The organism is Brevibacillus borstelensis (genome assembly GCF_003710865.1).
In the GTDB taxonomy this organism is placed as follows: Bacteria; Bacillota; Bacilli; order Brevibacillales; family Brevibacillaceae; genus Brevibacillus; species Brevibacillus borstelensis.
Genome location: NZ_RHHO01000002.1, coordinates 1 through 57671, shown reverse-complemented (window position 1 = coordinate 57671; position 57671 = coordinate 1). Strand labels below are relative to the sequence as shown.

Sequence of the window (57671 nt, the reverse complement as noted above, 5' to 3'; positions counted from 1 at the left end):
AGTTGGTTTCGTCGATGACGATTTTTTCTTCGACTTCCACATTGTATTCCGAACAGATCAATTCGATGGCATCGCGATCGAGATCCTGGTTAATCGTAGCCATGATGCCCAAATTAAACAACTTTTTGATGATTTCCGCCGGTTCCTTGCGAAGCTTCTTCGCCAGCTCTCCTACGGTCAAAGATTCAGTGAACGTAATTTTGCTAGGTGGCTCGAGAACAGGACGCTGTTGCTGCTGTTCGCGCTGGCCGCCATGCCTGCGGTTGTCCTGGCGTTTGTTTCCGCCTTTGAACGGCTGGCTCTTCTTGTTGTCTTCAAAGGTTTTCTTTGGTCCTGGGGCTTTTTTGATTTTTTCCCGTTTTTCCAAGCTTACCTTGTTCGGGATATTTACCTTTTCTTCAAAATCCTCGCCCGTGCGTACATCATCTTTTTCGTTCACCGTTGGCTCTTGCTGGTTGACTGGTTTGCGATCAAGCGGTTTCCCTGGTTGACTTCTCATATCGTTTGGTTTTCTCTCCTGATTCTTCCCCTGATTTTTTCCGTGCTGTGGACGTGATTGGTCTGGTCGTTGTCCACCTGGTCGGCTGCCAGTTTGATTTCCCGGACGGTCATTGCGGCGATGCTGCTGTTGCTGTTGATTCGACTGTCCGGTTCGTTGTGTTTGTCCTTTGGATTCATCCCGTTTCTTCTCTTCCGTCTTAGCGGGCTTTGCCTCCCGCTGTCCGGAAGAACGTTGCTGCTCTTGTTGTTTCCCGCTTCCCGAACGCAATTTGGCCAAATGCTCTTCAATCTTTTTGACCATCGGTTCGTCCATGATACTCATATGATTTGCAACTTCTATATTTAATCTCTTTAGCAAATTGAGGATTTCCTTGCTGCTCATGTTGTGCTGCTTCGCATATTCATACACGCGTGTCTTCATGAGATCACCCCTTCTGAATTAGGTGAGCAGACGCTGTATACTTTCCGCCAGTTTTCCGTCTGTTACGGCAATCGTTACACGCTCATCCTTGCCGATTGCACGGCCAAGCTCATAGCGGTCTGTTGCTGATACACACGGCACACCATAATGGGCGCACTTGTCCTGCACTTTTTTGGATGTATTGGCAGAGGCATCGGCAGCGAGAAGCACCAGTTTGGCTTTTCCGTTCCGAACGGCCTCGACGACCAATCCTTCTCCGGTAATGACCTTGCGGGCCCGCATCGCCAATCCCAACATTTGCGCTGCCTTGGGGATCATTGTCCCATCATCTCCAGCCATTTTTCACGAAACGCATCGTACTGTTCCTGGGTGACAGACATGTTGAGGGCTCGTTCCAACACTTTTTTCCATTTACCTGCTGCAAATGTATCCGGCTTCAGGCAGCTCTCCTGACGGCAAACATACGCCCCGCGTCCTGCCGCCTTTCCGGTCGGATCAATAATGATCTCTTCCTGCGGCGTACGTACGACACGTACCAGTTCTTTTTTTGGAAACATTTCCTGACAAACGATGCACTTTCGCAAAGGGATTTTCTTTTGCTTCATGGTTATACCCAATCCGCCCCCTCATCGCCTTCCTCCGCTTTCGGATAGACGATGCCTTCTTGGTCTGCCTGAGATTCGCTCTTGATGTCGATTTTCCAGCCAGTCAGTTTGGCGGCGAGACGAGCGTTTTGTCCGCGTTTTCCGATGGCAAGCGAAAGCTGATAGTCGGGAACGATCACCCGTGTTACTTTTTCCGCCGCGTTCACTTCTACATGGAGCACCTTTGCCGGGCTCAGCGAGTTGGCCACGTATTCAGCCGGGTCCTCCGACCAGCGGACAATATCAATTTTTTCGCCCTTCAATTCGTTCACGATTGTCTGAACGCGAAGACCTTTCGGGCCTACGCAAGCGCCGACCGGATCGACGTCAGGATTGATGGAATGAACGGCAATTTTGGAACGGTCTCCCGCCTCGCGGGCAACCGACTTGATCTCAACCACACCGTCGTAGATTTCCGGCACTTCCAGCTCGAACAGACGCTTGAGCAGACCTGGATGTGTACGGGACACGACGATTTGCGGTCCTTTTGTGGTCTTTTCTACCTTGATAATGTATGCCTTTACCCGATCCTGGGATTTAAAATCGTCAGTCGGCATTTTTTCCGTAATCGGCATGACCGCTTCCGCTTTTCCCAGGTCAATGTAGTAGTTGCGTTGGTCCATACGCTGCACAACACCAGTCACGATGTCGTCTTCGCGTTCGATGAACTCGCTGTAAATCAAGCCGCGCTCTGCTTCGCGGATGCGTTGGGTAACCACCTGCTTCGCCGTTTGCGCAGCGATGCGTCCAAAATCCCGCGGGGTTACCTCGATTTCGACGATGTCATCCAGGCGGAAATTGGGGTCGATCTCCTGTGATGCCTCCAAGGAAATCTCCAAGCGCGGGTCAAGCACTTCCTCCACAACGGTTTTGCGCGCAAAAACCCGAACCTGCCCCGAGTGACGATTGACGTCGACACGTACGTTTTGGGCAGAATTAAAATTTCGTTTGTATCCCGAAATGAGAGCAGCTTCAATTGCCTCAATCAGTATATCTTTGGAGATTCCCTTTTCTCTCTCAATGGCTTCCAATGCCTCGATAAAATCGGCGTTCATGATTTTCGTTGCCTCCTCCTTTACCCACAGACCACAGTATTAAAAGACAATCGCCATTCGGGCTGTGTCAATTTGCTCCAGTGCAATGACTTGCGTTTTTTTCTGCTCTTTCACTGTCAGCTTACCATCTTCAAAGGAAATCAGCTCGCCTTCGAAAGTGCTTTCGCCTTCGATCGGCTCCTTTGTCGTGATATGTACGTGCCTGCCAACAGCTTTGCGAAAATCGCTTTCTTTTCGCAGAGGACGCTCTGCTCCCGGTGAAGATACTTCCAGGAAGTATGCGGTCGGGATCGGGTCCACTTCGTCCAGCCGCTGGCTTAGCCGCTCGCTGACAAGGCCGCAGTCATCGATGTCGATGCTTCCTGTTTCATTGTCGATGAACACGCGCAGAAACCAGTTGCTGCCTTCTTTTTTGTACTCGATGTCAACCAGTTCCAGACCCAGCTCGTCGAGAATGGGAGTTACCAGGTCGGTGACGATGTCTGTTACCTTGCTCAAGCAAGTACCTCCTTGTCAAATGAAGCATTAAGTTCAGCCAGAAAGAAAGAGTGGGTTTCCCCACTCTCGATCTGCGTTCGTAATAACCAGTATTTCCAAAAAAATTATAGCATAACAGCCCTTTGTTGACAACCGCGGCTATGAAACCTGTCCGAACCGGCTTGGGAAGGTCGCCAAACCCTCTCCTATTTTTTAGAACAGGGAGAGCTGATTGGATTCTGGCAATCCCTGAAGCGCCCCTTGTTCTTCCAAATATTCCAGAATGGTTTTGGAAATGCGGGAGCGGGTGAGCAGGTCCTCTTTGGACAGAAACTCCCCTTCCTCTCTGGCTTTTACGATCCCGATAGCGGCGTTCGTACCAAGCCCAGGCAAGGCATTGAAAGGCGCGATCAGCTTGTCGCCGTCAATGAGGAACTTGGTGGCATCCGAGCGGTACAAGTCCACATTGGCAAATTTGAAACCGCGTTCTACCATTTCGAGAGCCATCTCCAAAACAGTCAAGAGCGACTTTTCTTTCGGCTGTGCGTCATGCCCTTTGCCCTCGATCTCTTCGATCTTTTGGCGAATCGCCGAGGAACCTTTTACCATCAACGGAATGTCGAAGTCGTCAGCGCGTACCGTAAAGTACGTCGCGTAGAATTCAAGCGGGCGATGCACCTTGAAATAGGCGATGCGGACAGCCATCATGACGTAAGCGGTCGCATGCGCTTTCGGGAACATGTACTTGATCTTTTGACAAGATTGAATATACCATTCAGGCACATTGTTCTTGCGCATCTCTTCCTGATCTTCCTCGGGAACCCCTTTTCCTTTACGGACCGACTCCATGATTTTAAAGGCCCGGGATGGCTCAAGACCTTTGTAGATCAAATAAACCATGATATCGTCCCGGCAACCAATAACTTCCGGCAGTCTGCACGTTCCGCTGCGAATCAGGTCCTGGGCGTTGTTCAGCCAGACGTCGGTTCCGTGTGAAAGACCGGAAATCTGCACAAGCTCGGCGAAGGTCGTCGGCTTCGTATCCTCAAGCATCTGCCGCACAAACTTCGTACCGAACTCCGGAATACCGAGTGTCCCCATGTTCGTGCGAATCTGCTCCGGCGTTACATTCAACGCTTCTGTCGAGCTAAAAATCGACATCGTCGCTTTGTCATCCAGCGGAATGGTTTTTGGATCGATTCCGGTCAAGTCCTGAAGCATCCGAATAACGGTCGGGTCATCGTGTCCAAGAATGTCGAGCTTCAGCAGGTTGTCATGGATGGAGTGGAAGTCAAAATGCGTCGTTCTCCACTCGGACTCGTTGTCATCCGCCGGAAACTGAATCGGGCAAAAATCCTCGATCTCCATATAGGACGGTACGACGATAATCCCTCCCGGGTGCTGGCCGGTCGTCCGTTTTACCCCGGTACATCCGTTTACCAGTCGCGCAATCTCTGCATTTCTGAGAGTCATTCCTCGCTCGTCCGCATATTTGCGGACATAGCCGTACGCTGTTTTTTCCGCAACCGTGCCGATCGTACCCGCACGGTACACATAGTCCACACCGAACAGCTCTTGCGTGTATTTGTGCGCCCGCGGCTGGTATTCGCCCGAAAAGTTCAAGTCAATATCGGGGACCTTGTCCCCCTTAAAGCCAAGAAACGTTTCAAACGGGATGTCCTGTCCGTCTTTTGCCAGCTTATGCCCGCAGGAGGGACATTCCTTGTCAGGCAGGTCAAAACCGGAAGCGATCGAACCGTCCGTAATAAACTCGCTGTGCTTGCACTCCGGGCAACGGTAATGCGGAGGCAGCGGATTTACCTCGGTAATGTCGGACATGGTCGCAACAAAGGATGAACCGACCGATCCACGTGATCCGACGAGATAGCCGTCAGAGAGCGATTTGGTCACGAGTCGCTGCGAGATAAGGTAAATGACCCCAAAACCGTGCTTGATAATGCTCGTCAGCTCTTTTTCCAGCCGACTCTCAACAATTTCAGGCAGCGGATCTCCGTACAGTCTCTTGGCCTTGTCATAGCACATCTGACGGAGCTCATCATCGGCCCCTTCGATGATCGGCGTGTACAGCGAATCCGGGATCGGCGAGACCTCTTCAATACTGTCGGCAATTTCATTCGGGGCGGTGATGACCACTTCGCGGGCGATATCTTCCCCGAGGAATTGAAAAGCCTCCAGCATCTCATCGGTCGTCATCAAATACAGCGGCGGCTGGTTGCCGGCATCGTGGGAGCCCTGCGAGAGCAAGAATACATCCCGGAAAATATCATCCTGCGGGTTGAGAAAATGAACGTCCCCGGTCGCCACCACCGGTTTTCCCAGCTCTTTCCCGATTTCCACGATCATCTTGTGATAGCCTTTCATCGTTTCCAGCGAGGGAATTTCCTCATTTCTGAGCAGCGGCGCGTAATGGGCGATGGGCTGCAGTTCCAGGTAATCGTAAAAAGCTGCCACTTCTTTCAACTCTTCCCTCGATTTCCCGCGCAGAATCGACTGCATCAGCTCGCCGTCTTTGCAAGCGGTCCCTATAAGCAAGCCTTCGCGGAATTTTACGAGCTGGCTCCGCTGGATGCGCGGCACCCGGTAGAAGGTTTCCACATGGGATTTGCTGACCAGCTTGTACAAGTTTTTCAGCCCGGCTTTGTTTTTGACCAAAATGGTTGCATGAAACGGTCTTCCGCTCTTGTAATCGACTTCGGCATTGCTCCGCTCGTTGAGGTCCATGAGGCTTTGAATCCCGGCTTCTCGCATATCTTTGAGCATATACTGGAACACGTGCGCCAATGCGACAGTATCGTCCAAAGCGCGGTGAGCGTTGATCAATTCAACGTTGAAGCGTTTTGCCAGCGTACCCAGGCGGTAGTTTCGCATCCCTTTATACATCATGCGGGCCAGCGGCAGAGTGTCCAAAAACGGATTGCTCCACGGCTCCATGCCGATCCGCTTTGCGCAGGCATTGATAAAGTTCTTGTCAAACTCCGCGTTGTGGGCGACGAGCACTGCATTGCCGGCAAACTCTTTAAAGCGGGGAAGGACAACTTCCAGGGTGTCTTTTCCGCGCAGCATCTCGTTGGTAATCCCTGTGATCTCTGTCGTTTTGGGCCCGATTTCCAACTGTGGATCAATCAGCTCTGTCCATTTGTCCACAATTTCCAGACCGCGCATTTTTACGGCGGCGATCTCGATAATCGTATGTTCGGCTGCGTTCAACCCGGTTGTCTCGGTATCAAATACGACATACTCCGTCTTTTCGTCGATCGGCAAATCACTCTCCGGCGTCAAATTGTAGATGATGTCGACACCGTCCTCTACGACATACGCCTCCATGCCGAGAATGCATTTGATGTTGTTCTTTTTGGCAATGCTGTATGCCTCCGGGAAGGACTGTACAACACCGTGATCCGTTACGGCAATCGCTTTGTGTCCCCACTTGGCAGCAGTTGAAATGAGAGATTTGACCGATGCGACGGCATCAAGCGCACTCATCGGCGTGTGGCAGTGCAGCTCCACCCTTTTCTCCGGCGAAGTATCTTTCCTGCTTACCTGCTCGATTTGATTGACGTCATTGGCCATCATGACCAATTCGCGCAGGAACGTATCGTGCTGGACGCTTCCGCGAACCTTCACCCACATGCCGTCCTTGAGCGCCTCCAGCATTTTGACGTCCTCTTTGTCGCGCGAGAAGATTTTGACGGTCAACGAGTCTGTGTAGTCTGTTACGTTGAACGTCAGGAGATGTCTGCCGCTACGCAGCTCCTTGACCTCAACATTGAACACCGTACCTTGGATCACGACACGGCGTTCCTCTTCCTGTATTTCGCAGATCGGAATCGGCGCATCCTTGATGTCATAGCCGATCATCAACGTAGTGATTGCTTCCGTCTGGTCGCTTCCCTTGCTGTCCTTCTCCTGCTGGACAGCACTCATGACCACTTCGACCAGCGCACGTTCTTCTTCTTCGCGCTGTTCCACAAAGGCCTTGTACGCCTCATCGCTTTCTTCTGCAATAAAGGCAAAACGGGGAACACAGCTTGTCGCTTTTTCAAACGACGACGCCAATTCACTATCGGCCCGTTTGCGTTTGGCCATCTCTACGGCCATCTCCGTCGGCAAGTAAATTTTGACTTCCTGCTGCTCTACCTGCTTGCGCGCCGTACGCAGAGTGACTGCCAACGAATTGAGGCTTTGCTCCAAATTTGCGAGCAGTACATCCCAATATTCCTGAACGGCAAATTCTACGGATGGCTGCTCGTGATAACGGAAACGGGCGTCCACCGAAGCCAGATGCGAGAACGTTTGCTTGAGCCGCTCGGAAAACGCCTTGAAAACATCAGCCGGAAGCAAGCGAGGAAGTGTAAAATGAAAGACCCATTCCTTGTTTTGACGATACAGCTCCAATTTGTCGATATGTGCATCAAGAAAAAATCGCTCCACCCAATCAGTTGGCAGGTCCATCTGCTTAACCAACAGTGAGAAGCGATGTTTTTGTTCTTGTAACCGATTCACGGTCTCTTCCACCTCAATCTCCCGATCTTACCCGAAAATGTCTCCCTTTTTCGCAAGGAGCGAACAAAAGAAATAAAAAAGGGATACTCCCCCATCACAAGGGGGCGTACCCCGACTAATTCGACAAAATCCGTGCAAGTTCCTGCTTGATTTTAGGACTTAAAACAGTTCCGCACCTGTACTGTCCACACGGGCGAGAAGCGATTTGACAAACGATACCAGTTCGGTTCGTTTCACTTCATGCGTTTCGCCTGTCCGGCGCACCCGCACCTCCACCAGCCCCTCTTCTGAGGCCTTGTCTGAAACGGTAATGCGAAGCGGCAGTCCGATCAAATCCGCATCTTTGAATTTGACGCCGGCTCGTTCCGGACGATCATCATACAGCACTTCAACACCGGCTGCCTCCAGTGCTTCGGTAATCTCCTCGCTGATCAGTCGCTGCGCTTCGACTTTGGCGTTTACCGGAATGACATGGACGTGGAACGGCGCGATCGACACAGGCCAAATGATCCCGTGTTCATCATTGTTTTGCTCGATCGCAGCTGCCAGTGTACGAGACACGCCGATGCCGTAGCAGCCCATGATCATCGGCTGGCTTCGGCCGTTTTCATCCAGATAGGTCGCGCCGATGGCTGTAGAGTATTTCGTGCCGAGCTTAAAGACGTGCCCCACTTCCACGCCGCGGGCAAACTTGATCAAGCCGCCGCCGCGCGGGCATTCATCTCCCTCCATAATGTTGCGCAGGTCAGCATAGCGGGAGACGGTAAAATCGCGGCCAGCCTGCACATGAACGAGATGGTAGTCCTTCTCGTTGGCACCAGCTACGCCGTCGGCAACATCCTGAACAAAGTTGTCGGCGATGATCTCCAGCTTCTCCTGGTCTACACCGACTGGCCCGACAAAGCCAACAGGTGTTCCAATCGCCGCCAAAATGTCCTGCTCTGAAGCCAAGCCGACATGGGTAGCATCATACAGATTTTTCAATTTCACCTCGTTGATCTCGTGATCCCCGCGTACCAGGACCATGACCAGCTTCTCATCCACTCGGTAAACGAGACTTTTGATAATCCGGCTGGCCTCAACATCGAGAGCTTGCGTCAACTGTTCAATTGTTTTTACATCAGGCGTGTGCACCTTCTCAACCGCCGGCGTATCTCCCTTCGGCTTCGCTGCAGGCTTGTACACCACTTCCGCTTTTTCCAGATTGGCTGCATAGTCGCCATTTTCCGAATAGGCGATCGTATCTTCACCGATATCGCAAAGCGCCATAAATTCATAGGTGCCTTTTCCGCCAATCGCTCCCGCGTCAGCTTCCACTGCACGGAAGTTCAGACCTACCCTCGTGAAAATGCGTGTGTAGGCATCGTACATCGCTTGGAAATTCTTATCCAGCCCTTCCTGCGTCGTGTCGAATGAATACGCATCCTTCATGATAAACTCCCGGCTGCGGATCAGACCAAAGCGAGGGCGGACCTCGTCGCGGAACTTCGTCTGAATCTGATACAGATTGATCGGCAGTTTTTTGTAGGAGTTGATCTCGTCTCTGACCAGGCTCGTAATCACTTCTTCGTGAGTGGGGCCGAGTGCAAAAGATCGATCATGACGGTCTTTCAAGCGTACCAGCTCCGGCCCGTACACATCCCAGCGGCCGGTTTGGTGCCACAGCTCTGCCGGCTGCATGGCTGGCATAAGCAATTCCTGTCCGCCTGCCCGGTTCATTTCTTCGCGAACGATTGCCTGAATTTTTTGCAGGGTCCTGAGCGCAAGCGGCAGATAGGTATAAATGCCTGAAGCTAACTGCCGCGCCATGCCTGCACGGAGCAGCAGTTTATGACTGGCAATTTCCGCATCCGACGGGACTTCCCGCAGAGTAGGAATCAACATCTGACTTTGCTTTAACACACACGTGTCCTCCTTCACGTTGCAGAGGGTCTAGCCGACCTGGGTGGTCTTTTTCTCTTCCACGATTTCATTGATTTCTTTCATCAATTCCTCGAACAATTCCGTTTCTTTTACCTTCCGTACAATTTCGCCGTTTCGGAAGATCAGGCCTTCGCCATTACCGCCGGCAACACCTACGTCCGCTTCCCGCGCTTCGCCGGGACCATTTACCGCGCATCCCATTACGGCGATTTTCAAAGGTGTTTTGAGTGTAGAAACAGCATCCTCCACCTTGGTTGCAAGTCCGATCAGATCGATCGCACAACGTCCGCAAGACGGGCAAGCGATTACGACCGGATCGTTGTTCACAATCTCAAGGCTGCGCAAAATTTGCTTGGCTACCTTGATTTCCTCAACCGGATCAGCGGTCAGCGAAACCCGGATCGTATCGCCGATACCCATTGACAGCACTGTACCGATCCCGACAGCGGATTTGATGCTACCAGAGAACTGTGTCCCGGCTTCGGTCACTCCGACGTGCAGCGGATAATTGCGCTTCTGCGCCATCAAAGAGTACGTCTGGATCATGGTCGGAACATCGGAAGACTTCAGTGAAATGACGATGTTGTCGTAATTGAGCTCTTCCAGAATGTGCACGTGATCCATTGCGCTCTCCACGATTGCTTCCGGAGATGGGTAGCCGTATTTTTCCAACAGCCGTTTTTCCACGGAACCGGAGTTCACCCCGATCCGGATCGGAACATTGCGCTCACGGCATGCTTCCACGACCGCTTTCGTCTTCTCTTTTGAACCGATATTCCCCGGATTGATGCGGATTTTGTCAATTCCGCTCTCCAGGGCGATCAGCGCCAGTTTATAGTCAAAGTGAATATCTGCCACTAGCGGGAGTGGAGAACGTTCTTTAATCGCTTTGATGGAACGGGCCGCATCCTCGTTGATAACCGCCAGACGAACAATTTGGCAGCCTGCGTCATAGAGCCGCTGAATCTGTGCCAGCGTCCCTTCTACGTCCCGCGTATCAGCGGTTGTCATCGATTGAATGACAACACTTTTTTGTCCGCCGATTTGTACGCCTCCCACAAATACCGGTTTGGTCTCCTCACGCTTGTACATAGGGCACCATCCTTTATGTTTGTCAAACAGCCTGTGAACACTGCTTTATTCTGTAAACAATCGGTGTAAATCGTTCCATGTCACAACCAAAATCAACAACATCAAAAAGGCAAACCCAAGGAAGTGTACCATCCCTTCCTTATGCGGATCAAGCGGTCTTCCCCGCAGGGCTTCGATCAGCAGGAAGGCGAGTCTGCCTCCGTCCAAAGCAGGCAAAGGAAGCAGGTTGATCAGTCCCAGGTTAATACTCAGGACAGCTGCCCATTTCATCAGGATCGCCAAGCCTTGCTGAGCAAATTCGCCGGTCATCTTAAAGATTCCGACTGGTCCGCTAAGATCGTTCAATCCCACTGAACCTGTAAAGAGCATGCCGATACTCGTCAAAATCATCGTGGTAAACTCGTATGTCGATTTTCCGCCATACTGAAGCACTTGCGCCGGAGCGTAGGTGACAGCGTTGCCCACCATGATCTTCCCGACATTCTCCTCGTTCTTGACATGGACCATGGCATTGATCATCTGTCCTCCCCGATCAACAACGATTTCCAGTTGCTTGTCCGGCGATTTGCTGACGATCTCCACCATTTCTCTCCATGTCGATACAGGCTGTCCCTGAATCGTAATAACCTTGTCTCCTGATTGCAATCCCGCCTGTGCTGCCGGTCCTCCCTGGATGATCTCGCCCAGCACGGGCTCATTTACAGGTACTCCATAAACGAGTCCGATGACGATAAACAACACGAAAGCGAGCAAAAAGTTTGCAGCAGGGCCCGCAAAGATTGCCCAGAAGCGCTGCATAACCGTCTTTCCTTTAAACTGGCGGTCCAACGGGGCGATTTGCACCTCATGACCGTCTTTTACGAGCTGGGCTTGCGGATGCACCGAAAAAGTGCGTTGTTCTCCGTCTGTTTCCAGAACGATGGACAATGCTTTCTCCAGGTCGAAATCGACAATTGTACCTGTTACCGCACCTTTGCCTTCACCATTTGGGCCATCCAGCAGGATGCGGGTTACCTTCCCCACCGGATCTCGCTCCAAGGTCACTTCCATGTGCGGCTTCAGAACGTCCAGCTCAGGGTCCTCCCCCGCCATGCGTACCATCCCGCCAATCGGCAGCAGCCGCAGTGTGTATTCTGTTTCTCCTCGCTTTACGCTAAAAATCTTTGGTCCCATTCCAAGTGCAAACTCCCGGCACAAAATGCCGGCCCGTTTTGCCAACAGAAAATGACCAAGCTCGTGCACAAAGACAAGTACACCGAACACGATGACTATCGCGAGAATTGATTCCACTGAATCCAAGTTGGGAAAAGGCAAGAGAACAGCCACCTTTCATTCCGTTTTTAACGCTTGTTAACGCCCAGACAGCTCGCAGCCTGATCGCGTGCCCACTGGTCGGCTGCCAAAATTTCTTCCAGAGAAGGATGACTCGTGCCCTGATGGGCTTCGCACGTTTGGCGAACGATCTTTTCAATCTCCAGAAATGCGATGCTTCCTCGCAAAAAGCTGTCTACAGCCACCTCATTTGCAGCGTTCAATACAGTGGGGTGAGTCCCGCCTACTCTTCCGCACTCATACGCCAATTGTAACAGAGGATAGCGGTCAAAATCCATTGGTGCAAAATGAAGCGTGCCGCTCTTCACCAGATCGAGCGGTTCCGTACCAAGCGGCATTCTTTTCGGATAGCTCAGCGCATACTGGATCGGCACGCGCATATCGGGCGTACCCAGTTGTGCCATGACAGCCCGGTCTTTGTATTCTACCATAGAGTGAATGATGCTCTCATAATGGAGAACACATTCGATCTGTTCATAAGGAAGGTCGAAGAGCCAATGAGCCTCGATAACCTCAAAGCCCTTGTTCATCATCGTCGCCGAATCGATCGTGATTTTGGAGCCCATGCTCCAGTTCGGATGATGCAAAGCCTGCTCCACAGACACATCGGCCAGCTCCTCCCGGCTCAAATGGCGAAATGACCCGCCTGAAGCTGTCAAAATGATGCGGGCGATATCCTCGCGACGCTCCCCTTGCAAACACTGAAAGATTGCCGAGTGTTCGCTGTCGACCGGAATGATCTGCACACCTCTGTCCCTGGCTGCTTTCATCACGATATGGCCAGCGCTGACAAGCGTTTCCTTGTTGGCCAAACCGATGGTCTTGCCAGCTTCTATGGCAGCGAGTGTAGGCGCAACTCCGATGCTTCCGACCACTGCCGTCATTACGAAATTGGCCTCAGCATGCTTCGCCGTCTCCTCTAATCCCGCTTCTCCGTACATAATCTCGACCCGGCTGTTCCCCAGACGTCCCTGCAATTCTTTGGCCGCTTGAGCGTTTCCTACAGAGACCAGTTCCGGCCTGAACTGTTCGATCTGTTCAGCCAGCAGTTCGATATTGGACCCGGCTGCCATCGCGACTACGCTAAACTCCTCCGGATGTTGAGACACCACGTCGAGCGTGCTTTTGCCGATGGAGCCTGTTGAGCCCAAGAGCGATATTCGTTTCAAACGCTTCACCCTCTATATACTTTCTATATGGCTTTTCCCGTTAGACAATGCCCAGCAAATGCAAAACCGGAAAGACAAGAATCATGCTGTCAAAACGGTCAAGAACTCCCCCGTGTCCAGGGATGATTTGTCCTGAATCTTTTACTTCAAAATGACGTTTGATCGCGGACTCAACCAAATCGCCAAGCTGACCCGCAATCCCACTGACGAGGGCAATGATCAGCGCCTTGTCCAAAGAGATTCCGCCAATCCATACGTTTACTGCCATAACGACAAGAACAGCCGCAAGCAAGCCGCCTGCGGCTCCCTCAATCGTTTTGTTCGGACTAATTGCAGGCCAAAGCTTCCGCTTGCCGATGGCTTTTCCCATGAAATACGCTCCTGAATCTGTTGCCCATATTCCCAGGATAACGAGAACTGTAAGCATCAGCCCTGTGTCTGGCAAATTGCGCAGCGCAGCCATATAGGCAAAGCCATAGCCTATGTATAACGCCCCCACCAATGCAAGGGCGGCGTGTTCAATGTGAAACTGATTTTTCCGAAAGACCGCGTACAAAAGCAAAAGAAGGGTTACGGGCAGTACCAGATCAGGCAGTATGACTCCTGTCTCTTTCGTAAAGGAAAGAGACGGCCACAACAGGCTGATCATGAGCAGATACGCCAGTACCCCTGCCACACTCAGCGGTTGAACCTTTGCCATCCGCAAAAATTCAAAAAGGCCTATAACGGCCAAGAAAAATACGAGCAACGAGAACCAATGGTCCCCTAAATAAACCAATAACAAAAAGCCTGCCCCACCAATGAGGCCTGTAATGATCCGCTGCTTCAACTGATTCCACCTCTCGGCTTATACCGCTCCGTAGCGACGAGCTCTGCCCTGGTATTCAGCAATCGCTTGATATAAATGTTCCCTGGTAAAATCGGGCCAAAGCACATCGGTGAACCACAATTCCGTGTAGGCCAGCTGCCACAACATAAAGTTGCTCAAACGAAGTTCTCCACTGGTGCGTATCAACAGGTCTGGATCTGGGATGTCACTCGTGTACAAATGTCGGGAAATCATCTCTTCGTCCAATTGTTCCAGGTCGATCTCACCCGCTTGCAAACGGGTACCTATATCTTTTACTGCTAAGGCAATTTCCTTTCGTCCCCCGTAATTAAGGGCAAAAATCAACTGCAGCCCCGTGTTTTGCTTCGTCCGCTCCTCCGCTGTTTCCAGCGCTTTCAGCGTATGTGCAGGCAATTCGTCTTTGCTGCCGACCATTCGAATCTGAACGTTGCGTTCGATCAATTCTTCCAATTCTGTCGACAAAAATTCCTGCGGCAGTTTCATCAAAAAGTCTACTTCTTCTCTGGGTCGCTTCCAGTTCTCGGTAGAAAATGCATACATGGTTAAATACTTGACGCCAATTTCATCGGATGCTTTGACGATCTCTTTTACCGTCTTCATCCCTGCCCTGTGTCCGGCAATCCTGGGAAGATTCCGCATTTTGGCCCAGCGTCCGTTCCCGTCCATAATTACGGCCAAGTGGTTCGGGACTGGTCCGGAGCTGTCAAACTCTACGGATGACCCCTGTTTTTCTTTTCGAGTCAACTTGCGCGCGAGATGTTCTAACATAAAGTGTTCCCCCAAAATGAGAGATATAGACATTCATCCCCCTCAGATGAGGGGGATCATGCATTAAACTTCCAGAATGTCCTTTTCCTTTTCCTTGACGATCTTATCGACTTCAGCGATGTACTTGTCAGTCGCCTTTTGAATCGTCTCCTGATGGCGGCGGGACTCATCTTCGGATATCGTTCCGCCCTTTTCCAGCTTTTTGATGTCATCGTTGGCATCGCGGCGGATGTTCCGAATCGCTACTTTCGCTTCTTCCCCGCTCTTGTTCGCTACCTTGACCAATTCCTTGCGGCGCTCTTCTGTAAGCGGCGGGATCACAATGCGAATGATTGTCCCGTCGTTGGAAGGAGTCAAACCGAGGTCGGATTGCTGAATCGCTCTGTCGATTTCCTTTAAGGAAGACTTATCCCATGGCTGGATGGTCAGCATGCGCGGTTCCGGCACACTGATATTAGCCAATTGGCTGATCGGTGTCGGTGTTCCGTAGTAATCCACCACAATCTTATCCAAAATGGCCGGGTTTGCACGACCCGCACGCAGGCTGGCAAGATCTTTTTTTAGTGTGCTGATGGCTTTGCTCATACGTTCTTCCATATCTTTCAATACGGTTTGCGGCATGTATTATTCCCCCTTAACCAATGTTCCGATCTTTTCACCCATAACGGCGCGACGAATATTGCCTTCTTCAGAAATATTAAAGACAATCAATGTAATGTCATTATCCATGCAGAGGCTCGATGCCGTGGAATCCATTACGCCCAGACCCTTGCTTAACACTTCGAGGAACGTGAGCTTGTCGTACTTCACTGCTGTTGGGTCAATGCTCGGATCAGCGGAATAGACACCGTCTACTTTGTTTTTAGCCATCAGAATGACTTCAGCTTCGATTTCGGCGGCCCGCAACGCAGCCGTCGTATCTGTGGAAAAATAGGGATTCCCCGTACCTGCGGCAAATATGACCACTCGTTGTTTCTCCAGATGGCGTATTGCCCTGCGGCGTATGTATGGTTCGGCTACTTGCCTCATTTCGATGGACGTTTGTACACGAGTCGGGACGTTCACTTTTTCTAATCCATCCTGCAGAGCGAGCGAGTTCATAATGGTTGCAAGCATCCCCATGTAATCGGCTGTGGCCCGATCCATGCCTTTGGAGCTGCCTGAGAGTCCGCGCCAGATATTTCCACCACCGACAACAACTGCAACTTGTACTCCCAATTCTACAATTTCCTTAATCTGGTTGGCGATGGAGAAAATCACCTTCGGGTCAATCCCGTACCCGATGTCTCCCGCCAGAGCTTCCCCACTCAACTTTAACACAACCCGTTTATAGGCAGGAAGTGGCATGTGAAACGGCCTCCATTCATGAAACATTCTCTGTGCTTTACCGGAATCCTCCCAGCTAGCCGAGCGACTTTTCCGATCACCGGGCAATACGTGCCTAGCGGCGATCCGCCTGCTCTTATAAAATAGGGAACACGCAGGTGTTCCCTATTTTTACGGTCATTACTGTTTATTAACTTGCGCCATTACTTCAGCGGCAAAGTCTTCTTGTTTTTTCTCGATGCCTTCGCCCACTTGATAACGGACAAAGCCCTTCAAAGTAGCGCCTTTTTCTTTCAGCAGAGCGGCAACTTTTTTGTCTGGATCTTTAACGAATGGCTGCTCAACCATTACGTACTCTTCAAAGTATTTGGAGAGGCGGCCTTCTACCATTTTTTCTACGATATTTGCCGGTTTGCCCTCAGCCAGAGCTTGGTTTTTCAGTACTTCGCGCTCGCGCTCGATCTCGTCTTGAGATACTTCCTCACGGTTGGCAAAACGCGGGTTGGATGCAGCTGCGTGCATACCCAGGTCTTTTGCCAGCGTTTCGTCTGTAGTTCCTTCGAGGACGACTACAACACCGATGCGGCCGCCCATGTGCAGGTAGCTACCGAACACGCCGTTATCGGATTTCTCCAGGATGGAGAAGCGACGGAAGGAAATGTTTTCTCCGATGGTGGAGATTTTTTCGTTGATCATGTGGCCGAGAGTTTCTCCTTGGCCTTTGAACGGCTGCTCCAGAGCAGCTTCTACGCTCGCAGGACGTTGGGATACAACGTGCTCAGCGATGTCCTTCACCAGCTCTTGGAACTCAGGGTTTTTCGCTACGAAGTCTGTTTCACAGTTTACTTCCACGATTGCCGCAACGTTGCCGGCTACAGCGCAGGAAGTCAAGCCTTCTGCTGCGATGCGGCCCGCTTTTTTCGCAGCCTTCGCGATTCCGCGTTCACGGAGAAGGTCAATCGCTTTTTCCATGTCACCGTTCGTTTCTTCGAGAGCGCGTTTGCAGTCCATCATCCCTGCGCCTGTACGCTCGCGCAGTTCTTTCACCGCTTGTGCACTGATTGCCATATCGTAGAACCTCCTTGGGAAAGTCGAATCTAAGTATAGGTGTTAAAAAGGGTGGACGGGGTTCTGAAACCCTCAGTCCACCCTCATACACTTGCTTACGCAGTTGTTGTAGCTTGTTCGCCGCCTTGGTTGCCTTCAACCAGAGCGTCAGCCATTTTGGAAGTCAGCAGCTTAACAGCGCGGATGGCATCGTCGTTACCTGGGATCACGTAGTCGATTTCATCCGGATCGCAGTTAGTATCTACAATCGCAACGATTGGGATACCCAATTTGCGAGCTTCTGCTACTGCGATGCGCTCTTTGCGCGGATCGATTACGAACAGCGCGTCTGGCAGTTCTTCCATGTGAGCGATACCGCCCAGGAATTTTTCCAAACGCTCTTTTTCCTTGCGAAGAACGATAACTTCTTTCTTCGGCAGAACTGCGAAAGTACCGTCTTCTTCCATACGGTTCAGCTCAGCAAGGCGAGCAGTACGTTTTTTAATCGTAGAGAAGTTCGTCAGCGTACCACCCAGCCAGCGTTGGTTGATGTAGTAGTGGCCTGTACGGATTGCTTCTTCTTTTACGGATTCTTGTGCTTGTTTCTTCGTTCCAACGAAGAGCACTTTTCCGCCGTTTTGAGCGAGTTCACGTACAAAGTTGTACGCTTCCTCAACTTTTTTCACGGTTTTTTGCAGGTCAATAATGTAGATGCCGTTACGTTCGGTGAAGATATAGCGTGCCATTTTCGGGTTCCAGCGGCGAGTTTGGTGACCGAAGTGTACACCAGCCTCGAGGAGCTGTTTCATCGAAATCACTGCCATATTTTCACACCTCCTTAAAAAATGGTTTTTTTGTGCTTACCTCCGCCTCACCGCATTTTCCAAACAAAACTGCCAATCTGGCAGCACCATTGCCGGAATTGGTGGACGTGCGAATTCAACACCGTTAATGAATATATCATATGACCTAAACGATTGCAAGAAACCAATCCCATTTCCCGCAAAAAAAATCGCCTCACTTTTTCGGAGGCGTCGCGATGATGGACACGATGTCAGCTTCGCTTGCCCCGAGGGGAATCTGATACGTGCCGACACGTATGCGATTGAGTTTGTTCTGCTTTTTCAACGTTTCTACAAACTGGTTGTCGGGTTCCAAAATCCCTGCGTCCACCAATGTGCGCTCGACACTTTCCGCCGTCGCTTTATATGGAATCTGGATCGTCTTCGTCTCTTTTGGCAAGGGCTCTGTCGGCACGGACACCTGAGAACTATCCGCCGGAACAGGCTGCTGCGGCTTGCTTGGATCAGCAGTTTCGGCAGTGGGCATGACCGAGGTCTCGCTTTTTGGTTCCTTTGCTCTCACCGGCGCTTGCGGCAGTGCTGCTTCGGGTTTCTCAGGCTTTCCCGCTTGCGGCTGATCCGGTGTCGATGAAACAGGGGCAGAAGGCTTCTTTGGCGGGGTTGGCAGCGGTTGGAGCTCAATCTTTTTTTCTTGTTGCAGCTGATTGAACTCTTCCTTAGAAAGAACGACCAGTTGCAGCTCTTCTGCAGCTGTCTCCAGCTGTTCCTTCGTCAAGGACTGGTGGGTTCCCGGGGCTTCCTTTTGTGTTGTAATTCCCAAAATCGATGCTGCCACGAGGAGACCGGCCCCGAATCCAAAAAAGATATCGCGCTTATTCATTGGCCGCTCCTGCCTCCCGCGGCTTGGCCAATGACAAGATCAAATCGATCTCTCCTCTGCCTGCCCCCAGCCTTTTTGCAATCTCGTCAGGCCCCAGTCCTTCTTGCATCAATTCGAATACGCGCCGATAGCGCTCACGCATGGAAAGCACATCCGCCGCCTCTCCGGAGGACTCCTGCTGGTCTGGACTTGCCGGCTGCCGACGGGCGGTACGCAGTTCAGCCAATTCCCGCTCCACTTTGTCCAGTCGCCCTTTCGCATCAGCCAGTTCTTTCTTGAGTTGTGCATTCGACTTGTAGAACGCTTCACTCTCAGCTTCTTTCTCTTGCTTGATTTGCAGGACAAAACGCTGGAGCGTTGCCTCCACTTCCTCTATATTCAGTTGTGGAGCGGCTGGCATGCGATCCCTTTTTGAACGTCTGGAAGAAAACAGCAGGGCCAGCACCATGATTGCCACCCCTGCCCCTGCCAAAATATAATAAGACCCATTCATTGTAGTCACCTATACTTCCTTCATTTTCTTCTTGATGGTAAGGTTACAAGGATATGTCGATGTAACGTCCGCGAAGAGGGTCGCGCATCGCCACTTCCCCAGATGCGGTGCCGCCATTTCCGGGAGATTGTGCCGCCTGTTTTGTAGAGGCTTCCAACGCCGACTCCTTGCTGCCCTGCTGGTCTTGTCGCTCTTTATCCCTCAGCTGGTTTTTATCTGTCTCGTTGACCTCTGCTGCACGCTGACTTTTTTGTTGGTCTATCCCTTTCTGCTCTTGTTGCAGGAGATGCTGCTCGTTGGTTAGCCGATGCTGGTATTGTTCCTGAATGCGCCCAACCTCAGTGGTTCGCGGCAGTGCCACCTGTAACTCAACCGTTTTGAGACTCATCAGGGCCATCTCCTTTTTCCGTATCGCTATGCTCAGACGAGAGTGGAAGTCGTGATCTCTCCGTTAACGACGAGAAAGCGGGTACGTGCAAACTCCTGCTTGATAAACCGGACCAGTTTGCCAAATACCATTTTAATGCCAGGATACATCGTGTAATACACATCAATGGCGGCTGGTGAATCTCCCTCCAGCTCCGCTTCCACTTCTTTTTTGCGAGCTTCGAGCTGTTTTCCTTCTTTCTCCAGAATCAGCCTTGTATTGGCCAGCTTGATTTGCATGGTCTTCTTTTCCGGAGAAAGCTCGCCATTTACCTGCAGGAGCTGGTTTAGTACGCCCAGCCCTTGATCCGTTTTGCGCAAATTTTCATACACAATTTGCAGTTCTTTATTGATCGATGCCAATTCCAGACGCAGCTCCGGCTTGACGCCAACCTCCAGAACCGTAGGCGTTGCACTCGTATTGCCTATCACACGAGCCGTTATTTTTTCTCCAGCTTGAAGCGTGCCGCCAATAATGATTCCTTTTGGACCATTACAAATAATTTGCTTTCCCGCCCGCACCTGGGAGAACATGATGCTCTGCGAAACCAGGACTTGATTGCCTGCCGTGACATTTGCATTTTGAATAAATGACGTCTTCACGTTGTTGCCGGCGATTACTTGTCCTTTGTCTTGAGCGACAATACCACTCTTGATCTCAACCGAACCTCCGGCTTCCAATTCGGCGCCCTCGACACTTCCGAGGACGCGAATATCCCCTGATGCCTTCACCCGAAAGCCAGTCGGAATGTTACCGCGAATGACCACCGTTCCCACAAAATCGATGTTCCCGACGCTAAAATCGACATCACCATTGACTTCGAACACAGGAAATACATTCACTTTATGATTGTCCGTAAAGGAAACCTGACCGTCTATCGCTGAATACAGCATCGTTTTCTCTGCATTCAACACCACATTTTTGCCGAGCTTCAGCACAGCTTCCTTGCCGGCTTTAGGAACGATGGGCTCTCCGGTAACCGCAATACCCGCTATTCCGGGCACTGGGGGTGTTTTCCGCGCCAACAGCTGCCCTTTAGCCACATTGGGAATGTTCGTAATGCTGTAATAGTCAACCCGTCCGTCTTCCAGCTCTTTTGGCCGTTTTTCGTCTTGATTTTTTTCAAGAAAGGTGTACTCGATCTCGCCATCCTTCCCGGCAACAGGAGCAGTTCCGTTCGCGATCGTAACGTACGTGTTCACAAATTTTGCCGGGTTGCTGCACAGTTCTTGGACGACCTGATCAAGAATTCCATGTGTAATTTTTTGTTGTCGCAATACTTCACGCACTTCTGTCTCCGTTATGCGAAGCTGCGATCCTAGCTCCTGGTCGGCAATCACCAACATGATCCCGGCTTCCAGTTTGTCCTGAGAGATTTTGACTTCGAGCTTGTAGTTTCCTATCGCTTCCATCTTTCTACCACTCTCAAACCATGGGCCCTCTTCTCCCATTTTCTGTATCTTCTATTTGTAGCTATTTATCTTTTAGACAAGCTGAGACTTCCATCTGGCAAGTGCGGAACGCAAACGAAATATCGCCTTGGAATGAAGCTGCGAGATACGCGAGGGTGACAAGCTCATCACATCTGCAATTTCCGACAAGGTCAGCTCCTCAAAGTAAAACAAGGAAACGACAAGACGCTCTTTTTCCGGCAGCTTGTCGATGACGGCGGTCAACACTTCTTTCAGGCCTGCCAATTCAGCCACCTGATCGGGACGCGGTGTCACTTCATCGACGATGTAGGAATGCCTTGCTGTCTTTTGCTCCTCTTCTTCCCCCACAGCTTCATCTATAGAAATCATCGTGGCGAGTGAAGTTTCATAAAAGACCTGCTGCAAGTCTTTCTCCGAAATGCCGAGGTAAGAAGAAACCTCGGAGTCAGTCGGCGCTCGCAGTTGCTTTTGCTCCAAGAGCGTATACGCCTCTTCGATCTTCTTTGCCTTGTCTCGAACCGTCCTGGGGATCCAATCGTTCTCCCTCAAACCATCGATCATGGCACCGCGAATCCGCCACATCGCATACGTCTCAAACTGAAGCCCGCGGGTATGATCAAACTTGGCCAACGCGTCCAACAAACCAAAGCGGCCATAGCTGATCAGATCATCTTTGTCCACATTATTCGGAAGGTTGATCGCAAGCCTGTTGGCTACCTTGTCCACTAACGGGAGATACTGTGTGACCAGATCCACCTCCGCGTCCCGGCTGCCTTCTTCTTTCCACAATACCCATTTGTCAAACTGCCTTGCTTTTTCTTGATTGGTTAGCCGTGCCACGATTTCGTCACCAACCTTTACTCATCAGTTAAACGCCTCACAACATCTGCAACGGTGGTGGGATCATGCGCCAGAGGAGCGCTCCCCATTTGGTCCAGAGACAGCGGTATAAATTCACCGTCTCCCTGGGGATCATCCGGCTCTCCGGAAGCCGAGGGGACGCCCCCCTCGGCAGCTTCTGCCGGAACCATGGTCTCAGGGGCTTGGAAAGAGCCCATGATTTTAGCAACGAGCCAACGTATCGGGAAAGCTGCAAGAAAAAAAAGAATAAATGCATAACCGGCGCGTTCCAAAGAAACCAGCCAGACGTTTCCGGCCAAAGCCGTAAAAAACGTAATGACAGAAGCAAGTGCTCCGAACCCTGTATTCACCCACATCGTACCCAGCATACCTATACTTCCTTCACACCTTGATTGACGGTTCGAATTTGCAGAAGACCCGTAGCCGCATCAAACTCGATGGTCCTCCCGCAATTTCCTCCTGTATCCTCGGCAACTACTTTTATCTTTGCCTGCTGCAGTGCCATTTTGCACGCCTCTACATTTCGCGGTCCGATCCTCATCGAGTCACTCTTTCCGAGGAATGCAAACATCTGAGCTCCGCCGGCCAGCTTTGCCACCATGTTGGTCGTCGATGCTCCAGCCAGCTTCATGTCCTGAATGAGACGGGGGATAGCGGTATCGGCGTATTTCCCGATCGCGATCTCCCCGCCTTTTCCGAGAGAGGACTCAGGCAGCATGACATGGGCCATCCCGGCAACTTTATGTACAGAATCATACAGGACGACTCCCACACATGAACCTAACCCTGTAGTCCGTAATCGGTCAGGAGATTTTGCAACTCCGAGGTCCGCCATCCCAATTTTAATAATCTCCATCGAACGGTACTCCTAATGATCGAAATAATGTCTTTAAGGATTCGGGATCAGGGATCAGAAAAAAGTGACCTTGGACTTGTTCATTGCCTTCAAAGAAAGCCGTATCGATAGTGAGCGCGAAGTCCCCTGCTTGTCCCAGTTCCAAAAGTCCGTAGCTGAGAATGGCCCCCGCCATATCGATCGCCAGAGCCGGTACGGATGGCTGCAGATTCAAATTCGTAAAATCAGCCAGCGAAGACAAGTAGGAACCGGTGAGGATGTTGCCGATTTCATGAAGAGCGGAAGCCTCGTACTCTGTCCATTCTTCTACATCCTTCACTTCGCCGATAATCTGCTGCAGAACGTGCCGAGCGGAAGCCATATCCAGGATGAAAAACATGTTGCCCGGACAATCTCCCTCAACCCGAAGAAAGACAGTAACAACGACCGCCTCTGGACCTCCGACGCAGTCCGCTACTTCGTCAAAGGGAATAATTTTTACCTGCGGCACCTTCATGTCGATTTCTTTTTGTATCAGTTTGGAAAGTGCAGTAGCCGCGTTGCCAGCGCCAATGTTCCCTACTTCCCGAAGTACGTCAAATTGAAAATCGCCAAACTTTGTAAAGTATTCCATCCCTTATCCCTCAAAGGAGTCAAGTTGTTTGATTTCCTCGTTGCTCAACACCTTATCCAGATTCAACAGGATCAGCAGGCGTTTTTCCAGCTTGGCCACTCCGCGCAGGTAGGCGGCCTCCACTCCTCCGACAACCTCCGGCGGCGGTTCGATCGCGTTCACCGGTATATCGATCACATCATTAGCCGCGTCTACGATCAGGCCTACTTCCAGTTCACCAACCGCCACAATAATAATCCGCGTCGATTCGGTATACGCTGTCTCTTCCAGACTGAAGCGATTGCGCAGGTCGATAATCGGCGTTACAACTCCGCGCAGGTTGATTACCCCTTTGACAAATGCCGGAGTTCGCGGAACGCGGGTAATATGCTCCAATTTCTCAATCGATTTGACCTGATTTACATCAACTCCGTATTCTTCGTCTTTCAAGCGAAATACGATGACTTTTACTTCTCCGATGATTTCCTTTTGCTCGAGCATACGGCTGCCCTCCTCTTACTTAATCAGTGCGTTGCAGTCGATAATCAGCGCTACTTGTCCGTCTCCCAGGATCGTTGCCCCAGAAATGGCGAACACGTTTACCAGGTACTTGCCGAGTGACTTCAGGACGATTTCTTGCTGGCCAATAAATGAATCGACGACAAGTCCGGCCATTTTTTCACCCTTGCGGACGATTACGACTGCTACTTCGTCATCTTTGTCCGCTCCGTTATCCGGAATCTGGAAGATTTCCTGCAACGAAACGAGAGGAACCACTCTTCCGCGGAAATCAATGACTTTCTGGCGATGCGCCATCATGATTTGATCTTTGCGGAATACCGCTGTTTCAATGATAGAACTGAGTGGAACAGCGTATTTCTCGTTTTGAACCTGAACGAGCATGGCCGAGATGATCGAGAGCGTGAGCGGAAGCTGGATCAGGAATGTCGTTCCCTGTCCACGAACAGAGTCGACGCTTACGTTTCCGCCCAGGGACTCAATCTTCGTTTTCACTACGTCGAGCCCGACTCCTCGTCCCGAGATGTCCGAAATGACCTCAGCGGTACTAAAGCCTGACGAGAACAGCAGTTCAAAGATTTGCCTGTCGCTCAAGGAATCTGCGTTAGCCGGATTTACGATGCCCCGTTCAATCGCTTTCTTCAGAACTTTATCTTTGTTAATGCCGGCACCGTCATCTTTTACTTCGATAAACACATGGTTTCCGCTATGGAAGGCACGAAGCTGAATCGTTCCTTCCTCCGGCTTGCCAGCCTGCTTTCGTTGGGCTGGAGATTCCACACCGTGATCGAGCGAATTTCGCAGGAGGTGAACAAGCGGATCGCCAATTTCATCGATGACCGTCCGATCAAGCTCTGTTTCCGCGCCATATATCTCCAGATTTACTTTTTTGTTTAAATCTTTTGCCAGGTCGCGAATCATCCGAGGGAAACGGTTGAATACTTGCTCGACCGGAACCATGCGCATCGTCAGAATGATGTTTTGCAAATCGCCACTGATGCGGCTCATATGCTCAACGGTTTCCTGCAACTCGCTCTTGCCGAGTTCGCGGGCCAGCTGCTCCAAACGCCCACGGTCGATAACCAGCTCACTAAACAGGTTCATCAGGACGTCCAATCTCTCGATGTCTACGCGGATCGTTTTTCCGCCCGCCGTCACTTTTTTCACGGCCGTGTTGTTCTGTGCGGGTCCTTCGGCTTTTTTGACTTCTGCAGGCGCAGCGGCTGCAGCAGCTACCTGCTGCTCTGCTTGCTTGGCTTGCTTTCCTGCTTCCTTCATTTCAACCGGTTCTACGAGCACTTCCTCAATTTCCGAAATATTACTGATTGCTTTTTTCACTTTCTCCAAAGGTTCCATCGTGACAAAGACTACTTCGAAGGAAAGATCAAAGCGCTCGTTTTCCAAATCCTCTACCGCAGGTGTCGATTTGATCACTTCCCCCATCGACTCCAGCTGGTCAAAAACCATATACGCACGGGCTGCTTTCAACAGGCAGTTCTCCTGCAAGGTTACTTTGATCCAGAACAGGTTGTTGCCCGCTTCCTTCGATTGCTTCAAAACCGTAAGAGAAAACTCGTCCAGATCGTACTCGCGGTTGCCGTCTTCGGAGCCGCCAGCAGCGACTTGCTCGACTGACGCAGTTGCTTCCTGGGCTGCCACATTCGCAATGGCAGAAAAATCCCCCGATACGATTGCCCGCAGTTTAGCAACTGGCTGTGACACGTCTGCCGAGCCGTCTCCGCCTTCCATAATATTCATGACCATGCCTTCAATCAGGTCAACGCTTTGGAAAATCACATCCATAATATCGCTGTTGATTTTCAGCTTGTCATTTCGGATTAAATCCAGCACATTTTCCGCTTCATGGGTCAGACTCGCCATATCCTCAAAACCCATTGTCGCCGACATACCTTTTAGCGTATGCGCGGAACGGAATATTTCGTTGACGATCTGAGTGCTTTCCGGATCATTCTCCAAAACGAGCAAGTTCGCATTGATCGCTTGCAGGTGCTCCTTTGACTCTTCAATAAACATGTCCAAATATTGATTCATGTCCATGGGTGTTCCACCTCCCAAAATCAGTGCAGCAGCTTGCAGAGTGTTTCTGCAATTTTGTGTAATGGCACGACATGATCAGCGAGGCCTGCCTGGATGGCCGCACGCGGCATCCCGAACACGACACATGTCGATTCATCCTCGATAATACTCGTTACAGGACCTATTTCCTTCATTTTGATCAGGCCCTTCGTCCCATCATTTCCCATGCCTGTCATGATAATTGCCCATTTGTCTACTTTTGTCAATCGGCTGACAGACTCAAAAAGGATGTCGACAGAAGGACGGTGACCACCTCGGGGCTCTTCCTGATGCAGTTTGGCCTGCAGTCTTCCGTTCGTTTGTACAACTTCAAAATGATAGCCGCCAGGTGCGATGTACGCGGTTCCGGGCTCCAACCATTCTCCGTCTGTTACCTCTGTTACGCGGATCGCACAGAGAGAGTCCAGACGCTGTGCCAGCGATTTTGTAAAACCGGCTGGCATATGCTGCACGATTGCTATCGGAGCAGGGAGCTGACTGGGCAATGCTGTCAGAACAGTTTGCAGTGCTTTGGGGCCTCCGGTTGAAGTTCCCAGCACCACAAGCTTGGCCGAACCGGATGCAGCTCTGTTTACAGGCATTTCAGTCGATGCCTGCCGGGGTGCAAGCACAATGTCTTCCGTGGCCTTGGCTGCGAACAGGAACGGGGAAGCAGTACTCTCTGCATGAAGCTTAAACTTATTCGTTCTTTTCTTGGCTTGAGAGGCAGCTTTCACTCTCTCGATCAGACGATCGCCGACTTTGTGAATATCAAGTGAAATCGGCCCGGATGGCTTTGCAACAAAATCGATGGCTCCGAGCTCAAGCGCTCGAATCGTTGCTTCTGCGCCCTCTCTGGTCAAGCTGCTCAACATCACTACAGGAACAGGACTTTGCTTCATTAGCTGTTCCAAAGCTTCCAAGCCATTCATGATCGGCATTTCGATATCCAGCGTGATTACATCAGGCTTCAGCTTGGCAGCCTTCTCCACGCATTCAAGTCCGTTCTTCGCACGATCAATTACTTCGATTTCAGGGTCGCTTTGCAGGATGTCAGAAATAACCTTACGCATGAATGCCGAATCATCTGTGACGAGAACACGAATAGTACTCATCCGCCATCGCTCCCTTCCGAAGTCTAGTTGTATTATGGGATGAAGCCCTTCAGCTTCTTAAAGAAACCTTTTAAACCTCCTGGTGAACCGGAACCCGCTGCTCCAGCGCTCCCGAGATATGCAGCTACCAGATTTCTGATGCTTTTGGAAGCTTGCGATTGCGGAAAGGCAAGGAAATACGGACGCTGCTGTTTTACAGCCTTTGTGACATGATCGTCATCCATGACATAGCCGAGCTTGCTTATCTCCATATCCAGAAATCGTTTGGCTACCATGCTCAATTTGTCCGCAGTGGCTTGTCCTTCACGATCCGACGTTGCCCGGTTAATGACAAGGCGTACCTTCGTCTGAGGATTGCGGGAGTGAATCATTTTAATTACAGCATACGCATCCGTAATAGCCGGCGGCTCTGGCGTCGTGACCAAAATCACTTCATCCGAAGACAGCATGAATCGCAAAGACTCCTGAGAGATGCCCGCCCCGGTGTCAAAAATAATCGTATCGGCGTAGCCGTGAAGCGGTTCCAGCTTTTGAAACAGGATATCCAGCTTGTGGTTGTCGAGCTGAAGAATTTGGGTAAACCCTGAACCTCCCGCGATAAATTCCAAATTTCCGGGCCCCGTCTCCATAATGTCCCAGACTGTTGCCTCTTGATCGATCAAATGCAGCAGGTGACGCTTTGGCGTAATTCCCATCAGTACATCCAGGTTTGCAAGACCCAAATCGACATCAAACAGGATGGCCTTGTGTCCTTTTTCGCGCAAGCCAAGTGCGAAATTCAGGCTGAAGTTGGATTTCCCTACTCCCCCTTTGCCGCTCGTCACTGTAACCAACCGCGTCTGACGGGAGGACGAATTCTGCTGCATTCGCTCACGAAGTCGTTTTGCTTGGTCATGCATACGATTCATTCCCCCATTATCATGTTAGCTATCAGTCGGGGGGTCGCCACGATAATATCGTCCGGGACATTTTGGCCCGTAGTCACATAAGAAATCGAGAGCTCCGTCTCAAACGCTACGTTTAGCATGGCCCCATAGGCATCCGTTTCGTCCGCCTTTGTAAAAATGACCCGGGAAACCGGAACATCGTCAAAATTGCGGATGATCGTCTTCATGTCGCTGTATTTGGACGTGAGACTCAGTACCAAAAAGTTTAGACTGTTTTGATCTGCCACCACCAAATCGCGAATCCCTTGCACATACTCGTCATTTCGGTAGTTTCTTCCCGCTGTGTCGACAAAGATCAGATCACACCCGCTTAATCGCTCCATCGCTTGCGGAATCTCTTTCGGAGAAAAAACCACTTCAAACGGTACATTCAATATGTTTGCGTACGTCTTCAGTTGTTCAACGGCCGCAATCCGATATGTGTCTGCCGTAATAAAGCCGACTTTCCGCTTTTCCTTTAACATGCAGGCTGCCGCCAATTTTGCGATGGTCGTCGTCTTTCCCACGCCAGTCGGTCCAAAGAAGAAAGCATACCGCACGTCTTTCTCGATGCACGCAGGTCGTTTTACGGCTTTTTCGAGACGCTTGGCGATCAATTCCTCCGCTACCTGCGAGGCCTTGGCATCATCCCAATCAGTCTCGCACTCCAGAATGACTTGCTGAATAACCTGCGCTGCAGCCTCCTCAGTTACCTCTTGCTGCCTCAATCGGCTTCTCACCGCTTGAACCGGCTGGGGCAATTGCTGTGTCATATCATTGGTCAACAGCTTTTCAAACATCTGCCGCATGCTGCGGACCTCAAGTGCGATCTGATCGCTCTGCTCACTCGCCGACGGGGGCGAGTCGGTTTTCGAGTTCCGGGGTTGGATCGGTTCTTTCATTGGTTCTTTCATCAATTCTTTTATCGGTTCTTTTTCTGGGTGGTGCTCTTTCAGAAGATTGTCTGATCCGTGACGTTCCGCCTCCACCCTCTGCTCACGTGTATCCTGCTTGCCGAAGAGGACTGGTGCAGCGTCTTCCGACAGCGGCTGGCTCCCAATGCCCTGGCTTTTGGTCTGGGAGCTTGCCGCAATAGACTGATAGGCTCGCTGGGCAGTGCTCGTGCCGGTCGTTACAGGTCTGGCGGGAACGGTCCGCTGTCTGGCCGCAGCCGAGCTTTTTTGCTTTTCGGATTCTTTGTCGTCGACAGCCGCGACCACCTCAATTTGCTGCTTTCCAAAAAAACCGAGAAAGCCTCCCGTCTTGATTGCTTTGGAATTGAGAATGATGGCTTCAGACCCTAGATCAACACGAATTTTGTCAAGTGCTTCCGGCATGGAATCGACTATGTATCGTTTTACTCTCACGAAATGTTCACCATCCCTACACTTTGCACTTCAACATGTGGCTCCAGCTCGCTGTACGACAGAACAGGAACATCCGGCATCATCCGCTCCATGAGCTGACGCAGATACATGCGGACGGCAGGCGATGAGAGAATGATCGGCTGCTGTCCCGAATTGACCATTCTGCTAACCTCCGCTGACATATTCTGATAAATGCGCTGTGATGTTTCCGGATCGATAGCCAGGTAGCTGCCCTGCTCAGTCTGCTCTACGTGCTCGGAAATCGTCTTTTCTAATCCTGGTCCGGCGGTGATGACGCGGAGCGGCTGTCCCGGCTCCGTATATTGCAGGGTGATCTGGCGCGACATCGCCTGACGCACGTATTCGGTCAACACTTCCGGATCTTTTGTGTACATCGCATGATCAGCCAATGCTTCCAAAATGACTGTCAGGTTGCGAATCGAGACTTTTTCACGCAGAAGCTTTTGCAGCACCTTCTGCACTTCGCCGATCGACAGAGAGCCTGGAATCAGCTCATCGACGAGAACCGGTGCCACCTCTCTAACATTGTCAATCAGTGCCCGCGTCTCTTGACGTCCAAGCAATTCATGAGCATGACGCTTGATCACTTCGGTCAAATGAGTGGCGACAACAGATGGAGGGTCCACAACCGTATATCCGGAAAGTTCAGCAATCTCCTTATTTTCTTCTGTTACCCATAAAGCGGGAAGACCAAACGCAGGTTCAACGGTTTCGATCCCGACGACCGAATCATCGTCAAAGCCCGGGCTCATGGCGAGATAATGATCGAGCAGGATTTCTCCCGTCGCAATCTGATTCCCCTTGATTTTGATCACATATTCATTCGGGCGAAGCTGGATGTTATCCCGGATGCGGATGACCGGCACGACAATGCCAAGTTCCAAGGCAACCTGGCGTCGAATCATAATGACGCGATCGAGCAGATCACCACCCTGCTTGCTGTCCGCAAGCGGAATGAGTCCATAGCCAAATTCAAATTCGATCGGATCGACCTGAAGCAGGTTGACGACGCTTTCTGGACTGCGCACTTCTTCCAGCTGCTGATCTTCTTCTTGTTGAGCCGTCTCTTCCCAGGCCACCTTTTGCTTCCGCGTCATTTTCCATCCGGCAAAAGCGAGCAAGCCGGAAATCGGAACAACAGGCACCAGACCAATGGGCGTGAGCAAGCCAAGCAGGAATATTCCACCGGCCACGATAAACAGCAGGCGCGGGTAGCTGAATAGCTGATTGGCGATATCTTCGCCCAGTCCGTCTCCAGACGTTGCGCGCGTTACGATGATACCGGTCGCAGTCGAAATGAGCAGCGCCGGGATTTGGCTGACAAGCGCGTCACCTACGGACATCGTTGTAAATTTAGAAGCGGACTCGGCAAAGCTCATGTCATGAATCACCATGCCGATGATAAATCCACCGATAATATTCACGATAAAGATGATAATACCGGCGATGGCGTCCCCTTTCACAAACTTGCTGGCACCATCCATCGCGCCGTAGAAATCCGCCTCGTCTTCGATTTTTTTCCGACGGGCCCGAGCTTCTGTATCGGTAATCATCCCGGCATTCAAGTCCGCATCAATACTCATTTGTTTCCCTGGCATTGCATCCAGGGTAAAGCGTGCTGCAACCTCGGCAACGCGCTCCGAGCCTTTTGTAATAACGATAAACTGAATGATGACAAGGATCAGGAAAACAACAAAACCTACGACCTGATTGCCGCCTACGACGAAGCTGCCGAACGCTTCAATAACTTTACCGCCCTCGGCATGCGAAAGAATGTTCCGCGTCGTCGAGACGTTCAAAGCCAGTCGAAAGAGTGTCGTAATCAGCAGGACTGTAGGAAAGATGGAGAACTGCAATGTCTCCCGCGTGTACATAGACACTAGCAAAATCGTCAAGGCAAGGGAGATGTTCAATATGAGAAGCAGATCCAACAACTCGGAAGGCAGTGGGATCACCATCATGACAACGATACTAATGACAAACAAGACCGTACCTAGCTCTTTCATCTTTAATCCCACCGTTAGTCCTCCTCTCTTCTTTGTTTTACTTCACTTTCCCTTGCAGTTTGTATACATAGGCGAGAACCTCGGCAACCGCTTTAAACAATTCTTCAGGTATCGGCTGACCAATCTCCACCTGGCTATGTAGAGCCCTGGCAAGAGGCTTGTTTTCCATCGTTACAATACGGTGTTTCTTTGCAATTTCCTTAATCTTCAATGCCATGTAGTCTTGCCCTTTGGCAATCACTGTCGGCGCGTGCATCTCATTGCTGTCGTAGCGGATCGCAACCGCAAAGTGAGTCGGGTTGGTAATCACTACATCGGCTTTCGGCAGCTCCTGCATCATGCGCCGCATTGCCATGCTGCGCTGACGCTCACGAATCTTCCCTCTAATGAGGGGATCACCATCTGATTGTTTGTATTCGTCTTTAATATCCTGTTTGGACATTCGCAGATTTTTTTCGTACTCATATCGTTGATACAAGTAATCCAAAATAGCCAAGATGAGAAGCAACAGCCCGATTAGCAGTCCCAGTTTGGAAGCTTCCGCTGCAGCAAAGGAGAGCGTCGCTTCCAGCGGTTGCATGGAGAGCTTGATTAATTCATCTCGCACATCCCACAAGATCATGTAGGCAACCAGTATGCCTGTACTGATTTTTAAAAGCGATTTGGCCAGCTCCACCAATGAACGGAGGCTGAACATTCGTTTGGCCCCCTTGATAGGGTCCAATTTTTCCAGTTTGAACTGAATCGTCTCTGTCGTAAACAGCCACCCCACCTGGGCGTAGTTTGCAAAGAGGGCAACTAAAAAAACAGCGGCGAGCACTGGCCCGGCAATCTTGACTGCTTCCCAGGCAACCTTCCGGATAATGATTGCCAGGTTTTCTTCATTTACTTGCCACGTCGCAAAGGTGATCAGGGACTCTCTCATCAGGTTTTCAAAGGAATGAAACATAGTTGCACCAAAAGCGACGAGCATGAGAAACGCTGCCATCAGGCTAAGCGCCGGAGACAAGTCGGCGCTTTTCACCACTTGCCCTTTTTTACGGGCATCCTGTTTCTTTTTGGGAGTTGCCTTTTCTGTCTTCTCTCCGCTGAAGTATTGGAGGTCGACAGGGTACAAAAAAGTTATTCGGTTCATCCTGTTCCTCCGAGCAGCTTCATCATCTCCGCTAACGATCGAAACATTTTTTCGAACAAACTGCTTAACGTCAGGAGAAATGCAGGCATCACTACGATTAACAGAAGAAAGCCTGCCAGCAGTTTGATCGGAAATCCAACAACAAAAATATTAAATTGCGGGACTGATTTGGCGATAATACCAAGAGAAAGGTCTACCAGAAACAATGAAACGATTATCGGCGTAGCAATCAGAAAGGCGCTTAGAAACATTTCCCGAAATACTTTTACCGCCAGCCACATGACCTGTTCGCTGCCCAAAGCAGCCCATACGGCATCGATTGGAATGGCTTGATAGCTTTTGATGATTCCGCGAATGAGCATATGATGTCCATTCATGCTCAGAAAGTATAGCATCGCCAAAACGTTTTTGAATTGGCCCGTAAGCGGAACGTACGCACCGGTCCGCGGATCGATGACGTTGGCCATAGCCAGCCCCATTTGCATATCCATGATCCCGCCCGCAACCTGGACAGTGACATACATCAACTCGCAAATATAGCCCAATATGACGCCGACCAATGCCTCTTTGATGACGTAAAGGATAAATGTCAAATCCATCGGGATTGCCCCTTGAACCGGGACAGAACCAAAACTGATGACCGCCATAAACAAAGCCAAACCGATCTTAAACTGATTCGGCACGCCTTTCATCGAGAAAAACGGAGCCGATACGAAGAAAGCGGTCAGGCGGACAAATACAAGCAACAACACAGGTAGGTGAACCAAGAAGGCTGTCATTGGTTACCCGACAAACTTGTGGAGATTCCCAAATATCCCCATGGTGAACTCGAGCATGATTCGCAGCATCCAAGGGCCGACAGCCAGGATGGTGACCAGGATGGCGACGATTTTGGGAATAAAAGCGAGCGTTTGCTCCTGAATTTGTGTCGTTGCTTGAAAAATGCTGACGATCAACCCTACCAGCAGACCTACGCCCAGCGCCGGAGCAGCGATCAGCAAAATCGTATAGACAGAGCTTTGGGCAACTCTCATAAGTAACTCTTGTGTCATGCTCTACCCTCCTTGGCCGGGTGCCTCTCGTACGCTAAAAGCTGGTCAGAAGAGATTTGACTACCAGGTACCAGCCATCGACCATGATGAACAGCAAAATTTTGAACGGGAGTGAGATCATCACCGGGGGAAGCATCATCATCCCCATTCCCATCAGAATACTTGCAATAATCATATCGATGACAAGAAACGGAATAAAAATCATAAAACCGATTTGAAATGCTGTTTTCAGTTCACTGATCGCATAAGCGGGAACCAATGCAGTAAGCGGAATATCTTGTACTGTCTTCGGCCGCTCTGCCTTTGCAAACTCCAGAAACAGCGCCAGGTCCTTTTCACGTGTCTGTTTGGCCATAAATTCCTTGAATGGGATGACCGCAGCCGCAAACGCCTGTTCTTGCGATAATTGCCCCTGCATAAAAGGCTGGACAGCCGTCTCATTTACCTTGGCCAATGTCGGGGACATGATAAAAAAGGTCATGAACAGAGCGAGTGCGATCAATACCTGGTTTGGTGGCATTTGCTGAGTTGCCAATGCATTGCGGACAAACGACAATACGACGACAATTCGCGTAAAGCTGGTCATGAGCAGCAAAATGGCAGGCGCTACGGACAGAACTGTCAAGATCAACAGCAATTGAATGGCTGTCGAAGTCTCCTGCGGCGTACCAGCTCCGCCCCCAATTTTCAAGTCAATCGTAGGGACCAATGATGGTTGAACCGGTGCTGCTGCCGCCATATCCGGTATGACCAGCAATGCGAGCACAATCACGAGCAGCTGCAGTATTTGTTTCATCCCAAATCTCCTCTGTCCTTACCTTGCTCATCCATCCAGCGGACATTTTGTTCCGAGCGTTTTGTTACCGTTCCCCACTGGTTTCGTAGGATTTCTTCAAACGTACGACCTTGCCCATCGGAAGGCTGGAAAAATTCGTCACTGTTCTTTCGATTGCCGCCAAATGGGAGCCATTTCAGCGGCGATGGCAGCGCGCCTTTTATTTCTGCATCTGCCAAAATCAGGTCAGCTTCCTCTCCAGCCGGTATGTGATGAAGCAATTGAACATTTTCACCGACACCGAGCACGTACAATGATTCTCCGATCATTACCACTTGGACCGACTTCCCATTCCCGAGCGGTGCCATACTGATGACTTTAATCGGCCCTTGTGCCATTCCAACCTGACGCTTTGACAAAAAACGCAGCAACAAATAGATGAGAACCAGAATGATGCCCAGTGAGAAAATAACCTGTATCAGGTAACCCCACATACTGCCAGACCCGCTTCCTGGAATGGGTGCCGGTTCCTGTGGACCGGCGGACCCATCAGTCGATAGCGTGCCTTTTTTCAGTGCATCGGCGACAGAACTGCTCTCCGCCAAAGCCTGAGCCGGAAGGGAAGCGACGAACAACAACAGCAGGCAACAAATCCAGATGAGCCGCACCCTTGTGTCCCGGAGTTTCATCATTAGCTCAACGTCTTTTTGATCGCTTCCAATACGCGATCTGCCTGGAACGGCTTCACGATAAAATCTTTTGCTCCAGCCTGAATGGCGTCAATTACCATTGCCTGCTGCCCCATCGCAGAACACATGATGACACGAGCATTCGGATCAATCTTTTTGATTTCTTTCAGTGCCGAGATTCCATCCATCTCTGGCATGGTAATATCCATGGTGACCAGGTCAGGACCGAGTTCTTTGTATTTTTCTACTGCCTGTGCTCCGTCGCTTGCTTCTCCGACGACGCTGTACCCGTTTTTAGACAGAATTTCTTTAATCATCATGCGCATAAATGCTGCGTCATCAACAATGAGAACTTTGTTAGACATGGATTAGCTCCTCCTCGTTTTTACCGTTGTTATTGCAATTTCGAAACGCGGTCAATCGGACTGATAATGTCGGTTACGCGAACCCCGAAGTTTTCGTCGATGACCACAACCTCGCCTTTGGCGATCAATTTGTTGTTTACCAAAATGTCTACATGCTCACCAGCCAGCTTGTCCAGTTGGATGATCGATCCGGCGGAAAGATCCAGTATGTCTTTGATCAGCTTCTTCGTACGGCCAAGCTCGACTGTCACCTGCAGAGGAATGTCCAATAGCAAATTCAGGTTCTGTTCGTCAGGTGCAGCCATCATACCGCCACCGAACGGAGAAAATTGCGCTGCTTTCACATTGGCAACATTCATCGGCTGTGCTCCAAAGTGCTGGGGAGCGTGTGGAACCGGCGGCTGGACATATTGCGGCGGGTACGCATAAGCCGGTGGATAAGGATGCTGACCATATGGATCCTGGTACATCGGCGGAGCCTGATAACCCATCGGCGGTGGTGCGTAACCAGGGTGCGGCGCTTGTGCCGGCTGTTCTGGATAAGGTGTCTGTGCAGCTGCTGCTGGCGGCTGAGTGGCTGGACTTGCCGGAATCGTTGGTTCGGTGTGGCCAGCCGGCTGACTAGGAGCAGAGGGCGCTTGAGCTTCCTCAGCAGGACTTGCAGCAGCGGCATCCGCATCTGATGCGCCAGTCAGACGTCCGATCATATCCTTCGCAAAGGATAGCGGCAAGAGCTGCATGATATTGGAGTCGATCAGCTCTCCTTGCTCCCCTACCTTTAAACGGAATGAGACTTTGACCAGCGGGGTGTCATCCTCCGTGAAGCTGTCTCCGCCCTTCCCCTGCGCAAGATCCATCACATCAATCCCTGGCGGTGTGATGTTTACCAGTTGATTAAAAATGGTAGACATCGACGTGGCTGCAGACCCCATCATTTGATTCATGGCCTCTTGAACTGCACTTATATGCAGATCGGACATTTCCGTCGTGCTCGGGCGACCATCCCCGCCCATCATCAGATCGGCTACAACCGCCGCATCTTCCATCCGGACGACAAGCAGGTTGACGCCTTTAAAGCCATCTGTATACTCTACGTGAACTGCGACATGCGGCATGGGAAACTCTTTTTCCAACTCGCTGACTTGAACCATCGAAACAGTAGGCGTCGTAATATCCACCTTTTGGCTTAACAAGGTAGAGAGAGCCGTTGCTGCACTGCCAAAAGAGATGTTTCCAATCTCTCCAAGTGCGTCTTGCTCAAACGCCGACAGGTAGTCGGCCACATCTGGCACGCTCTGTTGTTCCGTTTCCTCTTCTACCAAATTGTTTGCTCGCAGCAGCGCGTCAATTTCTTCTTGAGAAAGCATGTCTCTACTCATTCATTTCCTCCCCTTCCTCAAGGACTTCGTCGATCTGCACCGCAACACGACCTTTTTGCGTGCCGGGCTGTCCCAGGAACTTCAGTTGATCTCCCACTTTAATTCTCAACTTGTTATCGACGAGATGATCGAGCTGGATCACATCACCGACCTGAAGCTGCAAAAACTCTCCTACGGTGATGGTAGCGGTACCCAACTCCGCGATAATCGGCAGGCTGGCTGCTTTCACCCGCTCCTCAACCCGCAATCGCTCCTCTTCATCCCTCGTTTTCTTCTGTTTGGAAAACCAGTACTGTCCGGACAGCTTCGACATGATTGGCTCCAACACGACGTGTGGCAGACACAGGTTGATCATCCCCGTCGTATCTCCAATTTTTGTACTAAAGGAGATAACCGCCACGATTTCGTTCGGAGAAACGATCTGCATGAATTGGGGATTCATTTCAAGCCCTTCCAAATACGGGTCCAACTCGATAATTTGTTTCCACGCTTCATGGAAGGTATCCAATGCCTTTCCAAACACGCGCTCCATCACGGTTGTCTCGATTTCTGTCAGTGCCCCCATTTTGTCGGGGATAATTCCTTGCCCGCCAAGGAGTCGATCCAGCATCGTGTATGCGATGTTTGGATTCACTTCCAAAACCATTCGGCCTTCAAGTGGTGGCGCCTCAAAAATATTGAGAATCGTCATCTTCGGAATGGAGCGAATAAACTCGTCATACGGTAATTGGTCGACGGAGGCAACTGTTATTTGCACGAAGGTACGAAGCTGAGCTGAAAAATATGTCGTCAACAACCGTGCATAGTTTTCGTGGATACGCGTCAATCCGCGAATCTGATCTTTGGAAAATCGCAATGCCCGCTTGAAGTCGTATACTTTAACCCGCCGCTCAGTCTCTTCTTTTTTCAGCTCGTTGGCATCCATCTCTCCGGAAGAAAGTGCTGCCAACAACGCGTCAATCTCACTTTGTGAGAGAACCTCGGCCATCTGTCGTCACCCCCTTGCTATGTATTCATTCATCATTTGTTAAGATAGGAGCTGTTTCGTTGTGATTACCTGAACGATTTTGCCTTCCTGCATCAATGCGCTAATCTCGTTCATGATTTTGGCTTCCAGCTTGTTGATTCCCTCTGTTCCCTTGATGTCATCGGGTTCCAGACCTGCTAGTGTCTTGATGATAATCTGGTTCACCTGAGGCAGGCGTTGCTCCAGCTCTTCCTTGGAACTGCTGCTGTCCGCAGTGATGGTGAAACGAACGATGATGTAGTTTTTGGAGAGCAGGTTTGTGGTAATCTCGCCAGTGTCAACCGAGTACTCTTGCATTTCCTTGGCCGAAAGAGCCTTTACCTCTTTGGATTCGTCATGGCTTGCTGATTGTGCTGCAGGGGAGAGATAGGTTTGCCAGAGCACGAACGATATGACTCCTAGAAGCGATATCGCAATAATGATGATAAGGGCCATGTTAAACAAGCGATTTTGAAACATTTTTTGCGCCTCCCGCTATTCAATGGAATCGTCTTCCGGCATGCGCGGCGGTGTAAACGCCGGGAACGCGTGCTGGTAGAAACGCAGGATCCGCGCGATCACTTCCTCTGCCGTTTCTTTCACGATGTGCTTTTTCCCCGTAAGCAAGGTGATAACCGTATCGGGAGTGGACTCCACCGTCTCTATGTGCGTCGCGTTCAAGTAAAACTGTGCGCCGTTGAATCGGGTTAGTTGGATCATCTGCCGCTCCTTTCGGGTTGTAGGGGGGAGGAAGCAAGCAGCTTCACTCCCCGATCCCCTTTACACATTATCGTTTCAGATTCACCAGTTCTTCCAGTACCGTATCAGATGTCGTAATGATCCGGGAGTTTGCCTGGAATCCGCGCTGAGCAACGATCATCTCGGTGAATTCCTCGGACAGGTCAACGTTGGACATTTCCAACTGTCCGGAGATGATGCTTACTTGAGCCTGAGCAGCTGTGATCGGCGTATCAGGAGCACCATCGAATGGGCCAGCATTGTTCGTATTTTCATACAAGGAATTGCCGATTTTTTTGAGCCCGCCCGGATTGTTGAATTTCATGACGCCAATAGTGAACGGCGTGTCCAAAGCACCTTGCGCGTCAACCGTAGTGACCACCCCATCTTTTCCAATCGAATAGGAAACGTAGGTGTCCTGCGGGATTTGAATGGTTCCTCCACCGCTGTCTACGAGCTTGAGACCCTGGGAGTTTACCAAGTATCCTTGCGAATCCCGGGTAAAGTTCCCTGCCCGCGTATAGTAGAAAGTAGTGCCATCGTCGGGCGTTACCATGAAGAAGCCGTCGCCTTCAATGGACAAATCGGTTGGCAGGTTCGTTTGCATAGGGCTGCCGGCAGAGAAGACAGTATCAATTGAAGCCATTTGCGACCCCAAACCGATTTGAATCGGGTTTGTACCGCCTTTCCCTCCCTGATCTGCTGGCGCTGTCGCTCCCGCGATGTTCTGGCTGAGAATGTCCTGGAACATGACGCGTCCTTTTTTGAAGCCTACGGTATTCACGTTGGCGATGTTGTTGCCGATCACATCTAGTTTTGTCTGAAATCCGCGCAAACCTGAGATGCCCGAATACATAGAACGCAGCATAATGCGATTCCTCCTCGATAATATTCAGTAATTGACTGCTTCAGTCAGTCGGCAGTCCGCAGGCTTCCTCCGAAGAGGTCCAGCCCTCGTTCGTTACACAAACACAGCACTGTCTATATTAGTAAAAACGCTATCCTTCATTCGTCCGTCATCTACGGCAGTAATCACTTTCCGATTCTGGATGCTGACCACGAACGCTACATTGTCCATCATGATCAGAGATTCCCTTGCGCCTTTGTCGGCAGCCTTTTTGACGCCGCCAGCCAGACGGTCCATCTTGGTCTCATCCAGGCTGATTCCTCTTTCATTCAAACGGTTCAACGCATGCTGACTGAAAGTGATCTCCTGAGACCTCTTGGCTTTCTCAACAGATTCCGTCAGGTAGTCGCGAAAGGCTTTCCCGTTTGTCGCAGAACTGCCTGAACGTGCAGGTACGGTATGGCTTGGTTTGACAGGAAAGTAGGTCTGCCCGACGTTAAACGAGTGCATGGCGGTTCCTCCTTGTCCTATTCCTTAGCCGGAATAACCGATTTTACTGATCTCATCGCTGCCTTCTACAAGAGCATCGAGCGAGAATTCAGCTTTGTCCTGCCTGTCGCTTTGCTGATTTTCATTGTTTTGCTGCTGCTGGCGTTCGCGTTGCTGCTGCTGAAATGGCAAGCTTCCAGCCTGTTGCTGCTGATTTACCTCCAGACGGTCGACTTGCAGTCCTTGCTGCGTCAATGCAGCGCGCAGCTGAGGCAGCTGGTTGTCCAGCAATTCTTTTCCGGCGGTTGTTTCCGCGGAAAAATGAGCGGTAATCATCCCGTTATGGGAAGTGATTTTGACGTCAACCTGTCCGAGAGACTGCGGATACAAGATCAGCCTTGCCTCGTGCACCCCGTCCACTTGCGTCAGCTTCATTTGCTTCACAAACAACTGTGTCACCTGCTGGCTGAACTGATTTGCGTGGATTGGATGGCCGCCAGTCGGAACATTTCCTTTTTGCCCAAACGTTTGCACATTCGGATTGTTCTGTTGTGCAGTCAAAGGATTGGCGTCTGGCTCCATCATGAAATCTGCCGTTTGCTGCTGGCTGGTTGGAGCGGCTGTTTTCGCCTGCACACCGGCCTCGGCCTGGTAGCTGGACAATGCGTGTGACACGCGCACCGGCTGCATCGTCGACATCAGGTTTGTCCGCTGTGACATATACGCCGCAGTCGACTGTTCCTTTGAACGAGCAGGCACAAGGCCTTGGGGCATAGTCTCATTGGATTGGTTGAGCGCCGCCATAAAATTGGCCAGCTTTTCTGCTGTTGCTTGGGAAAGGCCCCGTTGAGTGAACGTAGCTAGCAAGTTCTGAACTTGACTGTCAGACAAGACCGCTGTCTTCGGAAGCTTGTTCATCATGTCAGCCAGCTCTTTTGTCTTTGCTTCCAACGAATTGACGATGTCATGGCTCTGGGACTGCGACGTTGCAAACAACTGTTGGAGCATGGCTAGCAATTCAGCAATTTCTTCCTGGTCTTCTGTGTCCATTCCGTCCGCTTCAACCTGAATGACAGCATCCTCCATTCCCTCTAATTGTTCGAGAGCTGACATCATCTGCATGGCAAACAAATTCTCCAGAGTCCCAGGCAGTTGCTGACCAGCCGTCCCCGTCAGAATGGCTGAACCGTTTGCAGATGTTCCTACCGAAGCGGGTACTGCTGGCGCAGCGACATTGGCTACATTCATCTCTGTCACCTCCTCTTGTTTTTTGTTGCTTATGGAAAACGACAAGCGAACAAGCTTTAGGCTCTTCTCCGCTTATCGAAGCAACTCGCTGGTAATTCGGGCTGCTACATCTTCTTTCTTTTTGCTGTCTTCCTTGGCTACGGCCGCCAGGATAGACGCCCGTTTGTCATTGGACATGCCCGCCAAAATCGAGATTGCACGGTTCTTATTGGTCCCCATGAGCGAGCGGATAATGGAGGCCGCATCCTCGGCGGGCATCTGTGAAAATGTCTGAACAAGCGCGTCCAAGCTGGTCGTATCTTTCCTCGTTTCGCTCAGCGCTTTTGTCAGCACTTGAACTCTCTCCTGCAAGGCTGCGATGTCGTCGTCTTTGTTTACAACCGAGTCCTTCAGCAGGATCGAGATATCAGCAGCTTTTTTCGGGTCCATTTTGGCCAAAATGTTCGCCTGCTGATCCGCCTTCATCTTCTTCATCACCGTAACGGCTTCTTCCAGACTTAAATTCTCTACGATGGCAGCCGCGTTTTTCGGCGACATCGTAGAATACAGCTTCGCCAAATCCTGGTACTGCTTTTGGCGTTCTTCCTCTGTCGTCCGCTTGTCCTCGATCATTTTTTGCAAATCCTGAACTTGTTTCTCCAGCGCTTGAATGGTGGCGTCCTTCTTCTCTGCTTCTCCTTGCAAGCTGGCGATGGTTTGCTGGCTTTTTGCTTGTTCTTCCTGCAGGCTTTGTACCTGTTTTCCCTTATCTACCATTGGTGCTTCTCCATCGCCTGCCGCATAATCGTCGGGAACTAATTTTTCCACGTAGGGAATGCTGTTTGCCCATGTAAGCACTTGTCCCAAGACGTTGACACCCAGAAAGCTGAGAAAGACCCCCCCAAGGAGTGTGGCAAACAGAGCAGGGATGACAATCATGTAAAAGAACCATTCCCACCTGCTGTATTCCCGTTCTTCTTGGATCTCTTCCATAGTGAACCTCCATCAGTTGCTTTTGCGAAGATAGAGCTGCGTGCCAATTTCGTCCATCTCTTTTTGTTCCCGTTGTTTTTCAGCCTCGAGATACTGCCCATGGGCCCTCTCCCGGAGCTTATGCCACAATTGCGTTTCTTTCATGCGCTCTGTCAAGAGCATTTGACACCGTTCCATTTCGCGTACGCATCCATACACCATTTGCTTCTGGTTGTGGATAGAACGCTCGACTGACTGGCGATACCGCGTAATCTCCATAAGGTGTGCAACACTGACAGGCTCGGCTTGAACGGAGTGCAGCATCCCTGTCGCTTCTTCATGGAGCTCATGCAGCTGCCCCAGCTTCCACTCTTCTTCATTCTTTCTTTGGATTGACTTGCCGAAGTCCCATTCAGCCTGTTCCTTCTCTTTTTCTTTCACATCCAAAACCTTCTGGAGATGAAACTGGAACACCTTCACACTAGTTCACTCCCCCGAAATGAGCTGTCAGCGCCTTAATGGCACTTTGGAGATCCGAAGGCTCATGGGTGCCCTGCATCGTAAAATCTCTGATCACATCTCGGTAACGAATCGCCTGGTCAATCTCCCTGTTCGTGCCCGGCTTGTATGCTCCAATATTGATCAAATCCTCTGCTTCCTTATAGGTAGCCAAATACCGCTTCAACTGACGGGCTGCCTCCAGATGATCGTCTGTACAAATTTCGTTCATCACCCGGCTGACGCTTGCCATCACATCGATCGCCGGAAAGTGGCCTTTGTGGGCGATTTTCCGGTCAAGGACGATATGCCCGTCCAAAATTCCGCGAACAGCATCGGCAATCGGATCGTTCATATCATCAGAATCAACGAGTACAGTATAAAAGGCTGTAATACTTCCCTTGTCTGCTGTACCCGCACGTTCCAGCAGCTTTGGCAGCATGGCAAAGACGGAAGGCGTATAACCACGAGTCGCAGGTGGCTCCCCGATGGCCAGCCCAATCTCGCGCTGCGCCATAGCAAAGCGAGTCACTGAATCCATCATCATCATGACATTGAGCCCGCGATCCCGGAAATACTCGGCGATCGAGGTCGCGATCATGGCACCCTTGATCCGTATCATAGCGGGTTGATCCGAAGTCGCGACTACGACGACCGATCTTTTCAACCCCTCTTCACCGAGGTCGCGTTCGATAAACTCCATGACCTCGCGCCCGCGCTCCCCGATCAATCCGATCACGTTAATGTCGGCTGTCGTATTGCGGGCGATCATGCCCATCAATGTACTCTTACCGACACCAGACCCGGCGAAAATCCCTACGCGCTGACCTTTTCCGACTGTCAACAATCCATCAATCGCCCGCACTCCGACACTAAGCGGCTCCTGAATACGCGGCCGCAACAACGGATTTGGCGGCATGTTCGATGTAGGATATGAAGCAAGGCCCAGCGGAAGGCTGCCCTGGAGCGGACGGCCGAGCCCATCGAGAATTCGGCCGAGAATTTCCGGGCCTACTTTGACGTGGAGAGAGCGGCCAGTCGCAACAACATCACTGCCCGGCCCGATTGCGGTCAGTTCTCCGAGCGGCATCATCAGCACTTTATTGTCTCGAAAGCCGACAACTTCTGCTGCAATCGGTTCCTCGCTTTGACTTGCATAGATATGGCAAATTTCTCCGAGCTTAACCTCCGGTCCCTGCGATTCGATCGTCAACCCTACTACCTGGGTAACCTTTCCATTGACGCGTACCGGATCTATTCCTTGCAGGATATGTCTGTACTTGCCTACATCAAGAACAGTCATGCCTCGTCACTTCCCTTGGCAATATCCAGCAGCGCTTGTCTGATTTCTGTCAATTGCGTATCAATCCGGGCATCCACGCTGCCCAGCGGGGTGCGGATGACACAGCCGCCCTCATCTACCGTGTGGTCAGGGTAAATCGCAATCTCTGCTTGTCCATCCAAAAGCGCAAGCAGCTGCGGGCGGTGCTGCTGAACAAAGTCAAAGTGACGCTGATTGACGCAGACAGTTATTTCACCGTGCACCCGCGAACGCTGAAGCGTATTTTTTACGATCTCAAGGACAGCTTCCGGAGATGCGCTCAACTCATTGCCGATAATTTTTTTTGCAATTTCCAGGCTTAACTCCACCAGGAACGGTTCAGCTTCAGAGATGATTCGCTCTTTCTCCCGGTGGGCAAACTCCAACAGATTCCGAGCTTCTTCTACCTTTTCACGCTCTTCCTCCCATGCCAGCTGCTTGCCATCCTGAAGACCGGCTTGAAACCCTTGTTCTCGGGCTTGTGCTTCGGTTTCGGAAAAAAGCACAGCTGCTTCCTGCCGTTTGTTTTCCCACCACTGTTCAATCTCCGCAAGGGCATCCTGCCGAATTTTTTCAGCCTGCTCCATCGCTTCGCGAAGCTGTCCCTGCGCGGTTTCTTCCGCATCCTGGAGAATCATTCCGGCTTCTTCTTCTGCATTTTTTACAATTTGTAGATTTTCTTGCAACCTTTCATCCGATTCAACCGTCTGTATGTGTGTAGACTTCACGGAGAGAAGAAAAGATTCGTCCGATGTCTGATAGTGAGACAGCTTGATAATCCTAGACAATGATATCATCTCCTCCGCCGCGAGCGATGATGATCTCACCCGCTTCTTCCAGGCGGCGAATGATCGCGACGATACGGGACTGCGCTTCCTCTACATCACGCAGACGGACAGGTCCCATGAATTCCATTTCTTCTTTGAATGTATCTGCCATCCGTTTGGACATGTTCCGGAAGATAACTTCACGGACTTCTTCGCTGGCAACTTTAAGCGCAAGCTGGAGATCTGCATTTTCCACATCGCGGATAACCCTCTGAATGGAGCGGTTGTCCAAAGTAGCGATATCCTCGAAGACAAACATACGCTTTTTGATCTCTTCTGCCAGCTCTGGGTCTTGTATTTCCAAAGAATCCAGAATCGTCCGCTCTGTACCTCTGTCTACACCATTAAGAACAGCGACAATCGCTTCGATACCACCAGCCTGGGTATAATCCTGAGTAACGGTGGCTGACAGTTTTTGTTCCAGAACCTGCTCCACTTGCGTGATAACCTCCGGTGACGTGCTGTCCATCAAGGCGATGCGCTTTGCTACCTCCGCTTGTCTCTCTTGAGGAAGCGCGGAGAGAATCATCGCTGCCTGTTGAGGTTCCAGATAAGAAAGAACTAACGCAATTGTTTGCGGATGCTCATTTTGGATAAAGTTCAGGATCTGGCCTGGGTCCGCTTTTCTTGCAAAGTCGAATGGACGAACCTGAAGATTTGCTGTCAAGCGGTTAATGATGTCCATTGCCTTGGTCTCGCCAAGTGCTTTTTGCAGGATCTCCTTGGCGTACGTAATTCCGCCTTGAGAGATGACTTCCTGAGCGACCGCTATCTGATGGAATTCTGCCAAGATCTTGTCCTTTTCATCCGCGTCTACCTTACGAACGTTGGCAATTTCCAACGTGAGCTGCTCGATCTCGTCCTCTCTGAGGTGCTTGAACACCTGGGCGGAGATTTCCGGCCCGAGAGAGATGAGCAGGATCGCAGCCTTCTGTCTTCCTGACAATTCTTTTGCGCCGCGAGCCATTTGCTTTCACTCCTTAATCTTCAGCTAACCAAGTACGAAGCAAAACAACGAATTCGTCCGGCTTGCTGCGCGCCAATTTTTCCAGTTGTTTCCGCACCACTGCCTGATCTGTATCGTCTTGATAGGTTAAATCGGGTACCTCCGTCGGTTGCATCGACATGACATCTGCGACTTCCTCTTCTTGCTGTTTGGCCTGGCGGCGTCTGCGGTAGATCAGGTAGGCAACCGCTCCGAGAGCCAGCAAGGCTACAGCACCCGTACCATACAAGAGGGCAGGAGTCAGACTTCCGGAACCATCAACTGCGACTTTTCCGGAGAATGGACGCGGCAGAACAGAGATGTGCTTGTCCAGTTCTTCTTGTGTCAAATCTATGCCTTTGTCGCTTAACGTAACGCGAACCACATTGCGAAGGACTTGCTTGATACTGTCGATAGTTTGTTCGTCGAGCTGTCCGCCTTCGGGTGGTTCTACCCCAACGTTGATCGTGATGTCATCGATTTTATAGGGACTCATTGAAATATTGCGGGTGATCCGGTTGACTTCCCGATTGATCGTGTCATTTAGTTCTTCATACTGACTGTTGTTGCCCTGCGGCGTACTGCCCGGGTAGCCTGGCGTGTCGTTCGCTCCCGTTCCCGCGATTCCTCCGGGAGGGGCGCCCTGGCCGCTAAAGGTTTTCGATAATTTTTGCGATGAGATGATAAGTCCTTCGTTGTTTTCCTTGTCTGGCGCTTCAACCAGATTCTCAACACGGTTTTCCTTGTCAAAGTTCATGCTGATAAAGGTATGAACAATGACTTTGTCTCTGCCCATAATCGTGCCCAAGAGCGTGTACAAATTTTGCTGGATCTTTCTTTCCACATCTGCTTTGATCTTCTCTTGCTGCTCGTAAGCTGTCAGGTTTCCTTCTGGTTCACTGCCGTCAGTTCGCTCCAGCAGATTGGAGTACTGGTCGGAAATGGTAATGTTTTCAGGCGACAGCTTGGGTACGCTGCGGGAAACAAGCAGATACAAGGAGTTGATCTGTTTTTGATCCAGTCTGGTTCCGGGCTCGACATCAACGATGACCGAAGCTGTCGCGCTATCAGGTGTCTCCGTCACCCAAACGCTTTCCTGCGGCAGAGTAATCATTACCTGCGCGGTGCGAACACCTTTTACCCGTTCCAGCATTTTTCTCAGTTCTTGCTGCAAAGCTTCTTTTTTCATCACGTCAAACTGACGGTCTGTTACTCCCAGGGTGTTAGAAAATATTTCTGAGTTGATGCCTGCTTCGCTGGGGATCCCTTGTGCAGCCAAGTCAACTATGACATCCTGAGCCATTTTTTCTGGCACTTCTATACTTGTGCCGTTGTCTGTAATTCGAAATGGAACTTTCTTTCCTTCCAGTTCCTGCTTGATGATCCCGATTTCCTGTTCACTTAACCGCTGGTTGTATAACGGCTTGTACACCGGCTGAGAAGCGATGTATATGTATAGGCCAAGTGATATGAGCAAAAACAGCGCGATACCGGAAATCATCCATTTCTGTTTAGCAGGCAGCTGGTTCCATTTCGCCAAAGCTTGATCTTTATATAGTGCTAGACGCTCGTTCATGGTTCACCTCACCAATGATACCGCCAAAACATTAAAGTGGCATGCGCATGATTTCCTGATAGGATTCTATGACTTTATTACGTACTTGCATGGTCATTTGCAGCATGACAGAGGCCTTCTGCCCTGCAATCATGACCTGATGGACATCCTGAACTTGTCCCATCGCAAACTTGTCTGCCAAATTTGCCGATTCTACCTGGGCCTGGTTGACTTGGTTCAGTGCATCGGAAAGATACGCTGAGAATGATTTGCTTACCTCATCCGGCGTATAGGTCTTGGTCTGGATTTGAGGCTGCACTCCGCCAATCCGGGAAAGCGCGTTAATATCCATCCGTTCTTACTCCTTTCCCTACTTGATTTCCAGTGCTTTCATCATCATGCTCTTCGCACCGTTCAGTATGGTAACGTTCGCTTCATAAGCTCTCGATGCGGAAATCATATCGACCATTTCCTTCATCATGTCCACATTCGGCATCAGAACATATCCGTCCGCATCCGCATCCGGATGTGTCGGATCGTATACCCGCTTAAATGGGGTATTGTCTTCGCGAATGGACGTTACCCTCACTCCCTGCTCCGTTCTGCCGGACACCATGCCAATCGCTCCTTGCAGTACACTGTCGAAGGACTGGCTGGGCGCTTTCGGGGACAGCTCAACCATTTTTCTTTTGTAAGGCTGCCAAGCCCCGTTTACAAATGTAGCGCGGGTCGTATTTGCGTTGGCCACGTTCGCTGCAATTGTATCCAGTCTGAGCCGGTTTGCAGTCAGAGCGGAAGCGCTTGTATCAAGCCCTTGGAACAAACTCATTCTTATCTACCTCCGCCTTCAATTACGCTGCGCAATTTTTGAAAATGCCCTGCAGTCAATTGGGTTAACCCATTGTACCAGATCTGGTTTTTGGCGTACTCGCTCATCTCAAACTCAAGATCCACGTCATTGCCATTGTTTTGAACGAAGTTCTCTGGGTTGGAGACAATTCTCGGCACCACATTCAAACCGCTGTCGGCAAACGGGATATGCCGGGCATTAGTACGATACGCCTGCAGTTTTTGTTGTCCTGAAGCCCCATTCATCTCTTGTTTCAGTAGGTCTTCGAACACAACCTGCTTGCTCTTAAATTGCGGGGTGTCAATGTTAGCGACGTTGTTGGCTATCGTTCTTTGTCGAAGCATAGCGGCGTCCAAAGATCGCTCCAAGATTCCTAAATGGTTACTGACTAGCATTTTTTCCAAACTCCCCCAATCTTGCTTTCGCTCCATTCCCACAAATATTCCATTTTTTCCTGTTAATTCGACACAAGAATACGACTCAATCATAGCAAAACTGCTATGGCGAAAAAAGCCCTATTCTCACAAGTTGTGACAAAATGATTCAATGGGACTAAATCCCTGATGCTCCCTATTTTTGTTAGTGTGATGGAAAATTGTAAAAGAACCTTACATATATTTGAATAAACTAGCTTTTTTAGTTAATAATTTTTGACCGTTTCGATTTAATTCCCCCAATTTCGACAAATATCTAGGTACAAATACCTAGAAAAAAGGTGTAGCACGTTTAGCTACACCTTACCTATTCCCGTTATATATTCACTTTGAAACCTATTTATTTGCATAGCCCGCTTACCTGGAGCCAAAAAAATGTCATGAAGTTTTCAGCTTTTCCAGTTCTGGAAGCAGCTTCTCATTCAGAACCTTAATGAAGGTCCCTTTCATACCCAAGGAACGGGATTCGATCACGCCAGCACTCTCCAGCTTCCGCAGTGCATTTACAATGACAGAACGGGTAATGCCCACGCGGTCTGCAATTTTCGAAGCGACAAGAAGACCTTCTTTTCCTTCCAGCTCCTCAAAAATATGTTCAACAGCCTCCAGTTCACTGTAAGACAGGGAACCGATCGCCATTTGCACAACTGCTTTGCTGCGTGCTTCTTCCTCAATTGCCTCGGAACGTTCACGCAAAATTTCCATACCGACGACAGTTGCCCCTACCTCTGCGAGAATCAGGTCATCGTCGACAAACGGGTTGTTGACGCGTCCAAGGATCAGGGTACCGAGTCGATCACCGCCGCCCATTACCGGAACCAATGTCGTCCAGCCTGTGCGGAATACTTCTTTCATCTCCACTGGGAAAATGGTGTACGGGCTGTCCACATCCAGGTTTGCGGACGTCTCTTCCACTTTGAGCAAGCCAAGGCTGTACTCTTCAGGGAAGCGGCGTTCTTCGAGCATTTTACGGATGCGCTCGTTGTCCACTTCTTGGTGGATCGAGAAACCGAGCAGTTTTCCCTTGCGACTGACCACGAAAATATTTGCTTCAATTACATCGCTTAATACTTGGGCCATTTCACTAAAATTGACCGCGTGTCCCGCTGACTTTTGCAGCAGACGGTTAATTCTTCTTGTTTTTGACAACAGATCCATTATGGTTTCCTCCCAGTCAATAATTGACCATCGTATGTTTTATAGGATGTATTGGCTCAAGTCCTTGTTGCCAACGATAGAGCCAAGCTTTTCACGCACATACTCAGGCGTGATCTGCACCACATCCAGATGAATGTCAGGGGCCTCAAAAGAAAGGTCTTCCAAAAGCTTTTCCAACAGGGTGTGAAGCCGTCTCGCACCGATGTTGTCGGTTGACTGATTCACTTCTGCGGCCAATCGGGCAATCTCCGAAATGGCATCCGGGGTAAAATCGACCCGAATCCCTTCTGTTTCGAGAAGAGCGATGTATTGCTTCAACAGCGCATTTTTCGGTTCCGTCAAAATCCTGACGAAATCCTCCACCCGCAAGCTGGTGAGCTCGACCCGGATCGGAAAACGTCCCTGCAGCTCCGGAATCAAATCGGACGGTTTGGCGATGTGGAAAGCGCCAGCTGCGATAAACAAAACAAAGTCAGTCTTTACGGGACCGTATTTTGTCATCACGGTAGAGCCTTCCACGATGGGCAGGATGTCTCGCTGCACACCTTCACGCGATACGTCGGGGCCTCTCCCATCCTTGCCGGCGATCTTGTCGATTTCATCAATAAAGATGATGCCGTGGTTCTCGGCACGCCGAATCGACTCCTGCGTGACTTCATCCATATCCACCAGTTTTTGCGCTTCTTGCTGAATTAATACCTTTCGTGCATCTTTAATTCGCAATTTTCTCTTCTTCGTCCGCTTCGGCAAAAGATTGCCCAACATATCCTGCATTTGCATCCCCATTTGTTCTGTACCCGGAACCTGGAACATATCAAACATGGAGGGGGATTGGTCCTCCACATCGATCTCAATCATCTGATCTTCCAGTTGTCCAGCCTCCAGCTGCCACTTAACCTGACGTCGCTGCTGTTCAATGGAAACGTCCTCGGGTTCAGATGATTGCTGTTGCTGTTGTCCGCCTCCGAACAACATTTCCAGCGGGTTTTTAAATGACTGCTGCTGCTTTCGCGTTGGAACGAGGATATTTACGATGGCCTCGTTGGCCAGTTTCTCGGCCTTTTCCTTTACGGATTCCATCTTCTCCTGTTTTACAGTGCGGATTGCTGCCTCTATCAAATCCCGAACCATCGACTCTACGTCACGGCCTACGTATCCGACTTCCGTAAATTTGGTGGCCTCGACCTTGATAAAAGGCGCGCCCGTCAATTTGGCAATCCTGCGAGCGATTTCTGTCTTCCCCACACCTGTCGGCCCGATCATCAGGATGTTTTTCGGTATGACTTCATCCCTCATATGCTCCGGAAGCATGTTCCGGCGATATCGGTTGCGCAAGGCCACGGCTATCGCTTTTTTGGCTTGACCTTGTCCGACGATGTATTTGTCCAGATGCTCTACAATCTTACGCGGGGTTAATTGTTCAAGGCTCAGCACCAGGAGTCCTCCCTTCCTTTCACTTCATCTCGTCGACAACGAGATTGTCGTTGGTGAATACGCAAATCTCAGCAGCTGTCCGCAAAGAAGCTTCGGCAATCTCTCTCGCACTCAGATGCGGCGCATACCGTTTCAACGCCCTGCCTGCAGCAAGCGCAAAGCTTCCTCCTGACCCAATGGCTAGAATACCGTCGTCCGGCTCGATGATTTCGCCGTTTCCAGAGATCAAAAGCAGATTATTTTTGTTGCAAACGATCATCATCGCTTCCAATCTCCTGAGGACTTTGTCCATTCGCCATTCCTTTGCCAGTTCCACAGCAGCTCTTTGCAGATTGCCGTGGTACTCCTCCAGCTTTGCTTCAAACTTTTCAAACAGGGTGATCGCGTCTGCTACCGAGCCGGCAAAACCGGCCAGCACCTCACCGCGATACAACCGTCTTACTTTTTTAGCGCCGTGCTTCATTACCATGCTGTTGCCGAACGTGACTTGACCGTCGCCAGCCATGGCCGCTTCTCCGTTATGGTGTATGGCAAAAATTGTAGTAGCATGAAACTGTTCCATTGCAGATTCCTCCCGCTTATGTACTTCCGGCCGATCCTGGACGGGAATGACCCGCACGTGGATGGGCTGCGTCGTAAACGTGGCGCAACCGTTCCTTGGTCACATGCGTGTACACCTGGGTTGTCGAAATATTGACGTGACCAAGCAGTTCCTGCACCGTACGCAAATCCGCACCTCCATTCAGGAGATGGGTAGCAAATGTGTGGCGAAACGTATGCGGCGATACGCGCAGACTGAGCGCGTGGGCCTCCACATGCTTGTCGACGATACGGCGGACACTGCGGTCGGAGAGCGGCTCCCCGCGATAATTGAGAAGAAGGTACCCGTGGTCAGCCTTGCCGGCAAGAAGCTTCTTCCTTCCATTATCTAGGTATTGCCGAAGAATGTCGCACGCATAACTGCCGATTGGAACATATCTCTCCTTCGCACCCTTCCCGTAAACAAGAGCAATCCCCATGCTTGGGTTTACCGCTTCCAATGTTAGTGTTACCAGCTCCGACACGCGAATCCCACTTGCATACAACAGCTCGAAAATGAGCCGATCCCGCATGCCAAGTGGGGTCGAAGTGTCAGGCAGGTCAAAAAACGATTGGATTTCGTTCGGATACAGGAAGGATGGCAGTTTCTTCTCCACTTTTGGTGTCGATACCAATTGAAACGGATTTTGCGCCAGTTGACCTTCCCTTAACAAAAAACGGTACAGACTTCGCAAACTGGACAGCTTGCGGGCGATGCTGCGCCGCGATAGACCCTTTTTAGCCAAATGAGCGAGAAAGGAGCGGCCGTGCAAATAAGAAACAGCAGCAAATACAGGGATTTGGTGCTGTTCCATAAAGGCGACGAATTCGCTGATATCTGCCACGTAATGCTTCACCGTATGAGTAGAGGCGTTTTTTTCGACACGCAAATAGTCCACAAACATATCAATTTCCGTGGATATTTGCTGTGAATTGTCCATCTGACGCGCACCTCCTCAAAGGCACCTATATAGTAACATAGCCAAAAATCTGATATCAACCTAATTTGTGTCGTTTTTGTGTAAAATTCTGAATTGTGTCTAGCGCCCGCTCAGCGAGCTTTTCGTTTTTCTCCCGTTTATTGCGAATGCGCTTCTCGAGTTCCGGCACCAGCCCAAAGTTGGCATTCATCGGTTGGAAATTGTTTGGATCGGTTGTCGTGATGTAGCGTGCCATGCTGCCCATGATCGTTTCCGGAGGCAGTACGAGCAATTCCTCGCCTTTTGCCAGTCTGGCAGCATTCAGTCCAGCAAGCAAGCCCGACGCGGCCGATTCTACGTAACCTTCCACACCAGTCATCTGTCCCGCAAAAAACAGTGTATCCCGGTCCTTGTACTGATAGGTCGGCTTCAACAGCTTAGGGGAATTGATAAACGTATTCCGATGCATGACGCCGTAGCGGATGATCTCGCAGTTCTCTAGACCTGGAATCATCGAAAAGACGCGTTTTTGTTCCGGCCATTTCAGATGCGTCTGGAATCCGACGATGTTGTAAAGGGTTGCCGCACTGTTGTCCTGACGAAGCTGCACTACCGCATACGGCTGTTTTCCGGTGCGCGGATCGATCAGTCCGACAGGCTTTAACGGGCCAAACAGCATCGTTTGACGGCCTCTTTTTGCCATAACCTCGATCGGCATGCAGCCCTCAAAGAAAATTTCCTTCTCAAAATCCTTGAGCGGAACAGCCTCGGCTTCGATCAGGGCATCGTAGAAGCGGTTGAATTCCTCCTCCGACATCGGGCAGTTGAGGTACGCGGCTTCGCCTTTGTCATAGCGCGAAGCCACAAAGACCTTCTCCATGTCGATGGAATCTTTCTCAATAATGGGAGCAGCTGCATCGTAAAAGTACAGGTACTCCTCTCCTGTCAAAGACTTGAGCCTTTCAGACAAAGCGGGCGAGGTAAGCGGTCCCGTCGCAATTACGACGATACCGTCCGGGATCTCTGAAACTTCTTCTGTCATTACTTCAATCAGCGGATGGTTCCGCACAGCGTCGGTCACATACTGGGCAAATTCATGCCGATCGACTGCCAGCGCCCCGCCAGCAGGTACGGCACATTTATCCGCAGCGCCAATGATGACAGATTCGAATCGGCGCATTTCTTCCTTTAACACACCTACTGCATTGGTCAGCGAGTTGGCACGCAAAGAGTTGCTGCAAACGAGTTCGGCAAATTTATCGGTATGATGGGCCGGCGTCTGCTTTGTCGGGCGCATTTCGTACAGTTTGACGTGTACACCCGATTCGGCGATCTGCCAGGCTGCTTCACTTCCTGCAAGCCCGGCGCCGACCACAGTTACATACGGTTGTTTTGTCATGCTGTTATCCTCCATACGTTCTCAGGAATCCGCTTAGGAATCTGCTTCTTCCTGGTAATCGCAATTGGTGCACACCACGCTGACGCCCTGCTTCTTGCGTTTCTTTTCGACCAGCAGGCTGCTGCATTTCGGGCAAGGACGTGCAATCGGTTTATCCCAAGAGACGAAATCACAGTCTGGATATCGGTTGCATCCATAGAAAATACGGTTCTTCTTGGATTTACGTTCGATAATCGATCCGGTTTCACAGTTTGGGCACTTTACGCCGATTTCTTTGACAATCGGCTTGGTATTCCTGCAGTCCGGGAACCCGGAGCAAGCGAGAAACTTCCCGAAACGTCCGAGCTTGTAAACCATGACGCTTCCGCACAGCTCACAGAACTCGTCTGATTCTTCATCTTTGATCTCGACTTCTTCCATCTGTTCTTCAGCGACTGACAACCGTTTTGCAAAGTCTTGATAAAACTGGTCCAGCACCTTTACCCAATCTGCAATACCTTCTTCGACTCCGTCCAGATCCGATTCCATATTTGCCGTAAATTCAACATCGACAATCTCCGGAAAGAACTCCTCGATCATGGTAACGACGAGCTCTCCGAGTTCTGTCGGCAGAAAGCGTTTCTCCTCTAAGGCAACGTAGCCACGCTTTTGAATGGTTTCGAGTGTTGGAGCATAAGTGGAAGGACGTCCGATTCCTTGCTCCTCCAGCGTCTTGATCAGCCTTGCTTCCGAATAGCGCGGAGGAGGCTGGGTGAAGTGCTGGGTGGGCTCGATCTCCTTCAATTCAAGGGATTCTCCTTCTTCAATTGGAGGCAGGAATGATTCTTCCTCTTTATTGTCGTCGCTTCCTTCTATATATACCTTCATGAATCCGGGGAATTTTACCTTGGAGCCGGTGGCGCGGAAGGTCACCCCGTTTACATCAATATCCACACTCATCGTATCCAAAACGGCGGAAGCCATCTGGCTCGCCAGGAAGCGCTCCCAGATCAAGCGGTACAAGCGGAGCTGATCCCGACTGAGGACCTCTTTCAACTGGTCGGGCGTCCGCAGCACGGAAGTCGGGCGAATCGCTTCGTGAGCATCCTGAGCGTTCTCGTTTTTCGCTTGTGTTCTCTGTTCCGTCAATATGTAGTCTGCACCGAAATTCTCCAGGATGTACTCTTTTGCTTCATTTTGAGCAGTCACGGAAATTCGCGTGGAATCCGTACGCATGTAGGTAATTAGACCTACCGCTCCCTCTTTGTTGCCCAGGTCAATCCCTTCGTATAGCTCTTGGGCAATCCTCATCGTTTTGGCTGTTCGAAAATTCAGCTTCCGAGCCGCTTCCTGCTGAAGCGAGCTGGTAATAAAAGGCGGAGCCGGATTTCGCTTTCTTTCCCGCTTGGTCACCTTTTTCACCAGGTAAGGATGATTGCCGATCTGCTCGATCACCTGTTTGACGTCGGCTTCGGACTTCAACTCTGTTTTTTCGTCGCCAATCCCGTAAAATTTGGCTTCAAAAACTTTTCCTTTGCTGATTAACATGCTGCTGATCGTCCAATACTCTTCGGGAATAAACTGTTGAATTTCTCTTTCCCGATCCACAATCATCTTGACAGTGACAGTTTGAACCCGCCCTGCGCTCAATCCTTTGCGGATCTTTTTCCAAAGTATCGGGCTGATATTGTAGCCGACGAGACGGTCCAGAATTCGTCTCGCCTGCTGGGCATTCACCAGGTCCATATTGATATGGCGAGGATGCTTGAAAGCCTCCTTGATGGCGTCTTTCGTGATTTCATTGAAAACAACCCGCAGAGGCTGGTTCATATCAAGGCCAAGATATTGAGCCAGGTGCCAGGCGATGGCCTCCCCTTCGCGGTCCGGGTCGGCTGCGAGATAGACTTTTTTCACTTTTTTCGCAGCGTCCTTCAAGGTTTTCAAAACGTCGCCTTTGCCGCGAATGGTTATGTATTTCGGTTGAAACTGCTGATTAACATCAACGCCCATTTGGCTTTTTGGGAGGTCGCGTACATGGCCCATGGACGCTTTCACTATATATTTGCTTCCCAAATATTTTCCAATTGTTTTTGCTTTCGCCGGGGATTCGACAATCACTAGCGTGTCAGCCATCTTTTTCCTCCCCTTTCTGTAAGGAATCTCCCCTATTATTAAATATGCTTATCCGATTTGTCAAACACTTGAAGCATGAAGGCTTCGGGAGGATTCCAGCGATTCCGGGAGAAAGTGACTATCGTCTCACATAATATCCTCCCGGTAGGCTGGCAATCACATTTTTACTTTCCAGCTTTAGTAATGTCCGAAACAAGCAGGCCTGATCAGCCCCGGAAAGACGTCGGCCTACTTCATCCATATGGATCGGTTCGTGGCGGATATGCTGAAAAAGCCGTTGTTCCTCGTCATCCAGTGCGACTTTCTCGTCCGCGAAAGCACCCGAACCCTTTTTCTTGCTCGCAATGACCGCTTTCCAATAAGGTGGCAGCTCATCGAGAACATCTTCAATGCCTGTTACTAGCTTTGCACCTTGTTTCACCAAGTTATTCGGCCCAGCGCTTACCTCAGAAAATATGGGTCCGGGCACAGCAAAAACCTCTCGCCCCTGCTCGAGCGCACAATCCGCTGTAACCAACGACCCGCTCCTCTCCGCCGCCTCAACGACCACTGTCCCTACACTTAAACCGCTGATAATCCGGTTGCGCTCGGGAAACAGGCCAGGTACCGGCGGCACACCCGGCGGATACTCGGAGACAAGCAGGCCTGCGGATTCAACCTCTCGGAACAAGGGACGGTGGGCGGCAGGGTAAACGACGTCGATGCCGCATCCCAATACGCCGATTGTCGCTCCTTTCATCCGCAGGGCAGTCCGATGCGCCTCTGCATCAATCCCGTGAGCAAGACCGGAGACGATAACCAGACCTTCGCCACAAAGCTCCTTGACCAGTTGTGCGCAAGCGGCCCGGCCGTAGGGCGTTGGCTTTCTGGACCCGACAATGCCAATCGCAGGCCCGACGATCAATTCGATATTTCCTTTGTAAAAGAGTGCAAGCGGGGGATCGGAAATGTTTCGCAGCAGAGGAGGAAACACCTCTTCCCAGCATCCGATCACACCGATACCGTTTTGTCTTAAAAAAGTCAGACGTCTTTCTGAATGCACTCCGCTCAGCCGTTCTACTCCCGCTCCGATCAGCTTGACGGGGAATCCGGCTTCTGCCGCAACCTGACGCCACCCTTTGCCCACTGCCGTAAATGACCCATGCTTCTCATATAACTCTCGAAGCCTTTTTCTTCCCAGCCCCGGAATGCCCACAAGCCCGCAATACCAGGCAATCTCTTCTTCGTTTCCGACAGGTGTCATCCCTTCTCCACTCTCCCTTGAGCCCCTTTTTCATTAATTTTACAAAGAGACAGAGAGTCACTCTAGAAAACCTGGATATGCGTTTTTTTCTAGTAGTCGACGTTTGTCGGAGCTTTTATAACAAAACATGAGCTGATTTGACAACATTGGACCCGGGACAATCGAGTAGGAGGGGGCG

59 protein-coding genes (1 of these 59 running past the window's edge) are annotated in these 57671 nt (G+C 50.6%); all 59 read right to left on the bottom strand.

From position 1 onward, the window contains the following. Positions 1 to 922, bottom strand: partial view of a translation initiation factor IF-2 gene (gene infB / locus EDM54_RS01355; protein ID WP_003385843.1) — the beginning only. Its footprint begins 1541 nt before the window's first position; only the first 922 of its 2463 coding nucleotides appear in the window; the start codon lies at positions 920 to 922; its stop codon lies beyond the left edge, outside the window. Between the two features lie 18 nt (positions 923 to 940). Further along, positions 941 to 1240 (bottom strand): YlxQ family RNA-binding protein, encoded by a 300-nt coding sequence (locus tag EDM54_RS01350; RefSeq protein WP_003385844.1) that lies wholly within the window; start codon positions 1238 to 1240, stop codon positions 941 to 943. Beyond that, positions 1237 to 1527, bottom strand: coding sequence for an RNase P modulator RnpM (gene rnpM / locus EDM54_RS01345; RefSeq protein WP_003385845.1), 291 nt, complete (start codon positions 1525 to 1527; stop codon positions 1237 to 1239). The genes EDM54_RS01350 and rnpM overlap by 4 nt, the downstream gene beginning before the upstream one ends. A gap of 2 nt (positions 1528 to 1529) precedes the next feature. Next, positions 1530 to 2621 (bottom strand): transcription termination factor NusA, encoded by a 1092-nt coding sequence (gene nusA / locus EDM54_RS01340; RefSeq protein WP_003385846.1) that lies wholly within the window; start codon positions 2619 to 2621, stop codon positions 1530 to 1532. Positions 2622 to 2660: 39 nt separating this feature from the next. Continuing rightward, complete coding sequence (gene rimP, locus EDM54_RS01335) at positions 2661 to 3119, bottom strand: ribosome maturation factor RimP (protein WP_003385847.1); 459 nt, start codon at positions 3117 to 3119, stop codon at positions 2661 to 2663. 192 nt (positions 3120 to 3311) lie between these two features. Beyond that, complete coding sequence (locus EDM54_RS01330; RefSeq protein WP_031932904.1) at positions 3312 to 7622, bottom strand: PolC-type DNA polymerase III; 4311 nt, start codon at positions 7620 to 7622, stop codon at positions 3312 to 3314. Between the two features lie 159 nt (positions 7623 to 7781). Next, complete coding sequence (locus tag EDM54_RS01325) at positions 7782 to 9524, bottom strand: proline--tRNA ligase (RefSeq protein WP_024983829.1); 1743 nt, start codon at positions 9522 to 9524, stop codon at positions 7782 to 7784. Positions 9525 to 9554: 30 nt separating this feature from the next. Continuing rightward, positions 9555 to 10637, bottom strand: a complete 1083-nt coding sequence (gene ispG / locus EDM54_RS01320) for a flavodoxin-dependent (E)-4-hydroxy-3-methylbut-2-enyl-diphosphate synthase (protein ID WP_003385851.1) — start codon at positions 10635 to 10637, stop codon at positions 9555 to 9557. 45 nt (positions 10638 to 10682) lie between these two features. After that, on the bottom strand, positions 10683 to 11951 hold the full coding sequence (gene rseP / locus EDM54_RS01315; RefSeq protein ID WP_003385852.1) for an RIP metalloprotease RseP: 1269 nt from the start codon (positions 11949 to 11951) through the stop codon (positions 10683 to 10685). A gap of 26 nt (positions 11952 to 11977) precedes the next feature. Continuing rightward, entirely contained in the window at positions 11978 to 13138 is a 1161-nt protein-coding gene (locus EDM54_RS01310; protein WP_122957627.1) for a 1-deoxy-D-xylulose-5-phosphate reductoisomerase, read from the bottom strand. A gap of 40 nt (positions 13139 to 13178) precedes the next feature. Continuing rightward, positions 13179 to 13967, bottom strand: a complete 789-nt coding sequence (locus EDM54_RS01305; RefSeq protein WP_003385854.1) for a phosphatidate cytidylyltransferase — start codon at positions 13965 to 13967, stop codon at positions 13179 to 13181. An 18-nt stretch (positions 13968 to 13985) separates the two neighbouring features. Beyond that, positions 13986 to 14756, bottom strand: coding sequence for an undecaprenyl pyrophosphate synthase (gene uppS, locus EDM54_RS01300; protein WP_003385855.1), 771 nt, complete (start codon positions 14754 to 14756; stop codon positions 13986 to 13988). Between the two features lie 63 nt (positions 14757 to 14819). Then, complete coding sequence (gene frr / locus EDM54_RS01295; protein WP_003385856.1) at positions 14820 to 15377, bottom strand: ribosome recycling factor; 558 nt, start codon at positions 15375 to 15377, stop codon at positions 14820 to 14822. Positions 15378 to 15380: 3 nt separating this feature from the next. Further along, positions 15381 to 16103 carry a UMP kinase gene (pyrH, locus tag EDM54_RS01290; RefSeq protein WP_003385857.1) on the bottom strand — a complete coding sequence of 241 codons (723 nt, stop codon included), beginning with the start codon at positions 16101 to 16103 and terminating at the stop codon, positions 15381 to 15383. A 159-nt stretch (positions 16104 to 16262) separates the two neighbouring features. Further along, positions 16263 to 17150: a translation elongation factor Ts gene (gene tsf, locus EDM54_RS01285; protein ID WP_003385858.1), complete on the bottom strand. Its 888-nt coding sequence runs from the start codon at positions 17148 to 17150 to the stop codon at positions 16263 to 16265. 95 nt (positions 17151 to 17245) lie between these two features. Beyond that, positions 17246 to 17953, bottom strand: a complete 708-nt coding sequence (gene rpsB, locus EDM54_RS01280) for a 30S ribosomal protein S2 (RefSeq protein ID WP_003385859.1) — start codon at positions 17951 to 17953, stop codon at positions 17246 to 17248. A gap of 193 nt (positions 17954 to 18146) precedes the next feature. Next, on the bottom strand, positions 18147 to 18812 hold the full coding sequence (locus tag EDM54_RS01275) for a hypothetical protein (RefSeq protein WP_024983831.1): 666 nt from the start codon (positions 18810 to 18812) through the stop codon (positions 18147 to 18149). Continuing rightward, positions 18805 to 19305: a DUF6115 domain-containing protein gene (locus EDM54_RS01270; protein WP_003385861.1), complete on the bottom strand. Its 501-nt coding sequence runs from the start codon at positions 19303 to 19305 to the stop codon at positions 18805 to 18807. The genes EDM54_RS01275 and EDM54_RS01270 overlap by 8 nt, the downstream gene beginning before the upstream one ends. A 43-nt stretch (positions 19306 to 19348) precedes the next feature. After that, positions 19349 to 19693, bottom strand: coding sequence for a hypothetical protein (locus tag EDM54_RS01265; protein ID WP_003385863.1), 345 nt, complete (start codon positions 19691 to 19693; stop codon positions 19349 to 19351). Between the two features lie 32 nt (positions 19694 to 19725). Then, positions 19726 to 21144: a flagellar assembly protein A gene (locus EDM54_RS01260; RefSeq protein ID WP_003385864.1), complete on the bottom strand. Its 1419-nt coding sequence runs from the start codon at positions 21142 to 21144 to the stop codon at positions 19726 to 19728. A 72-nt stretch (positions 21145 to 21216) separates the two neighbouring features. Beyond that, positions 21217 to 22005: a FliA/WhiG family RNA polymerase sigma factor gene (locus tag EDM54_RS01255; RefSeq protein ID WP_003385865.1), complete on the bottom strand. Its 789-nt coding sequence runs from the start codon at positions 22003 to 22005 to the stop codon at positions 21217 to 21219. A gap of 17 nt (positions 22006 to 22022) precedes the next feature. After that, complete coding sequence (locus EDM54_RS01250) at positions 22023 to 22394, bottom strand: hypothetical protein (RefSeq protein WP_003385866.1); 372 nt, start codon at positions 22392 to 22394, stop codon at positions 22023 to 22025. Positions 22395 to 22396: 2 nt separating this feature from the next. Then, positions 22397 to 22882, bottom strand: a complete 486-nt coding sequence (locus tag EDM54_RS01245) for a chemotaxis protein CheD (protein ID WP_003385867.1) — start codon at positions 22880 to 22882, stop codon at positions 22397 to 22399. Continuing rightward, entirely contained in the window at positions 22869 to 23495 is a 627-nt protein-coding gene (locus EDM54_RS01240) for a chemotaxis protein CheC (protein WP_003385868.1), read from the bottom strand. The genes EDM54_RS01245 and EDM54_RS01240 overlap by 14 nt, the downstream gene beginning before the upstream one ends. A 3-nt stretch (positions 23496 to 23498) precedes the next feature. After that, positions 23499 to 23975, bottom strand: coding sequence for a chemotaxis protein CheW (locus EDM54_RS01235; protein ID WP_003385869.1), 477 nt, complete (start codon positions 23973 to 23975; stop codon positions 23499 to 23501). Positions 23976 to 23990: 15 nt separating this feature from the next. Beyond that, entirely contained in the window at positions 23991 to 26051 is a 2061-nt protein-coding gene (locus EDM54_RS01230; RefSeq protein ID WP_003385870.1) for a chemotaxis protein CheA, read from the bottom strand. 20 nt (positions 26052 to 26071) lie between these two features. Further along, positions 26072 to 27184: a protein-glutamate methylesterase/protein-glutamine glutaminase gene (locus tag EDM54_RS01225; protein ID WP_003385871.1), complete on the bottom strand. Its 1113-nt coding sequence runs from the start codon at positions 27182 to 27184 to the stop codon at positions 26072 to 26074. Positions 27185 to 27216: 32 nt separating this feature from the next. Next, entirely contained in the window at positions 27217 to 28083 is an 867-nt protein-coding gene (locus tag EDM54_RS01220) for a MinD/ParA family protein (protein ID WP_003385872.1), read from the bottom strand. A 5-nt stretch (positions 28084 to 28088) separates the two neighbouring features. After that, complete coding sequence (gene flhF, locus EDM54_RS01215) at positions 28089 to 29477, bottom strand: flagellar biosynthesis GTPase FlhF (RefSeq protein WP_039071271.1); 1389 nt, start codon at positions 29475 to 29477, stop codon at positions 28089 to 28091. Next, positions 29474 to 31516, bottom strand: a complete 2043-nt coding sequence (gene flhA / locus EDM54_RS01210) for a flagellar biosynthesis protein FlhA (protein WP_003385875.1) — start codon at positions 31514 to 31516, stop codon at positions 29474 to 29476. Before flhA ends, flhF begins: the two co-directional genes overlap by 4 nt. A 25-nt stretch (positions 31517 to 31541) precedes the next feature. Further along, entirely contained in the window at positions 31542 to 32639 is a 1098-nt protein-coding gene (gene flhB / locus EDM54_RS01205) for a flagellar biosynthesis protein FlhB (RefSeq protein WP_003385876.1), read from the bottom strand. Continuing rightward, the gene (fliR, locus tag EDM54_RS01200; RefSeq protein ID WP_003385877.1) at positions 32636 to 33418 is read right to left on the bottom strand and encodes a flagellar biosynthetic protein FliR; all 783 of its coding nucleotides are present in this window, start codon (positions 33416 to 33418) and stop codon (positions 32636 to 32638) included. Before fliR ends, flhB begins: the two co-directional genes overlap by 4 nt. 3 nt (positions 33419 to 33421) lie before the next feature. After that, complete coding sequence (gene fliQ, locus EDM54_RS01195; protein WP_003385878.1) at positions 33422 to 33691, bottom strand: flagellar biosynthesis protein FliQ; 270 nt, start codon at positions 33689 to 33691, stop codon at positions 33422 to 33424. 34 nt (positions 33692 to 33725) lie between these two features. Beyond that, complete coding sequence (gene fliP, locus EDM54_RS01190; RefSeq protein ID WP_003385879.1) at positions 33726 to 34487, bottom strand: flagellar type III secretion system pore protein FliP; 762 nt, start codon at positions 34485 to 34487, stop codon at positions 33726 to 33728. Further along, on the bottom strand, positions 34484 to 35158 hold the full coding sequence (locus tag EDM54_RS01185) for a flagellar biosynthetic protein FliO (RefSeq protein WP_024983837.1): 675 nt from the start codon (positions 35156 to 35158) through the stop codon (positions 34484 to 34486). Before EDM54_RS01185 ends, fliP begins: the two co-directional genes overlap by 4 nt. Further along, a complete protein-coding gene (locus EDM54_RS01180; protein ID WP_003385881.1) occupies positions 35158 to 35520 on the bottom strand; it encodes a response regulator in 363 nt (120 codons plus the stop codon). The genes EDM54_RS01185 and EDM54_RS01180 overlap by 1 nt, the downstream gene beginning before the upstream one ends. 29 nt (positions 35521 to 35549) lie before the next feature. Next, on the bottom strand, positions 35550 to 36899 hold the full coding sequence (gene fliY, locus EDM54_RS01175) for a flagellar motor switch phosphatase FliY (RefSeq protein ID WP_003385882.1): 1350 nt from the start codon (positions 36897 to 36899) through the stop codon (positions 35550 to 35552). Beyond that, positions 36892 to 37887 (bottom strand): flagellar motor switch protein FliM, encoded by a 996-nt coding sequence (gene fliM, locus EDM54_RS01170; RefSeq protein ID WP_003385883.1) that lies wholly within the window; start codon positions 37885 to 37887, stop codon positions 36892 to 36894. The genes fliY and fliM overlap by 8 nt, the downstream gene beginning before the upstream one ends. A 39-nt stretch (positions 37888 to 37926) precedes the next feature. Further along, a complete protein-coding gene (locus tag EDM54_RS01165) occupies positions 37927 to 38385 on the bottom strand; it encodes a flagellar basal body-associated FliL family protein (RefSeq protein ID WP_003385884.1) in 459 nt (152 codons plus the stop codon). A gap of 15 nt (positions 38386 to 38400) precedes the next feature. Next, complete coding sequence (locus tag EDM54_RS01160; protein WP_003385886.1) at positions 38401 to 38625, bottom strand: flagellar FlbD family protein; 225 nt, start codon at positions 38623 to 38625, stop codon at positions 38401 to 38403. Positions 38626 to 38692: 67 nt separating this feature from the next. Beyond that, positions 38693 to 39511 carry a flagellar basal body rod protein FlgG gene (flgG, locus tag EDM54_RS01155; protein WP_003385887.1) on the bottom strand — a complete coding sequence of 273 codons (819 nt, stop codon included), beginning with the start codon at positions 39509 to 39511 and terminating at the stop codon, positions 38693 to 38695. A gap of 93 nt (positions 39512 to 39604) precedes the next feature. Then, a complete protein-coding gene (locus EDM54_RS01150) occupies positions 39605 to 40000 on the bottom strand; it encodes a TIGR02530 family flagellar biosynthesis protein (RefSeq protein ID WP_003385889.1) in 396 nt (131 codons plus the stop codon). 24 nt (positions 40001 to 40024) lie between these two features. Beyond that, the gene (locus EDM54_RS01145) at positions 40025 to 41227 is read right to left on the bottom strand and encodes a flagellar hook-length control protein FliK (RefSeq protein WP_003385890.1); all 1203 of its coding nucleotides are present in this window, start codon (positions 41225 to 41227) and stop codon (positions 40025 to 40027) included. Positions 41228 to 41299: 72 nt separating this feature from the next. After that, a complete protein-coding gene (locus EDM54_RS01140) occupies positions 41300 to 42199 on the bottom strand; it encodes a magnesium transporter MgtE N-terminal domain-containing protein (protein ID WP_003385891.1) in 900 nt (299 codons plus the stop codon). Positions 42200 to 42211: 12 nt separating this feature from the next. After that, positions 42212 to 42658 carry a flagellar export protein FliJ gene (gene fliJ / locus EDM54_RS01135; RefSeq protein WP_003385892.1) on the bottom strand — a complete coding sequence of 149 codons (447 nt, stop codon included), beginning with the start codon at positions 42656 to 42658 and terminating at the stop codon, positions 42212 to 42214. Position 42659: 1 nt separating this feature from the next. Beyond that, on the bottom strand, positions 42660 to 43979 hold the full coding sequence (gene fliI, locus EDM54_RS01130) for a flagellar protein export ATPase FliI (RefSeq protein WP_003385893.1): 1320 nt from the start codon (positions 43977 to 43979) through the stop codon (positions 42660 to 42662). Continuing rightward, on the bottom strand, positions 43976 to 44794 hold the full coding sequence (gene fliH / locus EDM54_RS01125) for a flagellar assembly protein FliH (protein WP_031932912.1): 819 nt from the start codon (positions 44792 to 44794) through the stop codon (positions 43976 to 43978). The genes fliI and fliH overlap by 4 nt, the downstream gene beginning before the upstream one ends. After that, entirely contained in the window at positions 44778 to 45791 is a 1014-nt protein-coding gene (fliG, locus tag EDM54_RS01120; protein ID WP_003385895.1) for a flagellar motor switch protein FliG, read from the bottom strand. Before fliG ends, fliH begins: the two co-directional genes overlap by 17 nt. Positions 45792 to 45804: 13 nt before the next feature. Next, entirely contained in the window at positions 45805 to 47385 is a 1581-nt protein-coding gene (fliF, locus tag EDM54_RS01115; RefSeq protein ID WP_024983841.1) for a flagellar basal-body MS-ring/collar protein FliF, read from the bottom strand. A 31-nt stretch (positions 47386 to 47416) separates the two neighbouring features. Next, complete coding sequence (gene fliE / locus EDM54_RS01110) at positions 47417 to 47716, bottom strand: flagellar hook-basal body complex protein FliE (protein ID WP_039070085.1); 300 nt, start codon at positions 47714 to 47716, stop codon at positions 47417 to 47419. A gap of 18 nt (positions 47717 to 47734) precedes the next feature. After that, entirely contained in the window at positions 47735 to 48193 is a 459-nt protein-coding gene (flgC, locus tag EDM54_RS01105; protein ID WP_003385899.1) for a flagellar basal body rod protein FlgC, read from the bottom strand. Positions 48194 to 48195: 2 nt separating this feature from the next. Then, on the bottom strand, positions 48196 to 48609 hold the full coding sequence (flgB, locus tag EDM54_RS01100; RefSeq protein ID WP_003385900.1) for a flagellar basal body rod protein FlgB: 414 nt from the start codon (positions 48607 to 48609) through the stop codon (positions 48196 to 48198). A gap of 417 nt (positions 48610 to 49026) precedes the next feature. Continuing rightward, positions 49027 to 49806, bottom strand: coding sequence for a GTP-sensing pleiotropic transcriptional regulator CodY (gene codY / locus EDM54_RS01095; RefSeq protein WP_003385901.1), 780 nt, complete (start codon positions 49804 to 49806; stop codon positions 49027 to 49029). Positions 49807 to 49845: 39 nt separating this feature from the next. Next, complete coding sequence (gene hslU, locus EDM54_RS01090) at positions 49846 to 51240, bottom strand: ATP-dependent protease ATPase subunit HslU (protein WP_003385904.1); 1395 nt, start codon at positions 51238 to 51240, stop codon at positions 49846 to 49848. Between the two features lie 19 nt (positions 51241 to 51259). Continuing rightward, on the bottom strand, positions 51260 to 51802 hold the full coding sequence (gene hslV / locus EDM54_RS01085) for an ATP-dependent protease subunit HslV (protein WP_003385905.1): 543 nt from the start codon (positions 51800 to 51802) through the stop codon (positions 51260 to 51262). Positions 51803 to 51818: 16 nt separating this feature from the next. Then, entirely contained in the window at positions 51819 to 52760 is a 942-nt protein-coding gene (xerC, locus tag EDM54_RS01080; protein WP_122957626.1) for a tyrosine recombinase XerC, read from the bottom strand. Positions 52761 to 52815: 55 nt separating this feature from the next. Further along, positions 52816 to 54138: an FADH(2)-oxidizing methylenetetrahydrofolate--tRNA-(uracil(54)-C(5))-methyltransferase TrmFO gene (trmFO, locus tag EDM54_RS01075; protein ID WP_003385907.1), complete on the bottom strand. Its 1323-nt coding sequence runs from the start codon at positions 54136 to 54138 to the stop codon at positions 52816 to 52818. 33 nt (positions 54139 to 54171) lie between these two features. Then, the gene (gene topA, locus EDM54_RS01070; RefSeq protein WP_003385908.1) at positions 54172 to 56250 is read right to left on the bottom strand and encodes a type I DNA topoisomerase; all 2079 of its coding nucleotides are present in this window, start codon (positions 56248 to 56250) and stop codon (positions 54172 to 54174) included. 118 nt (positions 56251 to 56368) lie between these two features. Continuing rightward, positions 56369 to 57493, bottom strand: coding sequence for a DNA-processing protein DprA (gene dprA / locus EDM54_RS01065; RefSeq protein ID WP_122957625.1), 1125 nt, complete (start codon positions 57491 to 57493; stop codon positions 56369 to 56371). Positions 57494 to 57671: the final 178 nt, after the last annotated feature.

Excerpts from the sequence above, each read along its gene's own strand:
- hslV (WP_003385905.1), bottom strand. The coding sequence starts at position 51,802 with ATGGAACAGTTTCATGCTACTACAATTTTTGCCATACACCATAACGGA.
- fliP (WP_003385879.1), bottom strand. The coding sequence starts at position 34,487 with ATGAAACAAATACTGCAGCTGCTCGTGATTGTGCTCGCATTGCTGGTC.
- fliH (WP_031932912.1), bottom strand. The coding sequence starts at position 44,794 with ATGATATCATTGTCTAGGATTATCAAGCTGTCTCACTATCAGACATCG.
- frr (WP_003385856.1), bottom strand. The coding sequence starts at position 15,377 with ATGCCGCAAACCGTATTGAAAGATATGGAAGAACGTATGAGCAAAGCC.
- EDM54_RS01275 (WP_024983831.1), bottom strand. The coding sequence starts at position 18,812 with ATGAATAAGCGCGATATCTTTTTTGGATTCGGGGCCGGTCTCCTCGTG.
- trmFO (WP_003385907.1), bottom strand. The coding sequence starts at position 54,138 with ATGACAAAACAACCGTATGTAACTGTGGTCGGCGCCGGGCTTGCAGGA.
- fliR (WP_003385877.1), bottom strand. The coding sequence starts at position 33,418 with ATGACAGCCTTCTTGGTTCACCTACCTGTGTTGTTGCTTGTATTTGTC.
- uppS (WP_003385855.1), bottom strand. The coding sequence starts at position 14,756 with ATGTTAGAACATCTCGCGCGCAAGTTGACTCGAAAAGAAAAACAGGGG.
- flgB (WP_003385900.1), bottom strand. The coding sequence starts at position 48,609 with ATGCTAGTCAGTAACCATTTAGGAATCTTGGAGCGATCTTTGGACGCC.
- fliQ (WP_003385878.1), bottom strand. The coding sequence starts at position 33,691 with ATGACACAAGAGTTACTTATGAGAGTTGCCCAAAGCTCTGTCTATACG.
- fliE (WP_039070085.1), bottom strand. The coding sequence starts at position 47,716 with ATGGATATTAACGCGCTTTCCCGGATTGGCGGAGTGCAGCCTCAAATC.
- EDM54_RS01270 (WP_003385861.1), bottom strand. The coding sequence starts at position 19,305 with ATGAATGGGTCTTATTATATTTTGGCAGGGGCAGGGGTGGCAATCATG.
- EDM54_RS01350 (WP_003385844.1), bottom strand. The coding sequence starts at position 1,240 with ATGATCCCCAAGGCAGCGCAAATGTTGGGATTGGCGATGCGGGCCCGC.
- EDM54_RS01235 (WP_003385869.1), bottom strand. The coding sequence starts at position 23,975 with ATGCTCGAGCAAAAGGAAATCATCGGAGAAGTAAAAGTCATCGTATTT.
- fliM (WP_003385883.1), bottom strand. The coding sequence starts at position 37,887 with ATGGCCGAGGTTCTCTCACAAAGTGAGATTGACGCGTTGTTGGCAGCA.
- fliY (WP_003385882.1), bottom strand. The coding sequence starts at position 36,899 with ATGAGTAGAGACATGCTTTCTCAAGAAGAAATTGACGCGCTGCTGCGA.
- rnpM (WP_003385845.1), bottom strand. The coding sequence starts at position 1,527 with ATGAAGCAAAAGAAAATCCCTTTGCGAAAGTGCATCGTTTGTCAGGAA.
- EDM54_RS01230 (WP_003385870.1), bottom strand. The coding sequence starts at position 26,051 with ATGGACATGAATCAATATTTGGACATGTTTATTGAAGAGTCAAAGGAG.
- topA (WP_003385908.1), bottom strand. The coding sequence starts at position 56,250 with ATGGCTGACACGCTAGTGATTGTCGAATCCCCGGCGAAAGCAAAAACA.
- EDM54_RS01160 (WP_003385886.1), bottom strand. The coding sequence starts at position 38,625 with ATGATCCAACTAACCCGATTCAACGGCGCACAGTTTTACTTGAACGCG.
- EDM54_RS01140 (WP_003385891.1), bottom strand. The coding sequence starts at position 42,199 with ATGGAAGAGATCCAAGAAGAACGGGAATACAGCAGGTGGGAATGGTTC.
- fliI (WP_003385893.1), bottom strand. The coding sequence starts at position 43,979 with ATGACTGTTCTTGATGTAGGCAAGTACAGACATATCCTGCAAGGAATA.
- nusA (WP_003385846.1), bottom strand. The coding sequence starts at position 2,621 with ATGAACGCCGATTTTATCGAGGCATTGGAAGCCATTGAGAGAGAAAAG.
- EDM54_RS01180 (WP_003385881.1), bottom strand. The coding sequence starts at position 35,520 with ATGTCTAACAAAGTTCTCATTGTTGATGACGCAGCATTTATGCGCATG.
- pyrH (WP_003385857.1), bottom strand. The coding sequence starts at position 16,103 with ATGCCACTTCCTGCCTATAAACGGGTTGTGTTAAAGTTGAGTGGGGAA.
- flhB (WP_003385876.1), bottom strand. The coding sequence starts at position 32,639 with ATGAACCGAATAACTTTTTTGTACCCTGTCGACCTCCAATACTTCAGC.
- EDM54_RS01145 (WP_003385890.1), bottom strand. The coding sequence starts at position 41,227 with ATGAATGTAGCCAATGTCGCTGCGCCAGCAGTACCCGCTTCGGTAGGA.
- EDM54_RS01225 (WP_003385871.1), bottom strand. The coding sequence starts at position 27,184 with ATGAGTACTATTCGTGTTCTCGTCACAGATGATTCGGCATTCATGCGT.
- ispG (WP_003385851.1), bottom strand. The coding sequence starts at position 10,637 with ATGTACAAGCGTGAGGAGACCAAACCGGTATTTGTGGGAGGCGTACAA.
- fliF (WP_024983841.1), bottom strand. The coding sequence starts at position 47,385 with ATGAACGAGCGTCTAGCACTATATAAAGATCAAGCTTTGGCGAAATGG.
- EDM54_RS01245 (WP_003385867.1), bottom strand. The coding sequence starts at position 22,882 with ATGGAGATTATTAAAATTGGGATGGCGGACCTCGGAGTTGCAAAATCT.
- EDM54_RS01220 (WP_003385872.1), bottom strand. The coding sequence starts at position 28,083 with ATGCATGACCAAGCAAAACGACTTCGTGAGCGAATGCAGCAGAATTCG.
- flgC (WP_003385899.1), bottom strand. The coding sequence starts at position 48,193 with ATGAGTTTGTTCCAAGGGCTTGATACAAGCGCTTCCGCTCTGACTGCA.
- fliG (WP_003385895.1), bottom strand. The coding sequence starts at position 45,791 with ATGGCTCGCGGCGCAAAAGAATTGTCAGGAAGACAGAAGGCTGCGATC.
- codY (WP_003385901.1), bottom strand. The coding sequence starts at position 49,806 with ATGGATCTGTTGTCAAAAACAAGAAGAATTAACCGTCTGCTGCAAAAG.
- EDM54_RS01150 (WP_003385889.1), bottom strand. The coding sequence starts at position 40,000 with ATGCACTCGTTTAACGTCGGGCAGACCTACTTTCCTGTCAAACCAAGC.
- dprA (WP_122957625.1), bottom strand. The coding sequence starts at position 57,493 with ATGACACCTGTCGGAAACGAAGAAGAGATTGCCTGGTATTGCGGGCTT.
- flgG (WP_003385887.1), bottom strand. The coding sequence starts at position 39,511 with ATGCTGCGTTCTATGTATTCGGGCATCTCAGGTTTGCGCGGATTTCAG.
- EDM54_RS01260 (WP_003385864.1), bottom strand. The coding sequence starts at position 21,144 with ATGGAAGCGATAGGAAACTACAAGCTCGAAGTCAAAATCTCTCAGGAC.
- EDM54_RS01165 (WP_003385884.1), bottom strand. The coding sequence starts at position 38,385 with ATGTTTCAAAATCGCTTGTTTAACATGGCCCTTATCATCATTATTGCG.
- EDM54_RS01185 (WP_024983837.1), bottom strand. The coding sequence starts at position 35,158 with ATGATGAAACTCCGGGACACAAGGGTGCGGCTCATCTGGATTTGTTGC.
- rpsB (WP_003385859.1), bottom strand. The coding sequence starts at position 17,953 with ATGGCAGTGATTTCGATGAAACAGCTCCTCGAGGCTGGTGTACACTTC.
- EDM54_RS01240 (WP_003385868.1), bottom strand. The coding sequence starts at position 23,495 with ATGGAATACTTTACAAAGTTTGGCGATTTTCAATTTGACGTACTTCGG.
- EDM54_RS01250 (WP_003385866.1), bottom strand. The coding sequence starts at position 22,394 with ATGCTGGGTACGATGTGGGTGAATACAGGGTTCGGAGCACTTGCTTCT.
- tsf (WP_003385858.1), bottom strand. The coding sequence starts at position 17,150 with ATGGCAATCAGTGCACAAGCGGTGAAAGAACTGCGCGAGCGTACAGGC.
- EDM54_RS01265 (WP_003385863.1), bottom strand. The coding sequence starts at position 19,693 with ATGAGTCTCAAAACGGTTGAGTTACAGGTGGCACTGCCGCGAACCACT.
- xerC (WP_122957626.1), bottom strand. The coding sequence starts at position 52,760 with ATGGACAATTCACAGCAAATATCCACGGAAATTGATATGTTTGTGGAC.